The sequence below is a fragment of the Flavobacterium anhuiense genome, assembly GCF_900101855.1.
Taxonomy (GTDB): Bacteria; Bacteroidota; Bacteroidia; order Flavobacteriales; family Flavobacteriaceae; genus Flavobacterium; species Flavobacterium anhuiense.
On record NZ_FMVC01000004.1, the window covers coordinates 57,672 to 115,342 of the forward strand.

At 34.0% G+C, this 57,671-nt stretch carries 50 protein-coding genes and 3 tRNA genes (2 of these 53 cut by a window edge); 37 read left to right on the forward strand and 16 right to left on the reverse strand.

Going from position 1 to position 57,671, the window contains the following annotated elements; genetic code table 11:
* Nucleotides 1–540, reverse strand: the 5' end (the start) of a protein-coding gene (locus BLP44_RS11350) for an N-acetylmuramoyl-L-alanine amidase family protein (protein WP_091133712.1). It extends 585 nt beyond the left edge of the window; the window shows 540 of its 1,125 coding nt (coding positions 1–540); its start codon is at nucleotides 538–540; its stop codon lies off the left edge, out of view.
* Nucleotides 541–622: 82 nt separating this feature from the next.
* Here BLP44_RS11350 and BLP44_RS11355 point away from each other — a divergent pair, with 82 nt between their 5' ends.
* Together BLP44_RS11355 and BLP44_RS11360 are read left to right on the forward strand one after the other, a co-directional pair.
* Nucleotides 623–3,319, forward strand: a complete 2,697-nt coding sequence (locus BLP44_RS11355; RefSeq protein WP_008468823.1) for a putative LPS assembly protein LptD — start codon at nucleotides 623–625, stop codon at nucleotides 3,317–3,319.
* Nucleotides 3,320–3,347: 28 nt separating this feature from the next.
* Nucleotides 3,348–3,728, forward strand: a complete 381-nt coding sequence (locus BLP44_RS11360; protein ID WP_008468820.1) for a RidA family protein — start codon at nucleotides 3,348–3,350, stop codon at nucleotides 3,726–3,728.
* On the opposite strand, the gene BLP44_RS11365 is transcribed toward BLP44_RS11360, so the two are convergent.
* The 5 genes from BLP44_RS11365 to BLP44_RS11385 form a co-directional block, all read right to left on the reverse strand.
* Nucleotides 3,709–4,083, reverse strand: a complete 375-nt coding sequence (locus BLP44_RS11365; protein ID WP_035692130.1) for a methylglyoxal synthase — start codon at nucleotides 4,081–4,083, stop codon at nucleotides 3,709–3,711. The genes BLP44_RS11360 and BLP44_RS11365 overlap by 20 nt on opposite strands.
* Before the next feature lie 10 nt (nucleotides 4,084–4,093).
* On the reverse strand, nucleotides 4,094–4,945 hold the full coding sequence (locus BLP44_RS11370) for an N-acetylglucosamine kinase-like protein (protein WP_008468817.1): 852 nt from the start codon (nucleotides 4,943–4,945) through the stop codon (nucleotides 4,094–4,096).
* Between the two features lie 131 nt (nucleotides 4,946–5,076).
* Nucleotides 5,077–6,081 (reverse strand): type I glyceraldehyde-3-phosphate dehydrogenase, encoded by a 1,005-nt coding sequence (gene gap, locus BLP44_RS11375; protein ID WP_008468814.1) that lies wholly within the window; start codon nucleotides 6,079–6,081, stop codon nucleotides 5,077–5,079.
* Between the two features lie 95 nt (nucleotides 6,082–6,176).
* Nucleotides 6,177–7,163 (reverse strand): 6-phosphofructokinase, encoded by a 987-nt coding sequence (pfkA, locus tag BLP44_RS11380; RefSeq protein WP_008468812.1) that lies wholly within the window; start codon nucleotides 7,161–7,163, stop codon nucleotides 6,177–6,179.
* 309 nt (nucleotides 7,164–7,472) lie between these two features.
* Complete coding sequence (locus BLP44_RS11385; RefSeq protein ID WP_066034078.1) at nucleotides 7,473–12,008, reverse strand: translocation/assembly module TamB domain-containing protein; 4,536 nt, start codon at nucleotides 12,006–12,008, stop codon at nucleotides 7,473–7,475.
* A gap of 194 nt (nucleotides 12,009–12,202) precedes the next feature.
* Here BLP44_RS11385 and tsaD point away from each other — a divergent pair, with 194 nt between their 5' ends.
* The 8 genes from tsaD (at nucleotide 12,203) to BLP44_RS11430 (ending at nucleotide 19,388) form a co-directional block, all read left to right on the forward strand.
* A complete protein-coding gene (gene tsaD, locus BLP44_RS11395) occupies nucleotides 12,203–13,225 on the forward strand; it encodes a tRNA (adenosine(37)-N6)-threonylcarbamoyltransferase complex transferase subunit TsaD (protein ID WP_008468807.1) in 1,023 nt (340 codons plus the stop codon).
* A 2-nt stretch (nucleotides 13,226–13,227) separates the two neighbouring features.
* A complete protein-coding gene (locus BLP44_RS11400; protein ID WP_066034075.1) occupies nucleotides 13,228–13,932 on the forward strand; it encodes a 16S rRNA (uracil(1498)-N(3))-methyltransferase in 705 nt (234 codons plus the stop codon).
* A gap of 110 nt (nucleotides 13,933–14,042) precedes the next feature.
* Nucleotides 14,043–14,681, forward strand: a complete 639-nt coding sequence (locus BLP44_RS11405; protein ID WP_091133029.1) for a DUF4159 domain-containing protein — start codon at nucleotides 14,043–14,045, stop codon at nucleotides 14,679–14,681.
* Nucleotides 14,682–14,691: 10 nt separating this feature from the next.
* The gene (locus BLP44_RS11410; RefSeq protein ID WP_091133032.1) at nucleotides 14,692–15,189 is read left to right on the forward strand and encodes a TrmH family RNA methyltransferase; all 498 of its coding nucleotides are present in this window, start codon (nucleotides 14,692–14,694) and stop codon (nucleotides 15,187–15,189) included.
* A gap of 285 nt (nucleotides 15,190–15,474) precedes the next feature.
* Nucleotides 15,475–16,437 carry a zinc metalloprotease gene (locus BLP44_RS11415; RefSeq protein ID WP_008468799.1) on the forward strand — a complete coding sequence of 321 codons (963 nt, stop codon included), beginning with the start codon at nucleotides 15,475–15,477 and terminating at the stop codon, nucleotides 16,435–16,437.
* Between the two features lie 104 nt (nucleotides 16,438–16,541).
* Complete coding sequence (locus BLP44_RS11420) at nucleotides 16,542–17,633, forward strand: AI-2E family transporter (RefSeq protein ID WP_066034072.1); 1,092 nt, start codon at nucleotides 16,542–16,544, stop codon at nucleotides 17,631–17,633.
* A 2-nt stretch (nucleotides 17,634–17,635) separates the two neighbouring features.
* Nucleotides 17,636–18,817 (forward strand): THUMP-like domain-containing protein, encoded by a 1,182-nt coding sequence (locus BLP44_RS11425; protein WP_091133035.1) that lies wholly within the window; start codon nucleotides 17,636–17,638, stop codon nucleotides 18,815–18,817.
* A gap of 4 nt (nucleotides 18,818–18,821) precedes the next feature.
* The gene (locus BLP44_RS11430; protein ID WP_008468792.1) at nucleotides 18,822–19,388 is read left to right on the forward strand and encodes a hypothetical protein; all 567 of its coding nucleotides are present in this window, start codon (nucleotides 18,822–18,824) and stop codon (nucleotides 19,386–19,388) included.
* A 3-nt stretch (nucleotides 19,389–19,391) separates the two neighbouring features.
* On the opposite strand, the gene BLP44_RS11435 is transcribed toward BLP44_RS11430, so the two are convergent.
* Complete coding sequence (locus tag BLP44_RS11435) at nucleotides 19,392–20,039, reverse strand: M15 family metallopeptidase (RefSeq protein WP_091133038.1); 648 nt, start codon at nucleotides 20,037–20,039, stop codon at nucleotides 19,392–19,394.
* Between the two features lie 205 nt (nucleotides 20,040–20,244).
* Between BLP44_RS11435 and BLP44_RS11440 the strand changes: the two genes are divergently transcribed.
* Nucleotides 20,245–20,766 (forward strand): hypothetical protein, encoded by a 522-nt coding sequence (locus BLP44_RS11440; protein WP_091133042.1) that lies wholly within the window; start codon nucleotides 20,245–20,247, stop codon nucleotides 20,764–20,766.
* A 59-nt stretch (nucleotides 20,767–20,825) separates the two neighbouring features.
* Here the strand turns inward: BLP44_RS11440 and BLP44_RS11445 are convergent, their stop codons facing one another.
* Together BLP44_RS11445 and BLP44_RS11450 are read right to left on the reverse strand one after the other, a co-directional pair.
* Nucleotides 20,826–21,929 carry a fatty acid desaturase family protein gene (locus BLP44_RS11445; RefSeq protein ID WP_091133045.1) on the reverse strand — a complete coding sequence of 368 codons (1,104 nt, stop codon included), beginning with the start codon at nucleotides 21,927–21,929 and terminating at the stop codon, nucleotides 20,826–20,828.
* Between the two features lie 170 nt (nucleotides 21,930–22,099).
* Complete coding sequence (locus tag BLP44_RS11450) at nucleotides 22,100–22,423, reverse strand: helix-turn-helix domain-containing protein (protein WP_119792011.1); 324 nt, start codon at nucleotides 22,421–22,423, stop codon at nucleotides 22,100–22,102.
* A 122-nt stretch (nucleotides 22,424–22,545) separates the two neighbouring features.
* Between BLP44_RS11450 and BLP44_RS11455 the strand changes: the two genes are divergently transcribed.
* From BLP44_RS11455 to BLP44_RS11475, 5 genes are all read left to right on the forward strand, one after another.
* Complete coding sequence (locus tag BLP44_RS11455; RefSeq protein ID WP_008468781.1) at nucleotides 22,546–22,821, forward strand: hypothetical protein; 276 nt, start codon at nucleotides 22,546–22,548, stop codon at nucleotides 22,819–22,821.
* Between the two features lie 426 nt (nucleotides 22,822–23,247).
* Nucleotides 23,248–25,017 (forward strand): glycoside hydrolase family 9 protein, encoded by a 1,770-nt coding sequence (locus tag BLP44_RS11460; RefSeq protein WP_091133048.1) that lies wholly within the window; start codon nucleotides 23,248–23,250, stop codon nucleotides 25,015–25,017.
* A 27-nt stretch (nucleotides 25,018–25,044) separates the two neighbouring features.
* Nucleotides 25,045–25,818, forward strand: a complete 774-nt coding sequence (locus BLP44_RS11465) for a ThuA domain-containing protein (protein ID WP_091133051.1) — start codon at nucleotides 25,045–25,047, stop codon at nucleotides 25,816–25,818.
* Nucleotides 25,819–25,902: 84 nt separating this feature from the next.
* Nucleotides 25,903–26,481, forward strand: coding sequence for a Crp/Fnr family transcriptional regulator (locus tag BLP44_RS11470; RefSeq protein WP_091133055.1), 579 nt, complete (start codon nucleotides 25,903–25,905; stop codon nucleotides 26,479–26,481).
* Between the two features lie 65 nt (nucleotides 26,482–26,546).
* Nucleotides 26,547–27,119, forward strand: a complete 573-nt coding sequence (locus BLP44_RS11475; protein ID WP_091133058.1) for a hypothetical protein — start codon at nucleotides 26,547–26,549, stop codon at nucleotides 27,117–27,119.
* A 283-nt stretch (nucleotides 27,120–27,402) separates the two neighbouring features.
* On the opposite strand, the gene BLP44_RS11480 is transcribed toward BLP44_RS11475, so the two are convergent.
* The 3 genes from BLP44_RS11480 to BLP44_RS11490 all read right to left on the reverse strand — a co-directional run bounded on the left by BLP44_RS11480 (nucleotide 27,403) and on the right by BLP44_RS11490 (nucleotide 27,665).
* Nucleotides 27,403–27,476, reverse strand: a tRNA-Arg gene (locus BLP44_RS11480).
* 16 nt (nucleotides 27,477–27,492) lie between these two features.
* Nucleotides 27,493–27,567 (reverse strand) — tRNA-Pro (locus BLP44_RS11485).
* A 14-nt stretch (nucleotides 27,568–27,581) separates the two neighbouring features.
* Nucleotides 27,582–27,665, reverse strand: a tRNA-Ser gene (locus tag BLP44_RS11490).
* A gap of 237 nt (nucleotides 27,666–27,902) precedes the next feature.
* Here BLP44_RS11490 and BLP44_RS11495 point away from each other — a divergent pair.
* Together BLP44_RS11495 and BLP44_RS11500 are read left to right on the forward strand one after the other, a co-directional pair.
* Complete coding sequence (locus tag BLP44_RS11495; RefSeq protein ID WP_091133062.1) at nucleotides 27,903–29,081, forward strand: acetyl-CoA C-acyltransferase; 1,179 nt, start codon at nucleotides 27,903–27,905, stop codon at nucleotides 29,079–29,081.
* Between the two features lie 68 nt (nucleotides 29,082–29,149).
* Nucleotides 29,150–29,911, forward strand: a complete 762-nt coding sequence (locus BLP44_RS11500) for a C40 family peptidase (protein WP_091133066.1) — start codon at nucleotides 29,150–29,152, stop codon at nucleotides 29,909–29,911.
* Nucleotides 29,912–30,046: 135 nt separating this feature from the next.
* Here the strand turns inward: BLP44_RS11500 and BLP44_RS11505 are convergent, their stop codons facing one another.
* Nucleotides 30,047–30,892, reverse strand: coding sequence for an AraC family transcriptional regulator (locus BLP44_RS11505; RefSeq protein WP_008468767.1), 846 nt, complete (start codon nucleotides 30,890–30,892; stop codon nucleotides 30,047–30,049).
* A 116-nt stretch (nucleotides 30,893–31,008) separates the two neighbouring features.
* Here BLP44_RS11505 and BLP44_RS11510 point away from each other — a divergent pair, with 116 nt between their 5' ends.
* The 3 genes from BLP44_RS11510 (at nucleotide 31,009) to BLP44_RS11520 (ending at nucleotide 33,176) form a co-directional block, all read left to right on the forward strand.
* Nucleotides 31,009–31,995, forward strand: coding sequence for an aldo/keto reductase (locus BLP44_RS11510; protein ID WP_091133068.1), 987 nt, complete (start codon nucleotides 31,009–31,011; stop codon nucleotides 31,993–31,995).
* A gap of 294 nt (nucleotides 31,996–32,289) precedes the next feature.
* Nucleotides 32,290–32,895, forward strand: coding sequence for an NAD(P)H-dependent oxidoreductase (locus BLP44_RS11515; RefSeq protein WP_091133072.1), 606 nt, complete (start codon nucleotides 32,290–32,292; stop codon nucleotides 32,893–32,895).
* A gap of 2 nt (nucleotides 32,896–32,897) precedes the next feature.
* Nucleotides 32,898–33,176: a putative quinol monooxygenase gene (locus tag BLP44_RS11520; protein ID WP_008468761.1), complete on the forward strand. Its 279-nt coding sequence runs from the start codon at nucleotides 32,898–32,900 to the stop codon at nucleotides 33,174–33,176.
* A gap of 89 nt (nucleotides 33,177–33,265) precedes the next feature.
* On the opposite strand, the gene BLP44_RS11525 is transcribed toward BLP44_RS11520, so the two are convergent.
* A complete protein-coding gene (locus BLP44_RS11525; RefSeq protein ID WP_091133075.1) occupies nucleotides 33,266–33,973 on the reverse strand; it encodes a class I SAM-dependent methyltransferase in 708 nt (235 codons plus the stop codon).
* A gap of 232 nt (nucleotides 33,974–34,205) precedes the next feature.
* Here BLP44_RS11525 and BLP44_RS11530 point away from each other — a divergent pair, with 232 nt between their 5' ends.
* Together BLP44_RS11530 and BLP44_RS11535 are read left to right on the forward strand one after the other, a co-directional pair.
* Entirely contained in the window at nucleotides 34,206–35,087 is an 882-nt protein-coding gene (locus tag BLP44_RS11530) for a LysR family transcriptional regulator (RefSeq protein WP_091133080.1), read from the forward strand.
* Nucleotides 35,088–35,420: 333 nt separating this feature from the next.
* Nucleotides 35,421–36,707 carry a DUF2130 domain-containing protein gene (locus BLP44_RS11535; RefSeq protein WP_066034059.1) on the forward strand — a complete coding sequence of 429 codons (1,287 nt, stop codon included), beginning with the start codon at nucleotides 35,421–35,423 and terminating at the stop codon, nucleotides 36,705–36,707.
* 129 nt (nucleotides 36,708–36,836) lie between these two features.
* Here BLP44_RS11535 and BLP44_RS11540 read toward each other — a convergent pair whose 3' ends face one another.
* Nucleotides 36,837–37,610, reverse strand: a complete 774-nt coding sequence (locus tag BLP44_RS11540) for an META domain-containing protein (RefSeq protein ID WP_091133083.1) — start codon at nucleotides 37,608–37,610, stop codon at nucleotides 36,837–36,839.
* Nucleotides 37,611–37,878: 268 nt separating this feature from the next.
* Between BLP44_RS11540 and nirB the strand changes: the two genes are divergently transcribed.
* From nirB to BLP44_RS11595, 11 genes are all read left to right on the forward strand, one after another.
* On the forward strand, nucleotides 37,879–40,392 hold the full coding sequence (gene nirB / locus BLP44_RS11545) for a nitrite reductase large subunit NirB (RefSeq protein WP_091133087.1): 2,514 nt from the start codon (nucleotides 37,879–37,881) through the stop codon (nucleotides 40,390–40,392).
* 223 nt (nucleotides 40,393–40,615) lie between these two features.
* Nucleotides 40,616–40,993 (forward strand): nitrite reductase small subunit NirD, encoded by a 378-nt coding sequence (nirD, locus tag BLP44_RS11550; protein WP_008468748.1) that lies wholly within the window; start codon nucleotides 40,616–40,618, stop codon nucleotides 40,991–40,993.
* A gap of 137 nt (nucleotides 40,994–41,130) precedes the next feature.
* The gene (locus tag BLP44_RS11555; RefSeq protein WP_091133091.1) at nucleotides 41,131–41,715 is read left to right on the forward strand and encodes a DUF4202 domain-containing protein; all 585 of its coding nucleotides are present in this window, start codon (nucleotides 41,131–41,133) and stop codon (nucleotides 41,713–41,715) included.
* A 7-nt stretch (nucleotides 41,716–41,722) separates the two neighbouring features.
* Nucleotides 41,723–43,534, forward strand: a complete 1,812-nt coding sequence (locus tag BLP44_RS11560; protein WP_091133095.1) for a PAS domain-containing sensor histidine kinase — start codon at nucleotides 41,723–41,725, stop codon at nucleotides 43,532–43,534.
* Between the two features lie 360 nt (nucleotides 43,535–43,894).
* Nucleotides 43,895–44,554, forward strand: a complete 660-nt coding sequence (locus tag BLP44_RS11565; protein ID WP_008468741.1) for a response regulator transcription factor — start codon at nucleotides 43,895–43,897, stop codon at nucleotides 44,552–44,554.
* 97 nt (nucleotides 44,555–44,651) lie between these two features.
* The gene (locus tag BLP44_RS11570) at nucleotides 44,652–46,136 is read left to right on the forward strand and encodes an MFS transporter (protein ID WP_091133098.1); all 1,485 of its coding nucleotides are present in this window, start codon (nucleotides 44,652–44,654) and stop codon (nucleotides 46,134–46,136) included.
* A gap of 91 nt (nucleotides 46,137–46,227) precedes the next feature.
* Nucleotides 46,228–47,487, forward strand: a complete 1,260-nt coding sequence (locus BLP44_RS11575; RefSeq protein WP_091133101.1) for an alginate export family protein — start codon at nucleotides 46,228–46,230, stop codon at nucleotides 47,485–47,487.
* A gap of 138 nt (nucleotides 47,488–47,625) precedes the next feature.
* Nucleotides 47,626–47,991, forward strand: coding sequence for a hypothetical protein (locus tag BLP44_RS11580; RefSeq protein WP_008468735.1), 366 nt, complete (start codon nucleotides 47,626–47,628; stop codon nucleotides 47,989–47,991).
* A gap of 143 nt (nucleotides 47,992–48,134) precedes the next feature.
* Complete coding sequence (locus BLP44_RS11585) at nucleotides 48,135–49,511, forward strand: KAP family P-loop NTPase fold protein (RefSeq protein ID WP_091133104.1); 1,377 nt, start codon at nucleotides 48,135–48,137, stop codon at nucleotides 49,509–49,511.
* Between the two features lie 59 nt (nucleotides 49,512–49,570).
* Nucleotides 49,571–50,284, forward strand: coding sequence for an exonuclease/endonuclease/phosphatase family protein (locus tag BLP44_RS11590; RefSeq protein WP_091133106.1), 714 nt, complete (start codon nucleotides 49,571–49,573; stop codon nucleotides 50,282–50,284).
* Between the two features lie 3 nt (nucleotides 50,285–50,287).
* The gene (locus BLP44_RS11595; protein ID WP_091133108.1) at nucleotides 50,288–50,908 is read left to right on the forward strand and encodes a class I SAM-dependent methyltransferase; all 621 of its coding nucleotides are present in this window, start codon (nucleotides 50,288–50,290) and stop codon (nucleotides 50,906–50,908) included.
* 231 nt (nucleotides 50,909–51,139) lie between these two features.
* Here the strand turns inward: BLP44_RS11595 and BLP44_RS11600 are convergent, their stop codons facing one another.
* Nucleotides 51,140–51,844 (reverse strand): Crp/Fnr family transcriptional regulator, encoded by a 705-nt coding sequence (locus BLP44_RS11600; RefSeq protein ID WP_091133110.1) that lies wholly within the window; start codon nucleotides 51,842–51,844, stop codon nucleotides 51,140–51,142.
* A gap of 176 nt (nucleotides 51,845–52,020) precedes the next feature.
* Here BLP44_RS11600 and BLP44_RS11605 point away from each other — a divergent pair, with 176 nt between their 5' ends.
* From BLP44_RS11605 to BLP44_RS22870, 3 genes are all read left to right on the forward strand, one after another.
* Nucleotides 52,021–55,536: a nitrate reductase gene (locus tag BLP44_RS11605; protein WP_091133112.1), complete on the forward strand. Its 3,516-nt coding sequence runs from the start codon at nucleotides 52,021–52,023 to the stop codon at nucleotides 55,534–55,536.
* Between the two features lie 112 nt (nucleotides 55,537–55,648).
* Nucleotides 55,649–57,079, forward strand: coding sequence for a rubredoxin (locus BLP44_RS11610; RefSeq protein WP_091133114.1), 1,431 nt, complete (start codon nucleotides 55,649–55,651; stop codon nucleotides 57,077–57,079).
* 130 nt (nucleotides 57,080–57,209) lie between these two features.
* Nucleotides 57,210–57,671, forward strand: the 5' portion of a protein-coding gene (locus BLP44_RS22870) for a hypothetical protein (RefSeq protein WP_139159201.1). It continues 183 nt past the right edge of the window; the window shows 462 of its 645 coding nt (coding positions 1–462); it begins with the start codon at nucleotides 57,210–57,212; its stop codon lies off the right edge, out of view.

Consider the following 57,671-nt stretch of genomic DNA (forward strand, 5'->3'; position numbering starts at 1 on the left):
AGCCAGAGTAATACTATTATCCAAATATTCTTCTTGCATCAAGGTCATACCAATCATAGATTCTGGAGAATTTGGATCGTAGCCTTCGTATTTACGTTTGTAATCTTTCTCTAATGTAATTACGGAGTTCTCTTTTTTTGCAGCCTCTAAGTTTGATGCTACTTTACTTAAACCCATTACGTAAGTTTCAGTTCCATCAGCCGCAGTATTTTTATTAGCGTTACAGTGAATTGAGACAAAAATATTTGAATTTGCTCTGTTGGCTATATTGGCTCTTTCTACCAAATCAACAAAAACATCCGTTTTACGAGTATAAATTACGTTAACATTTGGATTTAGTTCTAAAATCTTCCCCACTTTCAAAACAATAGCTAAAGCAATATTTTTTTCGATTCGCCCACTGTACACAGCTCCAAAGTCATGATCTCCATGTCCAGCGTCAAGTGTCACTTTAAATACATTTGACTGACTATGAGCATAAAAAGACGATAGCATTAGAAATAAAGCAAATATTACTTTAAATTTGTTAATTCCATTCATAAATCTAAAAGTTAATTTTAATAAAACGCAGCTGTTATAATTTTTAGAATTGATTATTTTTGCCAAAAAATTATATGTAAGTTTGACGTGTCAAAAAACAAGCCATAATTTTACAAAAATAGCATTTAAACCTTTGCATACAAACTTATTTAATATCGTTTTAATATCATTTTTCCTAACTATAGGTTGTGGTAATTTATATTCGCAAGAAATAAAAAACAAAAAAAAGCCTTTACCTGCTGTAAAACAAACAGATAAAGAATCTGTTGCCATTAAAGACACCATAAAACTAGATACTGTTAAACCAAAAAAGACTTTTTTGGACGGAAAAGTTAGATATGTGGCCAAAGACTATGCTAAAATTGACCAGAAAAATAAGCTGATTACACTATACAATGAAGCAGAATTATACTATAAAGATGTAGAATTAAAATCGGGTATAATTGTACTTAATTATGAAAAAGATGAAGTTTATGCAGGAAGGATTAAAGATTCTGCCGGTGTTTTAACGCAATATCCTAATTTCAAACAGGGAGCCAGCGAAGTACAGCCAGATTCTATCCGATTTAATTTTAAAACCAAAAAGGCCTTAATTTACAATTCTCGAACAGAACAAGGCGAATTTAAAATTAAGGCTGCAGTTACTAAAAAAGAAAACGATTCGGTTTACTTTTTAAAAGGTGCCCGTTTTACCACTTCAACAGATGTAGATCATCCTGAATACTATTTCCAGACTAGTAAAGTTAAGTTTATACCAGGAAAAAAAGTAATTACGGGTTTGACCAATATGGTAATTGCTGACGTTCCAACTCCTTTGGCATTGCCTTTCGCTTATTTTCCAATGAGTCAGGAAAAGAGCGTTTCGGGTATTATTATCCCAAGCTACAACGATTCTAACACGAGAGGTTTTTCATTGCAGAACGGAGGTTATTATTTCGCTCTTAGCGATAATTATGACTTAACCGTACTTGGCGATTATTACACCAACGGAAGTTACGCCATGCGATTTGAATCTGCGTATGCCAAGCGATATAAGTATAGAGGAAATGTCAACATTCGTTTTGAAAATCTAATCAACAGCGAGCGCGGTTATCCTGATTACTCAAAACAAAGCATTTACAATATTCAGTGGTCGCATTCTAAGGACACCAAATCAAATCCAAATTCTACTTTCTCTGCTTCTGTAAACATGGGTAGTAGTAAGTACTTCAAACAATCTATCAACCAAGCCAACATTGGATCGAACTTAAACAACACCTTAAGTTCTTCGATTTCATATAATAAAACTTTTAATACAATTCCTGGTTCACGTATTTCATTATCTGCAACGCACAGCCAGAATACTCAGACAGAAGACATTATTATGACACTTCCATCTTTGCAGGGAAGTATTGATCGTATTTATCCATTTGTTGGGAAAAATGGGGTAAAAAAAGGATTAATTAAAAACATCAACTTACAATATAACGTAAGCGGTAAAAACTATTTCAAAACAAAAGATTCGTTGTTTTTCAAACCTCAAATGTTTAATGATGCACAGTTAGGATTACAACAGACTATACCATTAAGCACTAATTTTAAAATTTTTAAATATTTTAGTGCTGGAGCTTCAACAACTTATCAAGAAACATGGGTTAATAAAACCATCCAAAAAGTTTACGACCCTACTGCCGGACAAACTATTAATAAGACCGTAAATGGTTTTGATGCTTTTAGAACTTATAATTTCAGCACCAATTTAGGAACTACTATTTACGGAACTTTTAATTTTGGAGCTGATAAAAAAATCCAATCTATTCGACATGTCATGCGTCCAAGCATAACGTATGCTTATACGCCAAGTTTTGAGAAATATTACGACACATATGCCGTAGATGCTTCTGGAAGAATTACTTCTGAATACACAAGATTCGAGAACGGATTATACGGTGCTCCAGGAAAAGAGAATTCTAACATTGTTGGTTTTGCTCTGAGCAATACTTTTGAGGCAAAAGTAAGAGACCGAGACAGCACAAAAACAGAGCCTAAAAAAATAATGCTGCTGAACAACTTAAACTTCAGCACGAGCTATAACTTCAACGCTGACGGAAAAACAACATTTGGATGGCAGCCTGTATTGGTAAGTGGTGGAACCCAATTTTTTGATAATAAAATGAATATGAATTTTGGTGCCACATTAGACCCATATGCGATTGATAATGGAGGTAACAAAATTGATAAATTCAACATTGACAATGGCGGAAGTTTATTTAGAATGACTAGCGCAAACGTAACTGTAAACTACTCATTCTCGAATAAAGGAACCGGAAAGGAAAAAAACACGCAAAGCCAGAGGAACGGTGGACGTAGCGATGATTTATTTGGAACCAATACCGATTTAAATGACAGCCGCAACAGCCAATTTGCCAATGAACCTGAAAAAGAAGATGTGATAACAGAATTCTTCAATTCTAAAGTTCCGTGGGATATGACGCTTGCCTATTCGTTAACCTATTCAAACGTAAAACGAGAAAATACTATTTCCGGAAACTCTATCATGGTTTCTATCAATACCGACCTTACTCCTAAATGGAAAGCTGGGGTTTCAACTGGTTACGATTTTGTACAAAAAGGAGTTACCTTTACCCAATTCCGTTTTGAAAGAGATTTGTTAAGCTGGAGAATGGCCTTTAACTGGCAGCCATTGGGAACAAATTCTAATTGGAACTTCTTCATCGGAATTAAATCTGGTATGCTTAGCGATATCAAATGGAACAAACGCAGCGTTTCTAACAGATAAACTACTTTCGAATCAAAATAATTTCATTATGAAAAAAATCATTTTTACCGAGAAAGCTCCAGCTCCAATCGGACCTTATAATCAAGCTGTATTATCTGGAAATACACTTTATGCTTCTGGACAGATCGCAATTAATCCTGAGTCAGGAGAATTGGTTACAGACAATATTAATGATGAAACTACTCAAGTTATGAAAAACATTGCCGCTATTCTTGAAGCAGCTAACATGACTTTTGAGAACGTTGTAAAGTCAACTATTTTCATCATGGACATGAACAATTTTGGCGCAATAAATGCTGTTTACGGTTCTTATTTTAACGAAAAAACCGCTCCAGCTCGTGAAACGGTTCAAGTGGCTTGTCTGCCAAAAAATGTTAATGTAGAAATATCTATAATTGCAGTGCAATAGCATCTAATAATAATTGTGCCGTTGCTTCATTGGTTGCCAGCGGCACATTATGTACATCACAAACACGAATCAGCATATTGATATCTGCTTCATGAGGATGGCTCGATAAAGGATCCTTGAAAAAGAATACCATATTCGTTATTCCTTCCGCGACTCTTCCTGCAATTTGCGCATCGCCACCCAGCGGACCAGAAAGCATTCTCTGCGTTTTAAATCCAGCAGCTTCTGCTTTTCCCCCAGTAGTACCGGTACCGATAAGCCTTATTTTTTCATTGTGTAAAACAGCTTCATTTTTGATTAAGAAATCAATCAAATCTGCTTTTTTACCATCATGAGCAATAATGGCAATCTCCATAAAACCAGAACTATTGATTAGCGACATGGTAAGCAATTAATCCATCAATTGGTCTTCTTAAAACATTCCCTAATTGAAGTTCATATTTGTTAAATGTCTCTTGTAATTCATCTTTCAAATAAAATGCAATAGAACCAACAAAATGTACTGGAACCTCTTTGCAGTTATCAAATTGTTTGATGTAATTCTTAACGAAAGATTTCATTCCTTTGAAAATGATTTTTCTGCAGAACTCTGTGTCTTTATGCTTAATCAAAAATTTAGCGTAAGTTGCTAAATAAGCATTCGGGTTTGGTTCTTTATATAATTTGTTTTTAATAAAATCAGGATCAACGTCGTACTCTTTTTCAAGTTCAACAGCCAATTCTTTAGGCATTTTATTAAAATAGTATTTTCTAATTAGTTCTTTTCCAAAAACATTACCACTGCAATCATCCATTACGATGTATCCTAAAGATTGAACTTTTTGGTGCAATGTTTTTCCATCGAAATAACTGCAGTTAGAACCTGTTCCTAAGATGCACACTATTGCTTCTTCTCCTTTTGGAGTTGTTGCATAAACAGCAGCATAAGTATCTTCTTGAACGTCTACAATTGCGTTAGAAAAATATTCTTGAAAAATTCTTTTCAGCCACTCTTTCATTCTATCCGTACCACAACCGGCACCATAAAAGAATAAATGCGTAGCATTTTTTTTATTTTGTAAGATATCAAAACGGTCATTTAATCTTTCAATGATTTCTGGCTCGTCTAGAATTTCAGGATTTAATCCTAAAGTTTGTGTTGTGAATAATACTTTTCCATTATCATCTATCGCAATCCAATCGGCTTTAGTAGATCCACTGTCAACTATTAATTTCATTTGTTTAGTTTTTGGAATTAGGTTTTCTATTTTTAATTTAAAAGTGTGTTTTTTACATTAATTATAGAAGTAACAAAATAAGAAAATCCCGTTATTGTAAAAGTAACGGGATTTTGCAAAAATATATATTATTATTTTAAACCTGCAATATGTACAGATAAATCAATTAATTTACTTGAGTATCCGTACTCATTGTCATACCAAGATACTAATTTGAAGAAAGTAGAGTTTAATCCGATTCCTGCACCAGCATCAACGATTGAAGTTCTTTTATCTGAGATAAAATCTTGAGATACAACTGCATCTTCAGTATATCCTAAGATACCTTTCATTTCATTTTCAGAAGCTTTTTTCAATACAGCTAAGATTTCTTCGTAAGTAGTTTCTTTTGCTACTTTTACAGTTAAATCTACTACAGAAACGTCAGCAGTAGGAACACGGAAAGACATTCCTGTTAATTTTCCATTCAAAGATGGGATAACTTTTCCAACCGCTTTAGCAGCACCTGTTGAAGAAGGAATGATGTTGATTGCAGCAGCACGTCCACCTCTCCAGTCTTTTCTAGAAGGTCCGTCAGCAGTCATTTGAGTTGAAGTAGTTGCGTGAACAGTTGTCATTAAACCTTCAACGATTTCGAAATTATCGTGGATAACTTTAGCTAAAGGAGCTAAACAGTTTGTAGTACAAGAAGCGTTAGAAACAACTAAATCAGAAGCTTTTGCAGTTTCGTGGTTAACTCCCATTACAAACATTGGAGCGTCAGCAGAAGGAGCAGAAATGATTACTTTTTTAGCTCCACCTTTTAAGTGCTCACTTGCAGTTTCGATAGTAGTGAAGATACCAGTACATTCAGCAACAACATCTACATCAACTTCGTTCCATTTTAAGTCAGCTGGATTTCTTTCAGCAGAGATACGGATATTTCTTCCGTTTACATATAATTTTCCTTCTTTAACTTCTACAGTTCCGTTGAAACGACCGTGAACTGAATCATATTTTAATAAATAAGCTAAGTGATCTACGTCTAACAAGTCGTTGATTGCAACAACTTCTACATTATCTCTATTGAAAGACTCTCTAAAAACGATTCTTCCGATACGTCCAAATCCGTTTATTCCTAATTTTACTTTTGACATTTTACTAATTTTTTTGCTTTTGTTTTTATTACACTATTTCAAAGTCTAATTTCCTCACAATAAACTTCTTTTCTTTTTTAAACTTTTTATATTGATTATGTAGACATTATGTCTGACACTCTTAATAATTCTCTATCAATTTCTGATTTTCCTTTGATAGCTTGCTCAAGTGGAGTTAGAACAACTTTATCTTCACGAAGTCCAACCATATAATTAGATTTTCCTTCAATTAAAGATTCTACTGCTTTTACCCCTAAACGGCTCGCTAAAACACGGTCAAAACAAGATGGAGAACCACCACGCTGCATGTGTCCTAAAACAGAAACTCTTACGTCGTATTCAGGAAGGTTGGCTTCAACATAATCTTTTAATTCAAATACGTTTTTACCAATTTTATCTCCCTCAGCAATAACCACTATACTTGATGATTTTCCTGATGCTTTACTTTTTTGAAGGGAATCTAAAAGACGATCTAAACCTAGATCTTCTTCAGGAATAAGGATTTCTTCTGCTCCTGCACCAATACCTGCATTAAGAGCAATATGACCAGCATCTCTACCCATAACCTCTACAAAGAAAAGACGGTTATGAGAACTCGCTGTGTCTCTAATTTTATCGATACAGTCTACAACAGTATTTAACGCTGTGTCATACCCTAAAGTAAAACTTGTACCATAAATATCATTATCAATTGTACCTGGAATTCCCATTACCGGGAAACCAAATTCTGAATTAAAAATTAATCCTCCGGTAAAACTTCCATCACCACCAATAACAACCAAAGCATCAACACCAGCCTTAACAAGATTCTCGTGTGCTTTCTTTCTACCTTCAGGGGTTCTAAACTCAACTGAACGAGCCGATTTTAAGATCGTTCCACCTTTGTTTACAATATTATTTACGCTACGTGGTCCCATCTCTTTGAAGTCACCCTCAATCATTCCCTGGTACCCTCTATAAATTCCGATGCATTCTATATTATGATATGCGCAAGTTCGAACAACTGATCGTATTGCAGCATTCATTCCAGGTGAATCTCCTCCTGAGGTAAGAACACCTACTTTTTTTATTGTTTTTGGCATTATTTAAGTATTAAAGTGTAAAATTAGCAAACATTCAGCACTTTTCGGGTTACGATTATCATAAATTAATAAAATCTGTTAAATTCAAACGTTTTCGTTAATAAGTTTTTTCTAGGAAAAAATTTCATTAAAAATAATAAAACGCTATTTTTTTAATTAAATCGTCAAAATTAACAATACCCTAATGAAGTGTTATAAAAATCAGAATTTCCCGCTCACATGGAAAATTTTAAAAGAGTGCCTAAATTTAGCACAAAAAAAACCATTATGAGAATAATGGTTTTATAAAAGGTTATTTTTAACAAAGTGTTAATAATCGTTGTCAGGAATTAATCCTTGATTATTGCTTGGTGTATGTTCCTGTTCTTTTTTCTTCTTTTCTTCCTCCTTTTTCTTTTTCTCTTCCTCTTCTTTTGCTTTTTTCTTGTTTTTTTCTGAATCTTTCTTACTTGAGAAATTCATATACTCAGGAAGATATGAGTCTTGAAGATCATCATGAGAAGAACTTTTTACAGCTTTTTCTATTTTATGGTTTTTAAACAGCTTATTTACAAGCTCACTAAAGGTATCAAAATCTACCTCATAAGAGATACCCACACCTTGCGTATAACCAATTCCTTGTCCTATATAATTAATATCATTTTCTTTATTGAACAAACGAAGGTTCATTGTTCCGTCCTCATTTACACGATACAAAATTTCTATATCTCCAACAATAGCAGATTCATTTACACCTCCAACCGGAACTCCTAGTTTTCCGTTGATGGTAATTCTTTCATTAATTTGAGACGATATATTAGCCACAAACTGACCGTCAACCTCCTGCCCTGTTCTTCTATCTGCAGCAATGTAGTTTAAGTCGATATTTACTTTATCATTATCTGACTTAATAATGCCTCCTAATAAACTTGAAGCGGTTTCTGTCAATGTTCCAGAGAAATCTCCCTGGCTAAATCCGTCGGTACTCATAAACGAACCAGTCGATAACAAATAAAGAGCTTGTGTTTGGCGAATATCTTTATCATCCAGTTTATATTGTATCTCCGATTTTAAAACGTTACTTACCGATGGAAACTGAATATCAAAATTAGGTTCTGGACTTGCTAAATCTCCTCTTAAACCGATAACCACTTCTACAGGAACTTTTTTGTTGAATGATGAAGTATTATCTAAAAGTACTGCTGGATTGGCTTGCGTTTTATAAACTGCTTCCAAGTTAAGCTGGGCACGCATCGGGTTTCCTTCCCATATAATCGAACCTCCTTTTTTCACGGTAAACTTTTTATCGATAAGTCCACCGTATTTAAAGTTATAAGTCCCTTCGTATGCTTGGAAATCTCCCCACATATTAAACTTACCTAAAGTATTGATTTTAAATAAAAGCGATCCATATCCTTTTCCTTTCATACCATGCCCCGAATTTCGATCTAGAATAACTTCAACTTCGGCATCTGGTGTAATGTCAAAATCAAACTCCAGTTCAAGTCCATTATAATCTCTTGTTTTTTCAACAATTCCGTTCTCAAGATTATACTTTTCTTTTGGTGTTACGAAATGGATCCAGCTGCTTTCTCCAACACTTTGCGCATTATTAATCGGGATCTTAACCTCGGTACCTTTTTCAGATTTTGCATCTACCTTAATAAAAAGACTTTCTACAGGACCTTTTATGCTTGCTGTTCCATTTATAAAAGCTGTTCCGAAATAGGCGGCATCGTCACTGTCTTTTGTATCTAATGCCACCAAACGTTTAGAAGTAATATTTAAATCTAACTTCCAATCACCAAAATTATGATGTTCGATACTTCCATTCAGCAAACCTTTCGTACCGTATTTCGTATCCGTTAATTGATTATTTCTAAACAAGAACTTTTCATTTGTCAAATCAATAACCGTTCGATCGCTTAATTCGTAATCGGTATTTAGGTACGGAATTGTCATTCCGGCTTTTTCAACATACAAACGTCCGTTGATTTCGGGTTTCTTCAAATTTCCGATAACAGCGGCATTTCCAGAAACAGAACCTCGCACATTTGACAGAACATCTCCGCCAATCGTTCCTAAAGTAGCCAGATTAAAGCCTTCTAGTTTAAGACTCATATCCATTATGGTTTCTTTATTCTCTATGGCAAAAGTTCCGTTAGCCCTAAACGACTCGGTAAAACCATTCTGGATTGAGGAGTTAACCGTGAATTTTCTAAAAGATTCATCTCCAGAAATATCAAAATTAAGCGTACCCAATTCTGTATTGTTCATGACAAGATGATCAATTTTTATGGATGCCGTGGGCTGATAAACATTTTTATTCTGCTTATAATTGACGTTTCCATTCAAATTACCATTAAATACAAATTTGGAATTTGCGGGCGTAATTTTATTGATGTCAACATCTTCAAAAGTCAACACAAGATCTTTATAATCTTTTCCTTTTATAACTCCGTTTAAATCAATTTTCTGGCTTTCATGAGATAAAACAATATTATCAAATGTAAAGTTTTTAAAATACTGATCGATAACAATCTGATTGTCTTTTTCTGCATCTTCGTTTAAGTACCAGATATAATCCTTAAACTTCATTTCAGATTTCTTGATTCCGACAATATTGTTTTTGTTCTTATCAATTGTATGAAACAAATCGAGATTAAAATAATCTTCGCCTTTATCTCCACCTTTAAACTCCGAACGAACAAAAAGCGTATCTTTTGCCGTAACATTAATCAAATTAAAATCTCGTATCTTATAATAAGGAGTCTTGATGCTATCTAATTCGACATAAGCATTATAAAGCGGATTTTTATTATCAATGTTAATGCGTATATTATCAAATGTGTTTTTATCTGCCGTAATTTTTTTAGATCTGAAACGGAATTTAAACTCCTGCAAATCTGAATCTATTTTTCCTCGTACAACTGTCGAGGAATCAATGTTTATTTCTGGATAAAGCATTTCGACTACTTTATCGTAAACACGGAAATTGAAATTCAAGAATTGCCCTTTTCTAACTTTATAAGGTTTATAATTGGTATACAAACTACCTACAGAATTCATAACCAATTTATCCAATTGATCAAATCTAAATTTACCGACAATTTTTCCGTCTACAACATCATTTGAACTAACTGTAATAGTCCTTAAACGGTCAGCATCAAAACTTGAGTTTAGATTGACTTGATCAAAAACATAAGTTGTTTTAGGATTCTGATATTCAGCATCGTTTATAAAAATATCTCCCTGAAGGTTTTCAATAGAATTTCCAGTTAATTGAACTACGACATCTCCTCTAAAATGTGAAATAGAATCGTTTATAAATTTAAGCTTTCTTAAATCTGAGTTTTCAACGTTAATATGAAAATCGTAACGATTTTCTCTTTTGCTCAAATCCAACAAACCATCAAAATTTAAATTTAAATTCGGATCGTTTATCGCAATTTGTCCCTTATAATAAGGAAGTTTGAAATTTCCGTTTACTACTATATTATTATAGGTATATTTATTGTAATCTAGTTTCGAGATGTCTCCTTTAATAACGGTATTCAAATATTTCTCAGTAAAACCAACTCCATCTACATCAAGATTCAAAGTAGTTTTTCCAATATCTTTTCTATTTAAAACCGCGCCTACGTCAAAATTGTTTAAGATAATATTTCCAGAATAAGAAGCCTTATCAATAAAATCCATATTATTCAAATGAAGATCAACTTCTCCATTTCCGACATCTGTGGCAATTTTAAAAGCAGTTTCTAATGCTATAGTTGAAACTTTAGCTTTTCCGACAATATTAAATTTACCGATCCGCTTCATTTCTTTCGGAAGCCTTTTACCTAAAACTCCTGGAAGTAAAACCACCAAATCATCATAACTAGAAAGCAGTTTACTAAACTTTCCATCCATAGAAAACTTCTGCTCTTTGCTGCCCAGAAGATTTCTGAAATTGATTGTTCCGTTAATTTTTGATCCGTTTGTGTCGCTTAGTCTCAATCCTGTAAGCGTCATATTGTTCAACGGCCCGTCTAACTTAGTTTTTAGTTTAAAATGTTGATTTTTACCCAAACCATCATAAAAATGGCGAATATCATTGGTAGCAATAGAAGATGAATCTATTAAAACATCAAATCGAACTTTATCTGTAAAATCAAGAAAATCTGAAGGTTTATAATTTAAAATGGCTACGCCGTAAATTGAAGATCTTTTGGTTTTTATAGCCAGATTTTCGACTTTAATCTGTTTTTTGGTATAACTGAATTTACCTGCAAAATTGGAAACATACAAACCGCGATGATCCATAAATGAAAACCTATGAATGTTTGTATTTACATCTGGCCCATACAACTTGAACTCACTGATATAAGCATTTAATTTTGTAAAATCCAGAAACTTAGGAGTCGTTTTATTTTCATCAACAACAGAAAATCTTCCTTTTTCGATGTAAGCGTTTTTGGCCGTCAACAAAAAATGCTTCGTTGATTTTTTCTTAGGCGTATTTTCTACCTCAAAAGCTTGGATAAACTTATTGATATTATTCTCATCTTCACCTTTGTAGGTTTTCAGATTAAAAATCAAACCTGTCAAACGTAAATCTCCAAAAATTAAATCTCCGTCTAAAAGCCTACTAAAACTGGCAATATCGGTAGTGATGATATCCGAATAAATCATCGTTTTTTTATGATGATCTAAAATCGTCACTTTCTTCAATTTTACTCCACCAAAAATATTGATTGCCGTTTTTTCAACGTTAATATTAACCTTGTAATCTTCATTTAATCTGTTGGTAACATAATTAGCAATCTGTGTCTGAACCACAGGAAGAGAGAGTATGATAGCCAATGCTAACAAAAGTAAAATCAACCCAATTAGGGTTCTAGATATTATTTTCTTTACTTTTTTGATAGCTTCTTTAATTTTAGTTTCTTTTAAATTTATTTTGAACAGACAAAGAACGGCTGTTTTTGATAAAAATTCTTTAATTTTGGGGCACTGCTTAAATCAAAGAGATAAATTCATTTGATTTGTCAAATATAATTCAAAATTTGTGCCTTTATATGCAAAATCCAGAGGTTTTTATTCTAGCCATCGAAAGTTCATGCGATGATACTGCTGCCGCGGTTTTACATAACGACAAAGTATTGTCAAATGTTGTAGCCAATCAATTAATTCATAATCAATATGGAGGTGTTGTTCCCGAATTGGCTTCCCGAGCGCATCAGCAGAATATTGTCCCAGTGATAGATGCTGCACTTCGTAAAGCAAATGTACAAAAAGAACAGTTAAGCGCAATCGCATTTACACAAGGGCCAGGACTAATGGGCTCTTTATTGGTGGGGACTTCATTCAGTAAATCACTATCACTAGCCTTAAATGTGCCGTTAATTGCTGTAAATCACATGCATGCTCATATATTGGCTCATTTTATTGATGAAGAAGGCTACGACAAACCTGAATTTCCTTTTTTAGCTTTAACCATTAGCGGAGGACATACTCAGATTGTAAAAGTGAATAGTTTTTTTGATATGGAAATTATCGGAGAAACTACAGACGATGCTGTAGGCGAAGCATTTGATAAAAGTGCTAAAATTCTTGGACTTCCTTATCCAGGCGGACCTTTGATTGATAAATATGCGAAGGAAGGAAATCCAAAAGCATTTCCTTTTACAAAACCAAAAGTTCCGGGATTAGATTTTAGCTTCTCTGGATTAAAAACCGCTATTTTATATTTCATTCAAAAAAACAAACAACAGAATCCGAATTTTATTGAAGAAAATCTAAATGATATTTGCGCCTCTATTCAGCATACGATTATCGAAATTTTGATGGATAAAATAAAATTGGCTGTAAAAGAAACTGGAATTACGCAAATCGCTATTGGCGGTGGGGTTTCTGCAAATTCAGGAATTAGAAATACTTTGAAGGAAGCAGAAAGCAAATATGGCTGGAAAACTTTTATTCCGAAATTTGAATACACAACAGACAATGCTGCAATGATAGGAATTGTAGGATACCAAAAATACTTATCTAATCGTTTTGAAACTTCTTCTGTGGTTTCTAAAGCCAGAATCGAATTTTAATCATGCAGTTATTTTTTAATCCGAATATCGACGAGACAACTCAAAGTTTTTCTTTTGATAAAGAAGAAAGCCGTCATATAATAAAAGTTCTCAGAAAAAAAGATGGAGATATTCTGCATGTTACAAATGGCTCAGGACTATTATTTGAAACGCAAATTACATTGGCTTCAGACAATAAATGCACCGTTGAAGTCCTTTCGATAAAAAATGCCGAGAAGCCAAAATTTCATCTTCATTTGGCCGTCGCGCCAACCAAAATGAATGATCGTTTTGAATGGTTTTTGGAAAAAGCTACCGAAATCGGCATTCAAGAAATTACACCGATTTTCTGCGACCGTTCTGAACGAAAAGTAATTAATCGTGATCGTTTTGAAAAAATCATTCTTTCGGCAATGAAACAATGCAACGAAACCTTTCTTCCAAAATTGAATGAAGCAATTTCGTTTAAAGAATTCATGAAACAAAAACAAAATGGTCTTCAATTAATTGCTCACTGCGAAGAAACCGATAAAAAGTCTTTGAAAGAAGTTTTAAAACCAAATGAAGATGTAACCATCTTAATTGGTCCAGAAGGCGATTTTTCTGAGAAAGAAATTGCATTGGCATTAGAGAACAATTACAAACCTGTAACTTTAGGAAACACGCGATTGAGAACAGAAACAGCTGCCGTTGTCGCTTGCCATAGCGTTGTTTTTTTTAATGAATAATTACTATACAACTTTATCATTAAAACCTACTAATCTTTGTCGAGCTACTTGTGGAGATTTCTCCTTCGTCGAAATGACAAAATGCGAAGAACACGATATTTAAAACTAACATGAAAAAAATATTCTATTTATTATTACTTTTTTCAATTTCTTCTTTTTCACAAGAAATCGCTTTGCTTAAATACAGCGGCGGCGGCGATTGGTATGCAAATCCAACCTCCTTGCCAAATTTAATCAGTTTTTGCAATGCGAATATTAATACCCGCATTAAGAACAAACCTTCGACAGTAGAACCAAGCAATCCAGATTTGTTTTCGTATCCGTTTGTGCACATGACGGGACACGGAAATGTAGTTTTTAGCGATGCTGATGTAACCAATTTGAGAAATTATTTGACAGCCGGAGGTTTCCTGCATATCGATGATAATTACGGAATGGATCAGTTTATTCGAAAAGAAATCAAAAAGATATTTCCAAATAATAATTTAGTAGAACTTCCGGCAAACCATCCCATTTTTCAAAAGCCATTTCCATTTCCTAACGGATTGCCAAAAATTCACGAGCATGACGGAACACGCCCGCAGGCATTTGGGATTTTTATAGACAATAAACTGGTTTTACTCTATACTTACGAATGTGATTTGGGTGATGGATGGGAAGATGCCGAAGTCCATAACGATCCTGCAAACGTAAGAGACAAAGCTCTTAAAATGGGTGCCAACATCATCAATTATATTTTTACCAATTAAATTCTAGAAAGTGCAGCTAACTCACGAAGAAAATCAATTTGAAAGAAAAACGTTTCCCATTACTTTGGTATGCGATCATATTTACTTTCAGCAGAATATTGGTTCTTTGTTCCGAATTTCTGAGGCTTTCGGAGTTGAAAACATAGTCTTTTTTGGAAAAGATATTCCTCTTACACCTCGTAAAATTAATAAAACTTCTCGCAGCACACATCTTCATGTGCCTCATTCTGTAATTGAAGATTATAGTGAGCTTAACTCCTATTTGACTGATAATAATTTTGAAATTATTGCTTTAGAGATTACTTCAAACAGCAAACCTTTAAAAGAAGTTATGATTCCTTTCGATAAAAAAATTGCTCTTTTGATTGGAAGTGAAATTAACGGAATCTCAGAAGAACTTCTAAAACTCTCGCACCAAATTGTGCATATTACTATGTTTGGCAAAAACAGCAGTATGAATGTGGTACAGGCTGCTAGCATAGCGCTTTACGAAATTACTTCGCTGTAAAAATTCGAACTCTGAAAAATTTCTTTTAAATTTTTACTGAATTTTAAAGTTAAAGTTATCGTTAAACAACAGATAATCACGACGAAATACATTTTAAAAAGACAAAAGAAAGAAAATACTTAATAATTTTTTAATGTTAATTTTTGTAGGAATCAGTGTTTGTAAGGGATTGTAAAATTTCTCACAAAATTTCTTTTCTAATATTTTGCGAAAAAGGTATTTTGTTATAAAATTGTCGCATTATTCAACTAATCAACATTTTTATAACAAAAAACCCAATTTATTATGAAAAAAGTTATTATTACCACATTTGCAGCATTAATGCTGTTTGCTTGTCAAAATGAACAATCTGATTCTGCTAATGCAGATGCGAGCGTTGCTTCAAGAAGAGGTTGTGCAACACAAGAAGTTTTAGAAGCTCAATTGAAAGCCGATCCAACATTGGCAATTAGAATGAATGAAATCGAAACTTTTACTGCACAACACGCAGGTTCAAATTTTACTGGCCGTTTGGTAAATGGTAAAATCGAAATTCCAGTTGTAGTGAATGTATTGTACAGAACTGCTGCACAAAACATTTCAGACGCACAAATTCAATCACAAATCGATGTTTTAAACAAAGATTTCAATGCTTTAAACTCAGACTACAATAATGTACCAGCATTATTTGCAGGAGTTAAAGCTAACATTGGAATTACTTTTGTTTTAGATCAAGTTATCAGAAAATCTACTACAAAAACTTCTTGGGGAACAAATGACGCTATGAAAAAAACAGCTCAGGGCGGAATTGCTCCAACTTCTCCAACTACAAAATTAAACATGTGGTCATGTGCAATTGGTGGCGGAATCTTAGGCTATGCACAATTTCCTGGCGGTTCTTCTGCAACAGACGGAGTAGTAATTGACTCTCGTTATTTCGGATTATCTGGTTCTGCAAATGCACCATTTAACTTAGGAAGAACAGCTACACACGAAGTTGGTCACTGGATGAACTTACGTCACATTTGGGGAGACGCAACTTGCGGAAGCGATCTTGTTGCAGATACTCCTACTCATAACACAGCAAACTACGGAGTTCCTGCTTACCCACACTATAGCACTTGCTCTGGTACACCTGTAGAAATGACGATGAACTACATGGATTATGTAGATGACGCAGCTATGTACATGTTCTCAACAGGTCAGAAAAATAGAATTGCTGCTATTTTTACAACTGGAGGTGCTAGAGCTTCTTTTGCACAACCATAATAAAAAAAACTTAATTAAAGGCGAGATGATTTCATCTCGCCTTTTTTTGTTTATGTCTAAATTTTAGAATGCTTTTTCCTATATTTATAGTCTAAATTTTAAACATGATCACATCAAAAACTATTTCAAACGGAATATTAAGAGCTTTAGCCACAATCTTAATAATTGGCATCGTTTTATATTTTTTATATGAAATCCAAACAGTAATCGTCTACTTATGCATTTCGCTAATATTGTGTTTAATTGCAAATCCGATGGTCTTGTTTTTAAAAAACAAATTAAAATTCAACAATTCTTTGGCGGCCACAACTACAATTATCTTTTTCATTTTTTTAATTGTGGGCTTCATATTATTGTTTGTTCCTTTAATTATTTCTCAAGCAAATAATCTAGCACTTTTAGACACAGCGCATCTTCAGGCTAAATTTATGGAAACAGAAACCCATCTTGAAGAATACTTTAATATTCAGCATATTGACTTAAATAAAATTATAAAAGATTCTAAAATTACATCATTCTTAGATTTCAGTTATTTCACTGGCTTTATAAATTCGATTATCAATTTTATGGCCGACATGGGAATGGGATTGGTATCTGTATTTTTTATTACTTTCTTTTTCATTAAAGATCAGGAAATTTTTAAAGATCAAGCAAGAAGAATTCTTCCTGATTCAAATGAAGATAAAATTTTGAATTCAATAACAAAAATTAATCACTTATTAACCCGATATTTTATTGGTCTCTTGCTACAATTAATTGTCGTATTTATTCTTTATCTTGTTGTATTGCTAATCTTCGGAAATAAAAATGCTTTCGTAATTGCCTTTTTATGTGCCATTCTAAACATAATTCCTTACTTAGGACCAATTATTGGAACAACTTTGGCTGCAATTTTAACCATGATCAGCATGATTGGACAAGATTTTCAATCTGAAATCTTACCAAAAACTATTTATGTTGTTATAGGCTTTTTAGTAGTTCAAGCAATTGACAATAACATCAGCCAGCCAATAATTTCGTCAAAAAGCGTAAATTCGCATCCGTTAGAAATATTCTTAGTCATATTAATCAGCGGTATTACATTTGGAATTGTCGGAATGATAATCGCAATTCCAGCATTTACAATGATTAAAGTAATATTAAAAGAATTTTTTCCAGACAATAAAATCGTCTCCGTATTAACCGAAAGAATTTAGTTTTGAACAATCCTATTTTGCATCCAGAAATTCAAGAATATATAATTCAAAATACTGGTGCAGATATAACAAAATTGGCGCTGCAGAAAAATCCGTTTCCTGAAGTGGATTGGATTTTAATTTTAAATCAAATTGAAGCCCGAACAAAAGCAAAGGAAAAACTTCCTACTTGGTTTGCTACCGAAAACATTATTTATCCAAGCAAGATTTCTGTAGAACAGACTTCTTCAGAAAAAACTGCATCTTACAAAGCTTCTTTAATAGCTGGAGAATCTCTTATTGATTTAACGGGTGGCTACGGTGTTGACGATTATTATTTTTCTAAGAAATTTAAATCGATAACACATTGCGAAATAAATGAAGAATTATCTGCAATTGTTTCAAACAATTTTAAAAAATTGCAAGTTGAAAATTGCGTTTTTCATGCTGGCGATTCGACTCATTTTTTAGAAGAAACCAATCAAAAATTTGACTGGATTTATATCGATCCTTCACGAAGAAATGACAGTAAAGGCAAGGTTTTTATGCTGAAAGACTGTCTGCCGAATGTTCCTGAATTGCTTGATTTCTATTTTCAAAAATCAGATTCGATTTTAATCAAGACTGCTCCTTTACTGGATATTTCAGCAGGATTATCAGAATTAAAAAATGTAAAGAACATTCACATCATTGCTCTAGAAAACGAAGTTAAAGAACTGCTTTTTGAAATTCACAAAGGATATACAGGCGAAATAACTTTAAAAACGTCCAATATCTTAAAAGAAAGAATAGAAACTTTTGAATTTGTTTTAGGAAGCGAAACAATATCGCATTCTTATGGTTTGCCTCAGCAATATCTCTACGAGCCCAATGCCGCTATCATGAAATCTGGCGGTTTTGATGAAGTTAGCTCAGCTTTTCAGATTAATAAACTGCATAAACATTCGCATTTATATACTTCAGACCATTTAATTGATTTTCCAGGAAGAAAATTTGAGGTTCAAAAAGTCATTTCGTACAACAAAAACGAAATGAAAAATGAACTAGCCAATAAACAAGCAAATATCACTACTCGTAATTTTCCTGAGACTGTAGAAAACATTAGAAAAAAATGGAAAATAAAAAATGGAGGTAATTTGTATTGTTTTTTTACGACAGATGTAAAAGATAACAAAATAGTTTTAATTTGCACCAAAATAATCTAACACAATGAAACAATTAATTACACTAACTCTTTTCTTATTAACCTTTACCGCATTTGCCCAAAAACCATGTGAATATAGTGTCAATGTAAATGATTCTATCGGATCTTATAAAGTAACAAATGAATATTTAATGAGTGAAAAATATTTTGGCGGAAGCTTTAATTATATTTTCTTCTCTTTAGCACAAACTGATGGTTTGCCTACATTAAACCTTCAATCTATCCAAAAAAGCAAAGATTTTATTAAGGCAAATTGTTTTGATAAAAACTCGAAAATATTCTTGCAATTAGAAAACGGAAAAATTGTAACTCTAATGCACATTAATCAAGAAAACTGTGGCACACTTGTTCGTGATGACAAAGGTTTTGACAACCGAATCAATACTGGGATTTTTATGTTTATGAAAGACAATTATGAAGAGTTAAAAAAATCTCCAATTTCAATAATGCGAATTAAATATCTTACGAATACCGAAGATTATATCGTAAAACGAGAACTTACTTCGGAACTAACTGGAAAAGTGACTAATCCGAATACTTATTTTATGGACAATATCAGGTGCGTCGAGTAATTTTTAATCGCATTTCCATTTCTGATTGGATACTTTATCTTTTAAACCTGTTTTTAAATTATAATGCCACCACTCAGAATCAAAAGAGTTGAAACCATTTTTAATCATGGTCTTTTTTAAATAAGCTCTATTAGAAAGAATTTCTTTTGAAAGCTGTTTAAAATTATGACTCGCCATAATTCCAAAAAAATCAAAAGAAGTTCCCATATCGACTTCTTTTCCTGTTATATCTACTAAAGAAATGTCTACGGCTCCTCCTCTGTTATGAATGGAGCCTTTTTTTGGATCTGCCACATAAATAGGATCCGATACAATCTCCCACATTTTTTTCTGAATATCTAAAGGCCTATAACAATCATATAATTTGATTCTGTAGCCTTTCTTCAAAAAATCCTTATTGGCCGCAATTAAGGCTTTTACAGTTTTTAAACGAAGCATGCATTCAGCGCAATCATAAACTTTAGTTTTTAAGAAATTATCATCTGTGGCATATTTCATATCATAAACAAAATCATTGCTATAATCTCTTAGATTTACAAACGAAGTATCAGAAATCTTAACTTCTGCAGGAGAAGTGTAAACTTCATTCTGAGCTTGTAAAAAACCTATTCCTAAAAGAAAAAAGACTAAAATTTTGAAAGTATGATTCATTGTAAGACAATTTTAAAAATTGAAGTTAAACAAAAAATCTTAAAAATTGGTTCTTATGATAATATCTTAAATTTTTAAGTTTATTTTTTTCAATTCAAAACCCGTCATACATTACTTCAAAACAAACATTATTTTTAATATCTTTATGAAAATTAGACCATTACAACTTTGCAACTAAAATATTCATTCTAAAATCAGTTATATTATGAATTATAGAACCAAATACATTTCAATAGTTATTGCTAGCAGTTTAATCTTGTTTTCATGCAAAAAAGACATTGCAAAAGAAGTTCCTAGAACAGATTCCACGTCTCTAAAAACTGAGACCTTAAAGACAGACAGCACTACTATAAATCCGAACGATACTTTATATAATTTAGTAGATAAAAGTGTCGTTGGAACACAGTTTTTAACTAAAAGCAGTTTGGCTCCGAGATTAAAAAAATTGTTAGGATCTGATTACGATCAAATGGTAAAAAACTGGAATACCGAGACCCCTTTTGAAAAACAAGATAATATACTCCATGCTTGGGGTTGTAAGCAGCACGATTGTGGCACCTATTCTTATGATTTATACATTGACGTTAAAAACAATAAAATCAACGTCTATAAATTTTCAGAATCAAAACTGACCATTTTTAAAGAAGATAATTTTGAGATTGAAATAAATGGTAACTTCTTGAAAGATCTAAATATCAAAAAAGAGAATACAGAACTTAAAAAATAATTACGATCATAAAAAAAGCGGCTTAAAAACCGCTTTTTTTTTATTAAATATTTTGAAAACTATATTTCTCCCGTAACTAAAATATTCTCTTTTACACCTTTGTTTTTGAGCATTCTAAAATGAGATCGAACAGCATGATAAAATGGATATGATGTGTAAGGCAGACCGTATTCCTCTGCATAACGTCTTATAATTGGCGTAATATAAGGATAATAGGTATGTCCAACTGCAGGAAAAAGATGATGCGCTACATGGTGTGTAAACCCGCCATAAAGAAAATTAGCCAATTTGCTTTCTGTACTAAAATCTTTAGTCACAATCATTTGGTGCATTACCCAAGTATCGGAAAGATTTCCGTCTTCATCCGCATGCGGAAAATGAGCATCTTCGTCAACGTGAGTTGAAACCAATGCCACTACGCCAAGCGCACTACCACATAAATGCATTGACAGCCACGCAAAAAGCACCATATACCAAGGCTGGCTTAACAACATCATCGGGATAAAAAGCAAATAAACAAGATTGATGATCTTAGCGGCAAACAGTCTATACACTTCTTGCCTCGGAATTTTATCTACTACTTTCTTTACATAATTATCCTTAGTTCCAAAGAAATCTTTAAAGTCTCTAATATAAAGCCAATTGAGGCTGTAAAAAGGATAAATAAACCACATGTAAATGTGCTGATACTTATGATAATTAAACAGCGGACTATTTGGAAATATTCTAATAATATCGCTCTGTTTGATATCTACGTCCCAATCTGGTACGTTTGGATACGCATGATGCAGACTTATATGGCGTCGCATCCAAAGCCAGTGATTACTCCCGAAGAGTTCTAATACATATAAAAACCATTCATTATGCTTTGGCTTTTTAAACAAAGCTCCATGTGCAGCATCATGAAAAGCATTTATAAACAAAACGATCATTGTAATTCCAGACAAAATGTAAAAAAGAAATAAAAAAGGTGTCTGGTTTCCGAAAATTAAAATACAGGCGTAGAACAAAAAAAATACTGCCAGAAGCCCTAAAGACTTCACAACGTTTAATACATACAAAGACGAGTTTTTTAAGACCGTTTCATTCACTTCTAAACGCATCTTTTTAAAAAAATCATCTGCTCCTGGTTTAACATAAACCGGTCGTTTTAATTTTTCCATATTGGTTACTGCTAGAAATTGTTAATCAAATTTAGTAAAAAAAAACTTAAACTGTAAGCGTAGATTTAAATAAAAAAGGGGTATTTTAAACAAAAAAACCACTCAAAAAGAGCGGTTTAATTAATACTGTGACATTTTAAATTGTTAGATACTTTTTGGAAAACATTCTATCATTCCTCAAACTTTTTGTCTGCCAGACGAAGGCGAATATTATGAATACGACCTTCAATTTCTTGTAAGTCATTCAAGATATTCTGCTTCTCGTACACTGGCCCAACTTCATTAACCTTATTTTGCTCATCGGCAAAAAGATCATTCAAATCCACATCTGGAAAATTTTTACTTAAGCTAATAATAAACTCAGAACCTATACTAGCTGTTCCGTGCAAATATCTTCCAATCATTGCAGGGCTAAATCCTAAAATTGCCCCTACTTCCTTTTGCTTTAATCCTTTATCCTTAAAGAATTTACTTAGTTTCTCGTGATACATCATTATTAAAATTCAAACAAAATATAGCTATAATATATTTTTTAACATAAAAAAGAATAAATAATATAATATTATTCTTACATTTACACGTAATAAAATACATACAAATAATTATTAGCAAATATATGTCAAAATTAATCAATAATAGCAATTTTAAAGAAGATAATTCTCACAATAAAAAAGCTTATGAATTTATAGATAAGCATTTACCCGTTACGTATGTGGATCTTACAATTGCTTGTATCGTAAAAAAAGGGCAGCCTGCTCCAAGTAAATCATTAATTCGAAACGTCAGAAATAAAACCATACTCAGAAACGACATTTTGCTTGCATTAGTAGAAGTTGCAAACGAGAATAAACTTGCAATAGAAAAAATAAAACTTTTAACCTCGCAATCTTAAAAACATACTACAACCATTTCAACCAAAGCCATTTATGACAACTCATCATAACAACCAAAAAGAAAATAACCTTTCCGAATCTTTTCAAAACCAATTTAAGATCTCGTCCTCAAACGAAAACAATTTAGAAAACATTCCAAATTTATACGGAATGAGCCTCGAACAGTATATAGAAGGTCTTGAAATTCATTCTAGATGCTTTAATCAAATGGAAAATGTGAAAAGGATAATGAATTAAAAAAGTCCTAATCATTTCATAAAAATCACATCAAATACACATCATAGGTTTTCCAAATACAGCATAAACCCTTATAAAACTTGTTTGTATAGCAAATTTTCTATTTTAAGCCTTAAACTATTCGTCTAAGAAAAAATGGCCCTTTTTTGTAATTTGCTCTTTCTACAAGCGAAAAAAAATAAAAAACCATGCTAAAATTTAGAAAACAACTAAGATGCATCTTAATAGTTTTGCTCTTTTCTATTTCAGCTTATAGCAAAACTATCATCCATGTAAATCAAGTTGGCTTTGATCCAAAAAGTCCAAAAATTGCTATTATTGAACATCAAAGCAATCTTTTGAATTCAACTTTTGACATTATAGATGCTGATTCTGGAAAAACAGTTTTCACGTCTAAAATTGGAAAGGCAGAAAGTGTCGACGACTGGAAACTGGGTAACTTTTATTACAAAGCCGATTTTTCTTCTCTTCAAAAACCAGGGAACTACAAAGTATCATTTAAAATTACAGATCAAATTTATACTTCAGCCCGCTTTTCAATTGAAGAAGACATATTAGCAAAACGAACCATTTCTTCTATTGTACACTATTATAACAAACAAAGAGCCAACACTCCCGAAGAACTGGAAGCTGACAAAAACATGTTATTGTTTGGAAGCACAAAAAAAGTAGATGTTCACGGCGGATGGTGCGATGCATCTGGAGATGTGAGCAAGTATTTTTCGCATTTAGCCTACGCTAATTTTGTATCTCCGCAACAGACCCCTTTGGTAACTTGGTCACTTATAAACACATCCGAAAGCATTTCAAAAAAGCTCGTACATTGGAAAATAAAAGATTCTCTCGATAACGAAGCCATTTGGGGAGCCGATTATATGATGCGCTGTCTTTCTGATGAAGATTATTTTTATATGATAGTATTTAGCTATTTTGACAAAAACCCTGCAGCAAGAAGAATTGTTGGATTAAAAGCCAATAGCGTTACTACTGACGAATATCAATCTGCTTTTCGCGAAGGCGCTGGAATGGCAATCGCGTCACTTGCCAGAATTTCAAAATGGAATAAAAACGGTGATTTCACTTCAAAACAATATCTAGACGGAGCGAAAAGAGCTTATGCACACCTTTTAATTAATAATACGAAATATGATGATGACGGAAAAGAAAACATCATAGATGATTATTGTGCTTTGATGGCAACCACAGAATTATGGATAGCCACGAATGAAAATTTTTATAAAGACGAAGCCAGAAAATGGGCTCATAAACTTGAAAACCGAATGACAGACAAAGGTTGGTTTAGAAGTAATGATGCAAATCGTCCGTTTTGGCATGCAGCCGATGCTGGTTTACCTATTGTGGCACTAACCAGATATCTGAAAAAAGAATCTGACAGTAAAGAAAGAATTGCGGCAGAAAATGTTATCAAAAAAGCTTTGGAATACAATTTAGCCGTTAGCAACAATGTCACTAATCCATTTGGTTACGCTAGGCAAAGTTTTTTATATAATGATAAAATTCAAGACGGATTTTTTATTCCGCATGATAATGAAACTGGCTGGTGGTGGCAAGGCGAAAATGCAAGATTGGCTTCATTGGCTACAGCAGCGATAGAAGGCGGAAAAAGCATTTCACTACAAAAAAACAACACCACAAAAAAATCGCTAGATTTATATGCGTCACAGCAACTATCATGGATTTTAGGTTGCAATCCGTATTCTATGTGTTTTTTGTACAAATTTGGCGAGAACAATGTTCCTTATATGCACTCTAATTACGGTCACGGATCTGAAAAAGGCGGTATTTCTAACGGTATTACGGGGAAAGATGGAAATGGAGACGGTTCTGGAATCGATTTCAAAATGGAAGACAAAGGCAATGAATGGCGCTGGACCGAACAATGGATTCCGCATTCAGCATGGTTTTTACAGGCAATAACTGCAATTGTTGAACCGTAAATTAATTCGATTTACTAAATTATTTCCATGAAAAACTCAATAGCATTCATTTTACTTATTTTAAGTTGTTTCTTTCAGCAAGATTGTCTGGCTCAAAAACAAAAAAAATCACGTTTTAAAGCTTTAGTTTTATATGAAAATGGCGGACATCATCTTCCATTTACCAAAGCCGCAAAACCTTGGCTAAACAAACTCGCCATCGACAGCAGTTTTACCATTGACTATATCGAAAACACCAAAACAATCAATGAAAATCTTTTAAAACAATATCAAGTTTTTATACAATTAGACTATCCACCTTATACGTGGAGCGAAGAATCAATGCAGGCATTTCAAAAATATATGAACAGCGGAAAAGGCGGATGGGTGGGCTTGCATCATGCTACTTTGCTTGGAGAGTTTGACGGGTATCCTATTTGGAAATGGTTTTCTGATTTTATGGGCGGAATCAGATTTGTGAATTACATACCCGATTTTGCAAGCGGAAAAGTAAATGTAGAAGATAAATCTCATCCTGTAACTAAAGGAATTCCTTCTGATTTCATTATTCAAAAAGAAGAATGGTATACCTATGATAAAAGTCCGAGACCGAATGTTCATGTTTTAGCTTCAGTTGACGAATCGACTTACCAGCCAGATTCAAAAATAAAAATGGGAGATCATCCCGTAGTCTGGACAAACGATAAGTTTCCTTCACGAAACGTTTATATTTTTATGGGACACGCGCCAGAATTATTCCAAAACGAAGCATATACCACCCTACTTCGAAATTCTATTTTCTGGGCAGCCGGCAAAAGATAAACTCAATATTACACATAATTGCTATTTTTGCAAGTCATCAAGAAATAAACAATTTTAAGCTGTGATTCAAATAAAAATTCATTTATGGAAAGTTTTAGATTATTTTTAAAGAGCATCGTCCCCATCACTGATCAGGAATTCGAAAACTACAAATCCTATTTCAAGGCAATAACTTTAACCAAAAACGATTATTTTTCCGAGATTGGCAAAATCTCAAAAAAGGTCGGTTTTATAAAGAAAGGATTACTTCGAACGTATTACATAAATGACAAATCTGAAGAGGTAACTTACTGCTTCTGCACGGAAAATAATTTAACAACTTCATACAAAAGCTTTATCTCACAGGAGCCATCAGAACTCTCTATTCAAGCTGTCGAAGATACGGAGCTCATAACAATCAGCTACGATCATCTTCAGAATCTCTACCTCCAGAGTCCTCTCTGGCAGAATATTGGAAGGACAATTGCCGAAAGACAATATTTGGTAATGGAGCAGTACGCAAGCGTTCTGTGTAACGAAACCGCAAAAGAAAAATATTTACGTTTACTCAAAGAGCAACCCACCGTCATAAATAAGGCTTCTGTAAATGACATTGCAAGTTATCTTGGGATAACACGTAGAACTCTCAGCAGAATCAGAAAAAAAATTGCCCAAGGAATTTGAGGACATTTGCCCTTTTAAACGAAATGATAATCATATTATTTTGCTTTCTATTAAATTCAAAATAAATGGAAACAGCAATTATCATTAACACAGTTTTAATCATTCTTTTTTCTATACTTGCAGTATATGATGGACTCTATCTTCATATTTTCAAATACAGACTTCACAATCATACCGAAAGCAGAACAGAACACTTCACACATACATTGAGAGCAATTTTCTTTCCAGCAATTTTATATTTCTTGTTTCTGCAACAAAACTGTCAAATTAGCTTTATTATTGGTATAGTGGCAGTAATTCTAGATCTTTTAGTCCTTGGCATTGATGCATACATTGAAAAAGACAGTAGGAAATTCATGGGAGGACTTCCTCGCTGGGAATACATTCTTCATCTGTTTGTCAACGGATTTCATTTTGCCTCAATAGCAGTATTTTTATCGCTGAAGTTAAAATATGGAAATGATGGCATTATCATTATACCCAGCATCGCTGAATATCAAAATTCTAAATTATTCCATACAGTTATAGGTAATCTTTTACCAGGGGCGACCATCATTGCAATCGTTCATATTTTTTTATGCTTTTCAAAAACTAGACTTTATTGGGAAAATCTAAGACAAAATATTCGATGCTGCTAACAAAAATAATTATAGCAAACAACCACTATATCAACTTAAAAAAGAAAACTACCCACACTATATTTAACAGGATGCCAATAAAAATGAGTTGTCCCTAAAATGAGTTGGTACAAAATCGACTTATTTTAAGATGAGTCAGAAGAACTAGTATAAAGAGCCGCTTAATTAAGTGGCTCTTTATTTATACAATAGATTGTCCTTATTTTTTATAATACGGTAATTTATTGCGTACTCGGTAAAAATGTTATAAAACAAAAAGCCACTCGATTTGAGTGGCTTATTGTGAACGCAGAAGGATTCGAACCTTCGACCGCCTGCTTAGAAGGCAGGTGCTCTATCCAGCTGAGCTATGCGTCCATTATTTCAATTGTAGTCGGGGTGGCAGGATTCGAACCTGCGGCCTCCTGCTCCCAAAGCAGGCGCGATAACCGGGCTACGCTACACCCCGAGGCAAAATTTAAGCGGAGAGACAGGGACTCGAACCCTGGCGACGGTTACCCGTCGACAGATTAGCAATCTGCTCCATTACCGCTCTGGCACCTCTCCTTGCTCAAGGAATTGCTTCCGTTTTGCGAGTGCAAATGTATAACAACATTCCTTTTCTCACAAGCTTTTTTTTGAGTTTTTTTAGTTTTTTTTCATCTTTTTTCAAAACCGCTTCACAATCAAACAAATAGAATTAACAAAAATTTCACCTTAAATTTAAAATTCACTATTCAATACAAAGTTTGAATTTATTCAAATAAAGAGTAAATTTGCTTACTAACTATTATTAAACAGAAAATGAACAAAAGAGTTGTTATCGTTTCTGCCGTTAGAACACCTATCGGAAGTTTCATGGGCGGGTTATCTACTGTACCTGCACCAAAATTAGGCGCTGCTGCTATAAAAGGAGCCCTTTCAAAAATTAACCTTGACCCAAAATTAGTCGATGAAGTTTTCATGGGGAATGTAATTCAGGCAGGTGTTGGACAAGCTCCGGCACGTCAAGCAGCACTTTTTGCTGGTCTGTCTGAAGAAGTCGCTGCGACAACAGTAAACAAAGTATGTGCTTCTGGAATGAAAGCCGTAATGTTTGCCGCTCAAGCAATCGCATGCGGTGACGCTGAAATTGTAGTAGCGGGCGGAATGGAAAGCATGAGCTTAATCCCGCACTATGTGCAAATGCGTGCTGGAAACAAATTTGGCCCAGCAACTATGCTGGACGGAATGCAGAAAGATGGTTTGACAGATGCTTACGACAACAACGCAATGGGAGTTTGCGCTGATTTGTGTGCCTCTGAATACAAAATCAGCCGTGAAGAACAAGACGCTTTCGCTATCCAATCATACGAAAGAAGTGCAAAAGCTTGGGATGCTGGAAAATTTGATAATGAAGTCGTTCCTGTTGAAGTGCCTCAAAGACGCGGCGAACCTATTATATTCTCTAAAGACGAAGAATATACTAATGTGAAATTAGATAAAATTCCATCTTTAGCACCTGTTTTTACAAAAGACGGAACTGTAACTGCAGCAAATGCTTCTACAATTAATGACGGAGCTGCTGCTTTGGTTTTAATGTCTGAAGAAAAAGCAAATGCATTAGGTTTAAAACCATTAGCATACATAAAAGGTTATGCAGATGCGGCTCAAGAACCAAAATGGTTTACAACAAGTCCAGCAAAAGCGTTACCAAAAGCCTTGGACAAAGCAGGAATCTCAATTTCAGATGTTGATTTCTTCGAATTTAACGAAGCTTTCTCTGTTGTTGGATTAGCCAATGCAAAAATATTAAACCTTGATAACGATAAAGTAAACGTAAACGGTGGCGCTGTTTCTTTAGGACATCCTCTGGGAGCTTCTGGAGCACGTATTATTGTAACTTTACTAAATGTTTTAGAACAAAATAATGCAAAAACTGGAGCTGCTGCAATTTGCAACGGTGGTGGTGGCGCATCAGCAATTGTTATCGAAAGAGCTTAAAACAATATCTAAAAAAATCAGGAGTTATAAACGTAACTCCTGATTTTTAACTTTATAATTTTCCTTACATGTTTGGAATTTGCAATCTTGCCATAGTACCCGTTCGAGCTGAAGCTAGTGACAGAAGTGAAATCGTGACACAGCTTTTGTTTGGCGAACACATCGAAATTTTAGAACGCCACAATCAATGGGCTCGAATAAGAATTCAGTTTGACGACTACGAAGGCTGGGTCGATTCTAAACAATATCAAGAAATCACCAAAGAGCAATTTGATCTCTTGAGTAAAGAGTCAATTATTTTAAATGCAGATTTAATTGATTACATCACAGCGCCAAACAACCTATTGCTTCCTATTCCGCTTGGAGCTTCCTTATCTTTTTTAAACAACAGCGAAATCAATACTTCAAACTTTGATTTTGAAGGAACTAAAACCAGCGGTACAAAACCTAAAAGCGCATTAATCAAAACCGCTTTTATGTATTTGAATGCTCCGTATTTGTGGGGCGGAAAAACTCCTTTTGGAATTGATTGTTCTGGTTTTACCCAAATGGTTTACAAACTAAATGGCTACAAAATTCATAGAGACGCTTCTCAGCAAGCACTAGAAGGAGATCCTTTGAGTTTTATTGAAGAATGCGAACCAGGCGATTTGGCCTTTTTTGATAATGATGAAGGAAATATTACCCATGTCGGCATCATAATGGAAAACAACTACATTATTCACGCAAGTGGAAAAGTACGCATTGACCGTTTAGACCATACCGGAATTTACAATCCAGAATTAAACAAACACACTCATAAACTTCGTGTTATCAAAAAAATTATCTAATTAAAGTACGCGGATAAAACAGATTCGCTTTGCGAAAACGCGGATTTACACGGATTTTTTATTTTTAGTACTTTCTGCGAAATAAAAAAAGCCTAAAAAATTAGCGTGAATTCGTGAATTCGTGGCAAAAAAGACTTAAGCACTTAATCGAATCGACTTTCTAAATTCAGACGGACTATAGCCTTTTTGTTTTCTGAAAAACTTATTAAAGTGGCTTTCATCCGTAAAACCAAACTCGTACGCAATTTCATTAATACGCTTATCGCTGAATTGCAAACGGTGTTCAATCAGTTTTGTTTTATAATTACTGATATACTGCTGCATCGTTTCACTAGCATGCTTCTTAAAATAACGACCTAAATACGTATTCGAAATTCCGAAATAATCGCTAATTGATTCTGCTTTAATTTTTTCAGGATAATAGATATTGTTCTGAATGTATTGCAGAATATCCATCGCTTTCGCTTCAGTTCCAATATTAACCTGTTCAGGAAGATATTTTGCAATATTTCTTGCCACTATAATAATTAGTGTATTTACTAATTGCTGAATCAATTCCTGATTGTAAACATCCTTATCTTGATGTTCGCGGCAAATGGCTTCGATCATTACTTTTACCAAACATTTGTCAGGATCATTTTTTAGAATACAACCCGGCTGATGATTGGCATTTTGAAGAATGTACTCCAATCGCTGAATATTTTCATTCTGCAGACTCGAATTCTTTAAATAAATATCATTAAACCTCAAAAAGAAAAATTTCGTTTCGGTTTCAATGGTAAAATTATGACAATCCTCTGGCGTTAATAAGAACAAATGTCCTGGATCATATTCAAAAATATTCTTATTAATACACTGTCTTCCTGTACCTTGAAGAATATATACTAATTCAAAAAAATTATGACGATCTCCAACATCTGGATATTCAGTTAGCGTCTCAAAAGAAACCGTAAAAGGTTCGTATAAGTTTTCTTTTTTCATAATTCCATTTATTTGAAGATGCAAATATACCTAAAAAAGACAAATATATACCAAATAAGAATCATAAAAACAGTATAATTTTGCCTCGTCAAATTAATCAAAATAAAATTACAATCATGGAATATAGAAAATTAGGCAACTCAGAACTTGAATTATCAGCTATTACATACGGTGCATTTGCCATTGGCGGAACCATGTGGGGCGGAACAGAAAAGAAAGACTCAATAGCATCTGTTCAGGCTTCTATCGATCACGGCGTTACTACAATTGACACAGCTCCTTTTTACGGATTTGGTTTAAGCGAAGAAATGATCGGAGAAGCTATAAAACTTTACGATCGTTCTAAAATTCAATTGCTTACTAAATTCGGTTTGGTTTGGGACGGAAGCAATAACGGAAAAGGGGATTACTTTTTCGACGCTGACGACAATGGCAAAAAAGTTCCCGTTTACAAATATTCATCAAAAGCTAACGTAATCAAAGAAGTTGAAGAAAGTTTAAAACGTCTTCAAACTGATTATATTGATTTACTGCAAATTCACTGGCCAGACTCCACAACACCAATATCTGAAACAATGGAAGCTGCTGAAAGCTTAATTCAGCAAGGAAAAATCAGAGCTTTCGGAGTAAGTAATTACAATGTGGCACAAATTCAGGAAGCACAAAAAACAATTCAAGTGGCTTCAAATCAAGTGGCATACAGCATGCTAAATCGTAAAATTGAAGAAGAACTAATTCCTTTCACAGTTGCAGAAAATATCGGAATCATTGCTTACAGTCCTATGGAAAGAGGTTTATTGACTGGAAAATATTTCACTGACAGCAAATTAAAAGAAAACGACCACAGAAACGGATATTTCAATCAATTTGATCTTCAAAAAGTAAAAACTTTGGTTGAAGAATTAACTTCTTTAGCACACGCAAAAGAAGCAAGCTTATCACAATTGGTTTTACGCTGGACAACTTTACAAAAAGGAATTTCAATTGTTTTAGCTGGAGCAAGAAACGCAGAACAAGCTATTTCAAACGCCAAAACAATGGATTTTGACTTATCTGCTTCAGAATTAGAATTCATCAATCAGGCGATTGCTAAAATAAAATAATTCTCTTTTTTTAACACGTAGAAACATAGTCTTACTTTGTCTACAAAGGCGTTTCACTTGCATCAACAAACATAGAGCTATGTGTTAGAAACTAGTTCTTTCCATTCCCTTTTTCAGAAAGAAAAATCTATGTTTCTATGTGTTAAAAAAAATCTCAACAATTAAAATAATTTGGGCGTGTTTCGCCGCGGCGAACCGGGCTATCCGCTAAATCTTTTTCTTTTTAAAGAAAAAAGAAAAAGGATATCGCTCCTATCCCTCACGCGTCCATTTTCATAAGAAACAACAATTAAAATGAAAAAGATATTTATAATTAACGGCGGGCAGAAATTTGCTCATTCAGGAGGAAAATTCAATAAAACTGTTCAAGATTGGACAATCGAATTTCTTTCAAAAAACAACGATTACGAAATAAAAACAACACACATCGAAGATCAAATCGATTTACAAGAAGAAGTAGAAAAATTCGTTTGGGCAGATTTAATTATCTACCACACACCAGTTTGGTGGTTTCAATTGCCAAACCTTTTCAAAAAATACATCGACGATGTTTTCACACAAGGACACAACAACGGAATCTACAAAAGCGACGGAAGAAGCCGCGTAAATCCAGACATCAATTACGGAACTGGCGGACTTCTACACGGACGCAAATACATGCTGACGACAAGCTGGAATGCACCTGCAACAGCTTTTACACTTCCAGGTGAATTCTTCGAAGAAACTTCTGTTGATGACGGCGTAATGTTTGGCTTCCATAAAATGAACAAATTCACTGGAATGGAACGCCTAAACGGATTTCATTTTCATGATGTTGAAAAAGGTGCTACACCAGAAAATATCGTTATCTTTAAAGAGAATTATACGAAACATTTAGAGCAAACTTTTAAAAACTTATAATTATGATTTCGATTACCGCAATTTTAAAAAGTAAACCAGAGCATTTAATTGAAGTTAAAAACCTGCTGACACATCTAGTAACCGAAACTAGAAAAGAAGCGGCATGTATTCGTTACGATTTACACACTTCCGAAAATGTTTTTATTCTTTGGGAAGAATGGAAAGATCAGCCAGGATTAGACTTGCATAACAATCAATCTTATTTGCAAGAATTCATAAAAAAAACTGAAAATCTGGTTTCGAGCCCAATTCAGGTTTACAAAACCGCGCAGATTTTATAAGTCCTTATAGCCACGAATTCACGAATTTATTTTTTAAAATCTATGCGCAAAGATTTTAGATCAATTCGTGAATTCGTGGCGAACAAAACTTATTTAATTCCTCCAAAAGCTCCGAAACACATATTTTTATGCAAAATTTCGACTTTTGAAAAACCTACTTTTTTCATCAAATCCAATTGGTAATTCATCGATCTAGGCGAATCTTCTTTTTCGATATAATCCAAAACTTTCTGGCGATATTCTGCCCCTCCTATTCCTTCTAAATATTCGCCATAGCGTTGCCACGTATATTCGTTCAATAATTCTGTGTCTTGAGTTATTAAATCCGAAATCATCAAACAACCTCCTGGTTTTAATAATTTGAATAATTTAGTAAAAGTCGTTTCCCAATCTTCATCATCCCTTAAATGATGCAAAACTGCTCCAGCCAAAATAATATCAAAACTATTTTCTTCTAAAACAATTTCGCGGATATCGCCTTGTTTGATTTCAACTTTTCCGTTCGTTTCTGCCGAAACTCTTTCAAAAGCACGATCTAACATTGGCAAACTCAAATCGACTAACGTACAATTCAAATTTGGCACTTTAGATAACATTTTTAAAGTATAATTTCCAGCTCCACAGCCAACATCCAAAACATTTGTAGCATTCGGAACAATGCGTTTTGAAGCTTCAGTTATTAATTCCAAAGAAATAGTCGCGTCGATTGTGGCGACTTGTCCCGTTTCTAAATTTGAAAATCGTTCGACATCATGGTCAAATCGTTCTTTGATTTCGGCAATAGTTGATTTTTTCATGTCTTTTGTTTTTTTTTTTTAACTCTCGCAGATTCAGCAGATTTAGGGGATATTTTTGCTATTGTATGATCGGAATATTTGTGATTAGAAATGATTTTAATAAAATTAATTAACAATCTGCCCTATCTGCTAAATCTGCGAGAGACTTATTTTTTTGCTTTTTCAAAACTATTCTTTCCATAAATACTTTAAAAATACTATTTTTATCAATCAACAATACTTTTAAAGTATCATGGAATTACGTCACTTAAAATATTTTTTGGCTGTAGCCGAAGAACTGAACTTTACCAAAGCCTCAGAAAAACTTTTTATTTCGCAACCACCGTTAAGCCGACAAATAGGTGAACTAGAAGAAGAACTGCAGGCAAAACTTTTCATTCGGAACAATAAAAAGGTAGAATTGACCGAAGCTGGAAAATATTTTGAAAAAGAAGTTAAAGCTCTTTTCCAGAATTTGGAACACATTTCTACTAAAACAAAAAAAATAGCAGAAAACGTTTCTGGAGAGTTCAGAATCGCTTATATCAGTTCTATTTATTCAGCAGTTATTTCAGATTTAATCAAATACCTGAAAGCGAAGTTTCCGTATGTCAATTTCAAGCTTTTTGAAATTTCAACAACCAAACAAATTGATGCTTTAGAACAAGGAAAAATCGAAATGGGAATTATACGATCGCCAATTCATTCTCCAAAAATAAAATCACATTTATGGTTTAAAGATGGATTTTCATTAGTTTACAATAAAAAATCCGTTCAGATAAAATCAGAAAATGAGATTGTAAAACTGAAAGACGAAACTTTTGTTTTCTTCAATAAAGATTACGCACCGCATTATCATGAAGTTTTACTGGAACTTTGCGCTTTTTATGGCTTTACGCCGAAGATTATTCACGAAGCCAACAACATCAATTCCATCGTGCAATTAGTCAAAAACGGATTGGGAATTTCGATTGTGCCTTCAAATATTGCTAAAAACAATCAAGATCCTGAAATTGGTTTTATTGAATTGAAGAAAGTAAATCTTTTTACAAATGTTTCTATTATAATTTCAAAAGAAGATGATTCTGAGATTACACAATCTGCTGTTGCCTTTTTATTGCCACAAAGACGCTAGGACACAAAGTTTTTTTTTTAAGTAGAAATAAGCGTACAGTTTGTCATCCTGACGAAGAAAGGATCACACAAGAAATTCCGCAAACAGAATCGCCAATCTTTGTCGAGTTACGTGTGTGATCCTTCCTTCGTCAGGATGACAAAAAATGAGAGAAAATCCTTTTAATCCTTTTATCCTGATAGCTATCGGGAGTGGCAAAAAAACTTAGCGTCCTAGCGCCTTTGCGGCCATAACAAAAATTCGTTACAATTTAGTACAGAAATCCGCATAAGAAAAACAGAAGTTTTAAATACCTTAGCAAATTATAATTCTACAATAAAAATTTCAATAAAAATGGCCGAGCAATCTTCAATTCAGTGTCCAAACTGCGGAACACCTATCGACGTAAATGATGTCTTAAAACATCAATTGGAAGATAGCATTCGTAAAGAATTCCAGCAAAAAGCCAATATTCAAAACCGTGAATTAGAGCTTAAAAACGAACAATTGGAAAAAGCTAAAGCCGAATTTGAAGCGAAGAAAAAACAGGAAAACGAACTTTTTGCAGAACGTTTGGAACGCGAGAAAAAAACAGCTGAAAAAGAAATTTCTGAAAAGCTGAAAGCCAAACTCGAAGAAGAAAATAAAGATCGTTTGCTTTTAATGGAAAAAGAACTCTCTGAAAAATCAGAAAAAATCAGGGAATTAAATAAAATGGAAGGTGAAATCGCCAAATTACAGCGCGAAAAACTGGAAATGAAAGAAGCAATTCAGGCCGAAGCCGAAAAACAATTGAACGCGCAATTGGCTTTGGAACGTGAAAAAATCAGAAAACAGGAAGACGATAAAAACGAGCTGAAATTCAAAGAACTTCAAAAACAGCTTGAGGAACAAAAAAAGCTGACCGAAGAAATGAAACGCAAGCAGGAACAAGGTTCTATGCAGTTGCAAGGTGAAGTAATGGAATTAGCGATTGAAGAATGGCTGGCCAATAATTTCCCTCTCGACAGTATTGATGAAGTTAAAAAAGGTGCCAATGGTGCCGACTGTCTTCAAATTGTAAATACACGCGAGCATCAAAACTGCGGTTCTATTTATTACGAAAGCAAGAGAACAAAAGCATTTCAGCCTTCTTGGATTGAAAAATTCAAAAACGATATTAGAACCAAAAGAGCCAATATTGGAGTTTTAGTAACTGAAGTAATGCCTTCTGGAATGGAAAGAATGGGCATGCGTGACGGAATTTGGATTTGTACGTATGAAGAATTTAAAGGTTTAAGTGCGGTTTTGCGTCAGTCTTTAATTCAAATCAATCAAGCCGTTCAAGCGCAGGAAAACAAAGGTGATAAAATGTCGATGTTGTATGATTTCTTGACCAGCAACGAATTCCGTCTGCAGATTGAAGGTATTGTAGAAGGTTTCACACAAATGCAAAACGATCTGGAATCAGAAAAAAGAGCGATGCAAAGAATCTGGAAACAGCGCGAAAAACAGATCGAAAAAGTGGTTCATAATACATTAGGCATGTACGGTTCTATTCGCGGTATTGCCGGAAATGCGGTTCAGAGCGTGAAAGCTTTAGAACTGGATTTTATTGAAGAAGAACAAGAAGATGAAGAACCTAAGGAATTGTTTGAATAATTTCGATTTATAAAAATGTAAGCTCTCGCAGATTTTGCAGATTGAGCAGATATTTTTACTGCCACAGATTTTACAGATTAAATAGATTTATTCTGCTTAATCTGTAAAATCTGCGGGAGAAATAAAAAATCAATCGACTTTCTTAAAAACAGCCAATTTCCCCGAAGGATTTGACAAGATCAATTGATTATTCCCAATCGAATAAGTATTCGTACTCTGCAAGGCTTTAGTAAATTCTCCTTCTTTATTTCCTTGCGGACAAGCCATTAAAGTTGAAATCACTTTGGTAAAACGCAAAAGATCTTTTTCGAAAAAGATTTGTCCGGTTATTGAATTGCAACCGCCATATCCCATAAATTTATTTTCAGCCGAATTAATCTCGATTCTCGGAAATTCCTTTTGAAAATCAGTTGCAAAAACTTTGTAACCGTTTAATTCTTCCAAAACCCAAATATCGTGAAGACGATAATCGGTAAGATATTTTCCGCATCCGCTAAGTTTCTTCGTTTCTAATTCTGAATTATTTCTAATTTCAACTTTTACGCTGTAAGGCGAAATCGCACCAGACATTGAATCTTGACAATCTAATTGCTGAATTGTTATAGTCGCAGAAGTCGTTTCATTATTTACTTTATACATTTTCACATTAGCATCCATTGCTCGAATCGCATCAACAGCAGGAAAAGTAATTTTCTCTTTTCCTGGTATTAACGACGTAAAAACGATTTCCTCATTTCCTATTTTGATTCCCCAAAACGGCTCATTTCCTGTTCCTTTAAAATAATATTTTAGATCTTCTTCTGTTGAGCTTACTGAAGATGTTGTGGCAGATTCTTTATTTGCAGTCGTTTTACAGCTTATCATTAAAACTGTTAAAAACAATATTGAAAGTACTTTTTTCATGGGATTTTAGTTTAAAAATGTTCTTCTTCGTAAAACAAATGTAAAATTCTTATGAATTTACGACATTTTTTTGAAACGCTTATTTAGAATCCTTTCAAATTTTAAAAAATCGAATAACTCCAAAATCATTCAAAGCCTAGGCTATGCAAAAGATTACGTCAAAATACGTAGTTCCAAAATACACTCTCTCGCTAAAAAATAAATTATTTACGTATTTTTATAAGTATAAATACTTATATTTGCGTAATAATACTTAATTAAAGAAATCATGATTAGAGTAATAGTAGTTGGAAACGGCATGGTTGGTTATAAATTTTGCGAAAAGTTTGTTGCAAAATCAGGACAAGAAAAGTATCAAATCACAGTATTTGGAGAAGAGCCAAGACGCGCCTATGATCGTGTTCACCTAAGTGAATACTTTGGAGGAAAAACGGCAGATGATCTATCATTATCTACGACCGAATGGTACGCAGAAAACAATATTATTCTAAACACATCTGAACTTATTACAGATATTAATCGTGATTCAAAAACTATACATACACATTTAGGCAAAACACATACGTACGACTACTTAGTTTTAGCAACTGGTTCTTCTGCTTTTGTTCCGCCAATTGAAGGTGTCGAAAAAGAAGGTGTTTTTGTTTACAGAACAATAGAAGATCTGGATGCAATTATGGCTTACGCTAAAAAAATAAAACAAAAAGGCGCGAAAGAAGCGGCTGTTTTAGGAGGCGGTTTATTAGGCCTCGAAGCTGCAAAAGCCGTTAGAGATTTAGGATTGAATCCGCATGTGGTGGAATTTGCACCTCGTTTGATGCCGAGACAATTGGATCAAGGCGCGAGTGATATGCTTCAATCAAAAATTGAAGAATTAAATATTGGAATTCATCTTAACAAAGCAACGCAATATATTGACGGAAAGGAAAGTATAACAGGAATGATGTTTGCAAACGACGAATTATTAAAAGTCGATATGCTTGTGATTTCTGCAGGAATCAAACCTCGTGATGAACTGGCAAGAGTTTCAGGACTTGAAGTTGGTGTACGAGGCGGAATTGTGGTAAACAATCAAATGCGAACATCAGATCCTTGCATTTTTGCTATTGGTGAAGCTGCACTTTACAACCAAAACATTTACGGATTGGTTGCTCCAGGTTACGAAATGGCGGATGTTGCTGCAGAGCAAATCTTAAATGGTGATAAAACCATGAAAGAAACCATCGATATGTCAACACAATTGAAATTGATTGGTGTAGAAGTGGCGAGTTTTGGTGATCCTTTTATTGAAAACAATGACGTTACTGCTATTATTTATGAGAATAAATTGAGTGGTGTTTATAAAAGAATCAACGTTACCAAAGATTCGAAAAAACTTTTGGGTGGAATTTTAGTCGGAGATTCTAGCGATTATGGTTCGCTTTTCCAGATTTATATTAATGAAATGGCACTGCCGAAAAACCCAGAAGATTTGATTTTAGGTTCTCGTGATGGTTCTGAAGGTTCTTCTTTAGGAAGTGTAATCGATTTGCCAGACACAGCGGTAATCTGTTCTTGCGAAAATGTTACCAAAGGCGCTATCTGCTGTAAAATTTTAGACGAAAGCTGTGCTTCACTTTCAGATGTTGTAAAAGCAACCAAAGCGACTTCGGGCTGTGGTGGCTGTAAACCAATGGTTTCTGATTTAGTAAAAGCAACACAAAAATCTTTAGGAAAAGAAGTCAAAGAAGTGATATGCGAACATTTCAGCTATACGCGCCAGGAATTATTCGATTTGGTAAAAATCAACAAATACGATAATTTCTACGACGTTTTGGATCATCACGGAAAAGGAGACGGATGTGAAGTCTGCAAACCTGTTGTTGCTTCTATTTTCTCAAGTATTTACAATGATACGGCCAACAAACACATAACAACTCAAGATACCAATGATAGATTTTTGGCCAATATCCAACGAAACGGAACCTATTCGGTTGTTCCAAGAGTTGCAGGAGGCGAAATTACTGCAGAGAAATTAATTGTAATTGGCGAAGTGGCAAAACAATTCGATTTGTACACTAAAATCACTGGAGCACAAAGAGTTGATTTGTTCGGAGCGCATTTAAGTGACTTGCCAAAAATCTGGAAAATATTAATCGATAATGGTTTTGAAAGCGGTCATGCTTACGGAAAATCCCTTCGTGCCGTAAAAAGCTGTGTTGGAAATGCTTGGTGCCGTTACGGAATGGACGACAGCGCCGGATTTGCCATCGAGCTAGAAAACAGATACAAAGGAATCCGTTCTCCGCATAAATTAAAAGGAGGTGTTTCGGCTTGCATTCGCGAATGTGCCGAAGCCCGCGGAAAAGATTTCGGATTAATCGCTGTTGAAGGCGGATGGAATTTATACATCTGCGGAAACGGTGGTGCAAATCCAAAACACGCTGTTTTATTGGCAGAAAAAATAGACAAGGAAACCGTAATCAAATACATGGATCGTTTCTTAATGTATTACATCAGAACAGCAGGTCCGCTGATTCGAACTTCAACTTGGCTAGAAAAACTAGACGGTGGTTTAGATTATTTGAAACAAGTAATCATCGAAGACAGTTTAGGAATCTGCGAAACGCTTGAAGCCGAAATGCAAACTTTAGTCAACACTTTCGAATGCGAATGGAAACAAGTGCTAGAAAAACCAAGATTATTAAAACGTTTCAATCACTTTATCAACTCAGACGAAAAAGACGACAATGCTGTTTTTGTTCCTCTAAGAGATCAAAAAATGCCAAAAGCCTGGACTTAAAAAAATATCTTGCCACAAAGACACAAAGACACAAAGTCAAATTACAAAAACTTAAAAAAACTTAGCGCCTTTGCGCCTTAGTGGCAAAACGCCAAGCTCCAAAAAAAAAGAAAAAAATCATTAAACGTTTGCTGTCCTTCTTACCCTCTTTTTTACTGCGCCATCAAATCTCTCTTGATTGTAAAAAGAGGGCTAAGAAACAGGAAATCAAAACTCAATCAAAATGGAAGAAATCTTAAATCAATACGAAACAGTTCATGCGAGCGATGCAACAATTTGGTTCAAAGCAGGTAAAGTAGAAGATTTTCCAACCAACCGAGGCGGATGTATCAAATACAAAAACAAACAAATTGCGATTTTCAATTTCACACGCAGGAATGAATGGTACGCTTGCCAAAACGCCTGTCCACATAAAATGGAAATGGTGCTTTCAAGAGGAATGACAGGCTCTGCCGACGATATTCCGAAAATCGCCTGCCCGATGCATAAAAAAACATTTTCTTTAGTAGATGGCTCGAACTTAAATGGCGAAGAATATAGCATTGCAACTTACCCGATTAAAATTGTTGAAGATGAAGTTTTTGTTGGGTTCGTAGATTAGACTTTTAAGAGCCAAGAAGCAAGAAGCAAGACTATCCAAGTTTTTCAAATCTTGCTTCTTGCTTCTTTCATCTCACTTTTAACTTTCGACTTTTCCACTAATTCCGTATCTTTGAAATCTATTACTTAACCAAAAAAATGACTACACCTTTTCAAAAAGCAAGCGAATGGATTGATGCCGAAAATGCACAAGATCCGAACATCGAGTTAGACCAAAATAAAGAATATCCAAAAGAATTACTGTATTCGAACAGGATGTACGAAAGACTGATGCAGTTTGAACCAAATGCCTCAGAAGAAATTCAGATTGCTTCAAAAGCACAGCATATCTGCCGATGGAAAGTCGCTCGCGAATCGTACCCAATGGATCGTGTGGGTTATTTGAAATGGAGAGAAGAATTGAAAAAATTCCACTCTAAAACTACGGCCGAAATTCTGGCAAAAGCAGGTTACGATCAAGCTTTTATCGATCGTGTTTCATTCTTAATTGAGAAAAAACTGTTAAAAAAGGATGCCGAAACTCAATTATTGGAAGATGTAATTTGCCTAGTCTTTTTAGAATATTACTTAGAACCTTTCGTTCATAAACATAATGAAGAAAAGCTGAAAAACATCATCAAAAAAACTTGGGATAAAATGTCGGACAAAGGACATCAAGAAGCCTTAAAAATCAATTATTCTGAGGAAAACTTAAACCTAATAAAAGCTTCTTTGGGATTGTAAAAAGAATATGAAGAAAAGCAATCAGGAAGCTGCAGAAAAAATCACTTTCAAAAATTTACGACGTCTGTATTTTTTTGCACTTCTTACTATTGCCTTAACTATAATTATCAGTCAGTTCTTAGTACAATACAATCTGAATCAGCAACTAAGCGATTCTAAAATCATTAATTTTTCCGGCAAGCAAAGAATGCTGAGCCAGAAAATCGTAAAAGAAGTTCTGATTCTACATTACGTTTCTGATTCGGCTACAGCCAAAAAAACTTCGCATTTAAAAGAGGTTTTAGAGCTTTGGAAAAGAAACCAAAACGCATTAGAAAACGGGAATGACAGCTTAGCTTTTCCAAAAGAAAAATCAGAAACGCTAAATAAGCTATATCTAGAAATCAACCCAATTTTCAATAAAATTTCAAAAACCACGGACGCCTTTTTATTGAATTTACAGCAGAAAAAATCGGCATCTGGAAATCAAAAATTGGTTCAGACGATTTTAGAAAACGAAGGCATTTTCCTTTCAAAAATGAACCAGATTGTAACGCAATACGATCTTGAAGCGCACGAAAAAGTAACCGAACAACGCCGAATAGAATATTGGATTTTTGGTTTTACACTTTTGATTCTGGTTTTAGAATTCTTTTTTATTTTCAAACCAACCAATAAGAAAATAGAAAGATTAATTACACGTCTTTTATCTTCCGAAAAGAAAGCTTTAAAACTAGCATACGACACCGAAATTCTGAGCGAAATCAAAGAAAACTCTGTAAAAGAATTAAAATCGCTCAATTACGCAATGGAGAACACGTTGCTTTATTGCCGAATTTCTCCAGACGGTTCCATCATTCATATTGGAGAAAAATTCGCTAAACTTCTCAATTACACTAAATTTTCATCCAACAAAAAATTCTCTGAAGTCCTTACTGCTGACGAAAAAGAACAGGTTAATTTTGACCGCCTGATTTTCGAAAAACAGCGCAGTGGCTGGCAGGGCGAAATGAAAATTTTGACCAAAGAAGAAAAAGAAATTTGGCTCGATTTATCAATGGTTCCCGTAATGATCAAAAAAGACGAACTGGAACTTTTGATTGTCTGTTTCAATATCACCGAACGCAAAAAAGCACAACGTGAAGTCGAACGCTTAAACCTTGAAAACACGACTGAAAAAATCAATCAACAAAAGATTATTTCGAGCAAAATTGTTGAAAATCAGGAAAACGAACAAAACCGAATTGCCAAAGAAATTCACGACGGAATCGGCCAGATGCTGACGGGTTTAAAATTCAGTTTAGAAAGCATTAATTTAGATGACAGAGAAAAATCAGAACAAAAAATTGAGTATTTAAAGAAACTTTCTTTGGATATTATAAAAGGTGTCCGCACGGCCACTTTCAACTTAATGCCCCCAGAATTAAGCGATCACGGAATCGTTTCTTCTTTAGCAAAACTAACACAGGAACTTTCAAAACTTACGGGAAAAGAAATCCTTTTTTACAATAAAACCGATTTCGACCAGCGTTTGGATTCGTTAATTGAAATCAATATTTACAGGCTTACTCAGGAAGCCATCAACAACGCCATTAAATATGCCGAATCGACTCATATTATTGTGCAGCTTTCACACAGCGAAACACTTTTAAGTATCATCGTAGATGATAACGGAAAAGGTTTTGATGTCAATTCAGTCGAAAAAAAACGTAACAGCGAATCCGGAATGGGCCTTTTATTCATGAAAGAAAGAATCCAATACATTAACGGTCGCGTTTTCATGAACTCCATTCCAGGCGAAGGAACCAGGATTACTTTTAATATTCCTATTCTTAAATGAGATAATGTGCCAATTAGAAGATTAGATAATTCAATTCGAATGTCTAAATATACAATTGTCAGGCTGAGCGGAGTCGAAGCCCACATAAGTAACTCTACAAAGATTGGCGATTTAGATTGTGGAGTTTCTTTGCGCGAGCTTCGACTCCACTCAACCTGACAATACTAATTAGTTAAATTTACATTTAGATATTGAAATTGATTTTTGCAATTGCCATTGATACTGTTTTTTTTAATGATTTTTTAATATTGGAGTTTGGAATTTCAAAAAAATGGAATTTTAAATCAAAAAAGTACGTATATTAGCGTCTTCTTTTTAGATGAATATACGTAAAAATAGAGAATCAAAATTAAGTAAACTATGAGCAATATCATTCGTGTAGTATTAGCAGATGACCATGTTTTTGTTAGAGACGGAATCAAATCTTTGCTTGAAAACGAAGCAAACATCGAGGTTGTAGGCGAAGCAATTGATGGCGCAGATGCGCTTGAAGTTGTTACAGCAACAAATCCTGATTTACTTATAGTAGATATTCGTATGCCAAACTTAACGGGCATAGAGGTAGTAGAAAAACTTAGAAACGAAAAAAACAGTGTAAAAATCATTATGCTTTCAATGCACGAGTCTGAAGAATACGTATTGAAATCGATAAAAGCGGGAGCTGATGGTTATTTATTAAAAGGTTCAAGCAAAGAAGAATTCCTAAAAGCTCTGCACAGTGTTGCTGCAGGAGGAAAATATTTTAGCGGAGACATTTCTTCTATATTAATTAGCCAATTGACAAATTCATCTGCATCACTAGAACCTAAACAAAATTTAGGCGAAGAAATGATGATTACCAAAAGAGAAAAAGAAATCTTGACGCTTCTTTTATCAGGTAAAGGAAACAAAGAAATAGCTGAAGCTCTTGAAATTAGTAAAAGAACTGCCGAAGTTCATCGCTTCAACTTAATGAAAAAGCTGAAAGTAAAAAACCTAATGGAACTTTCTAATAAAGCTGCCGAGTATTCTTTAATTTAAAAAATACGTATAAATACGTAATTATTTATCAAAAACTGCGTTTTGGCAGGTTTTAACTAAGTTATAGTACTTATTTTTACTTAAAAATATAAGTGCTATGAAAAATACAAACTCACTATCGCAATCACACAAAATTTTATTTTTGAACACATTGGCATTTACAGTGTGTTTTGCCTGCTGGACATTAAATGGTGTTTTAGTAACCTTTTTGGTTGATAACGGAATTTTCCACTGGAGTGTTGTTCAGGTTGGATGGCTTTTAGGTATTCCAATCTTAACTGGATCTATCATGCGTCTTCCTATCGGAATTTTAACTGATAAATTTGGCGGAAAATATGTTTTTTCACTGTTATTACTGCTTTGTTCGATTCCGCTGTTTCTCCTTCCCTACGCTGACAGTTTCACCATGTTTGCCTTACTTAGCTTTTTATTCGGAATGGTCGGAACAAGTTTTGCAGTCGGAATTGGCTATACATCAATCTGGTATCCAAAAGAATGGCAAGGCCGCGCTTTAGGAATCTTCGGAATGGGAAATGCCGGTGCCGCAATTACAACGTTTTTAGCTCCTTCTCTATTAAATCATTTTTCAATCAATGATCCACAAAACGGATGGAAAATTCTTCCTGTCATATATGCTGTTTCATTGGTCGTAATCGGTGTTGCCTTTTTAATTTTCGCTCAAAACAAAAAAATAGAAAGTAGCGGCAAAAGTGTTTCGCAAATGCTTTTGCCACTAAAATCACAAAGAGTTTGGCGTTTTGGAGCATATTACTTCTTGGTTTTCGGATGTTTTGTAGCCTATTCTCAATGGTTATTGCCAAATTTTATGAACGTTTACCAAACGAGCTTAGTAATGGGCGGTTTGTTCGCAACCATGTTCAGTTTACCATCTGGAGTAATTAGAGCTTTTGGAGGTTATTTGTCTGATAAATTTGGAGCAAGAAAAGTAATGTATTGGGTCTTGGGTTCATCAGTAATCTTAAGTGCTTTATTATCAATTCCAAAAATGGAAATTACTACTTCAGGACCAGGAATATTAGCTACTAAAAAAGGTGTCGTAAATGAAATCAGCGATAAAACCGTAAAAATTGGCGATAAAGAATATCCTATTGCACAAAAAACTGCCAACATGAATGAAAATGCTATTTTCCCAACTTCTACTAGCTGGCAAGATGTTGTAGTAGCTCACAACCAAAGTGTAGCAAAAAAAGAACTGATAGCCAAAGGAGTTACGGTTATTAAATTTGATGCCAATATGTGGGTATTCCTATTTTTGGTAATTCTTATTGGGATTTCGTGGGGAATCGGAAAAGCAGCGGTTTACAAACACATTCCAGAATATTTCCCAAATGAAGTTGGCGTTGTGGGCGGAATGGTCGGAATGATTGGCGGTTTGGGAGGTTTCTTCGGTCCGATAATCTTCGGATATTTACTTACTGCAACCGGAATCTGGTCAAGTTCATGGATTTTTATTCTAATCTTTTCAACTGCCTGTCTCGTTTGGATGCATTACACTATAACACAGCTATCTAAGGAAAAACGAATTAAAATAAGCAAGGCAAAATTAGAACCTGCATATTAGACTTAGATTAAAAAAAAATTAGAAATATGATCGGAGTCTTAGTAAAACATGGCTTTTTCTTATAAATTTACGCCTGAAAAAAATATCACCCATGAAACAAATCAGAATTATTTTCCTGTTACTTCTAGTATCTACCGCTGCCTTACAGGCACAAGAATTAGACGTAAATCTTCAAATTAGGCCACGTTTTGAGTATCGCAACGGTTACAAGACTTTGCTGCCAGAAGGACAAAAAGGAACTTCTCAAATATCTCAACGTTCGCGTTTAAACATTAATTTCAAACAAGATGATTTAATTGTAAAATTAACTTTTCAAAATACCAGAACATGGGGTGATGTTCCTACTGCAACCGTTGCCGATAAAAATGGCGTAGCTGTTTTTGAAGCTTGGGCACAATATAATTTTACTGAAAAATGGAGTGCCAGAATGGGGCGTCAAGTTCTTTCTTATGACAATCAGCGTATTTTGGGCGAAATGGACTGGGCTCAACAGGCTCAAAGCCACGATGCGCTTACCATTACCTATCAGACAGAAAAGCAAAAGTTAGATTTTGGAGGAGCCTATAATTCAACTGCTGAAAATGTAGTTCAAACTCCTTATACAGTTGCCAATTATAAAGCGATGCAATACGCTTGGTATCACAATCAATTTAGCACTGATTTAGGTTTAAGTTTTTTATTGCTTAACACTGGTTACGAATATGCAAACGCAGATGCAAAACTTTTAGTTGATTATAAACAGACTTTTGGACCTTATCTAACTTACAAAACAAGCAAAATAGACAGTAACTTTTGGGTATACGGACAAACTGGAAAAAGTACTGATCTGCAAGTAAGCGCTTGGAATGCCGCTGCAAATTTTAATTACAACATTACAGAATCATTTAAAGCTGGTTTAGGATATGAATTTTTATCTGGAAAAGCTTCAAATGACGGAAGTACCGTAATTAAATCTTTTAACCCGATTTTTGGAACCAATCACGGATTTAACGGTTACATGGATTATTTTTATGTTGGAAATCACTTAAACAATGTTGGTTTGCAAGATGCTTTTATAAAATTGAATTACAATATAAACAAATGGCAATTTGCTCTTATACCACATGTGTTTTTAGCAGCAGCTGATGTTGTAACGCCTGCAAATGAAAAACTAGATTCCTATTTAGGAACTGAGATTGATGCAAGTTTTGGATATAATTTCAAAAAAGACATCACGGTAACAGGCGGTTATTCTCAAATGTTTGGTTCAAAAACAATGGAATTTATCAAAAATGGAGATGCAAATCATACCAACAATTGGGCTTGGTTAATGATTTCTGTTAATCCTAGAATTTTTAGCTGGAAAAAATAATTTTTCTTAAAATTTAACTCATATTTTTTACCCTTTTCCTATTTCTGGAAAAGGGTATTTTTTTATTTCAAAAATAATGCGGATTATATGTTTAATTAATTATATTTGAAGTGATTATGAACCCCCAATTCTATCCTAATGAAGCCATTTCTAAAATTGTCATTGCTAACTTTTATTGTCACGCAAACAGGTATTGCCCAAAAATACGATGATGCCTTAATTTCGAAAAACTCAGAAATTAATTTTGCCAAAACGCAAAAAAGAGGAATCAAAAAAAACAACATGGTTTATTATGTTGAAAATGATCTACAGACCGTTTCTGCCTACAAAAGAAAAAAACTGAAATGGCAAACTAATGTAATTTCGATCTGCGGAAAACCTAAAAAAGGCGAACCTGAAATTAGATATGTTGGTTATAACTCGAACAAACTGCTTATCGTGATTGGAAAACATAATTTTGCAGAAATTGACGTAAATAGTGGTGAAACAAAATTTGTTGGCTAAGATTAAAGAAATATAAATATATAAACTGCCCTTTTTCTGTTTTTAGAAGAAGGGTATTTTTTTGATATTATATAAAAACATATTATACATAAATTGGGTATATTTGAGTTCACTTTTCATATAAAAACAAAACCCAAGAATACATGAGGCATGAATTGTTAGCCATTGAAAAAGAAAATCCTTTTAAACATTGCAAATTACAACGTGAAATTTATGCTGAAGTACTAACTGAAGTTGTAAAAACTAATAGTCAAGGCTTTGTAATGGGGCTAAATAGCAAATGGGGCACAGGCAAAACAACATTTGTAAAAATGTGGCTAGTTTATTTGGAAAATTTGAATTTTAAAACAATTTATTTTAATGCTTGGGAAAATGATTTTGAAGATAATGCATTAACAGCTTTAATTGGAGAATTAAAACCAATTATGAAACCTGAATCAACAAAGTTATTTGATAATATATTAGAAAAAGGTTTAATAATTAGTAAACATATATTGCCAATTTTAATAAAATCCTTGATTGAAAAACACATTGATTCTAAGAGTTTACAGGATAATTTAAAAGATATAACAGAAGAGGCAAAAGACATATTCAAAAAAGAAGTTGATGAATATTTACATCGAAAAGAAAATATAACTGAATTTAAGGAAAGTTTAAAAAAATTTGTTGCAGATACAACTAAAGATAAACCTTTAGTTTTTGTAATCGATGAACTTGATCGATGTAGACCAAATTATGCTGTATCCCTTTTAGAACAAATTAAACATTTTTTTTCTGTCCCAAATATAGTTTTTGTTTTATCGATTGATAAAAAACAATTAGAATTTGCAATAAAAGGTGTCTATGGAAATGATAATATTGATTCAGAAGAATATTTAAGGCGATTTATTGATTTAGAATATTCACTTCCAAATCCTGATCCAAAAAAATTTTCAGATTACCTTTATAACTATTATAATTTATCCGAACTTTTTGAAGAAAAGAATAGAAATATGATTGGTAATGAAAAAAGTGAATTTTTGAAGATCTGCTATTATCTTTTTTCAAATCCAAAAATTACACTTAGACAGCAAGAAAAAATATTTGCTCATGCAACGGCCGTTTTTAAAACATGTAAAGGTCAGAGGCAAATTTTCCCGGTTCTTTTTATAACCCTTATATATTTAAAGGTCCTTCATTCTGAAAGCTACAATAATATCAAACTAAAAATCTATTCTATTGAAGATTTACAACAATCAATTTTAAATATATTTTTTCTAAATGAGAAACATTATCTCCAACCTTTAATCGAGGCTAATTTAGTTTTCTTTTATAATAATTTTCTTAATCCTAATACTAATAATGACCAACTGTACGATTTCAATCCAGTTACAAATACAAATGAATTAAAGATAGGAGCCGTATCTGACCACAATCAACTATTACGACTAATTATAGATTTCGAAAACAGATATTTTGACTTTCAAATAAATTCTATAGACCAGATAATTGCTCGCATTGATCTTGTTAGTCGAGAATAGTTATTCAATTTGTTTTTTAGCAAGTACAGTTTAATAATATATATAAGGAAGCTATTAAAATGAAAATCATCGCTTGGAACTGCAACATGGCATTCAGAAAAAAAGCAGAATTCATTCTCGCTCATAATCCTGATATTGCTGTAATTTCTGAATGTGAAAGTCCTGAAAAATTGAAATTTCCAACCGAAATACAAACACCAAAAGATATTCTTTGGTTCGGCACAAATCCGAATAAAGGTCTTGGCGTTTTTTCTTATAGCGATTTTCGTTTTCAATTATTAGATTGCCATAATCCTGATTTTAAAAATATTCTACCAATAGCCGTTACCGGAGGAAAAGCTGATTTTATGCTATTCGCCATTTGGGCAAATAATCCTGCAGATAAAGATGGCGCTTACGTAACTCAAATTTGGAAAGCGATTAATTTTTACGAAAATCTAATCAAAGAAACCAAAACCATTTTGATTGGCGATTTCAACAGCAATACTATTTGGGATAAACCACGTCGCGAAGGCAATCATACCACTGTAGTAAACAAACTAGCCGAAAAGAATATTTTCAGCACGTATCACAAATACTTCAATCAAATTCAGGGGCAAGAAGCACATCCAACTTTGTATATGTATCGACACGAAAACAAGCCGTATCATATGGATTATTGCTTTGCTTCAAATGATTTTATTGAAGCTTTAGAAAGTGTGGAAGTAGGAAGTTATAAAGATTGGACTTTGCACAGTGACCATAAACCTTTAATAATTAAATTCAATACATAAAACATGAACAACTGGACTCAGCGTTGGGACGACCGTTATAAAAGCGAAGAATTCGCATACGGCGAAGAACCCAATAACTTTTTAAAAGAACAACTAGAAAAACTAAACCCAGCCTCTATTCTTTTTCCTGCCGAAGGCGAAGGAAGGAATGCCATTTTTGCTGCAAAATTAGGCTGGCAAGTTTCCGCTTTTGATATCAGCCAAGAAGGGAGAAACAAAGCTTTAAAATTTGCAGAAGCAAATAACGTTTCGATTGATTATAAGGTTGGCGAATTAGAAACTCTTGATTTTGAAGCAGAACAATTTGATGCAATTGCATTGATTTACGCGCATTTTCCAGCTGAAATTAAATCGGAAATTCACAAACAGCTTCACAAATTTTTACGCAAAAACGGAATCATTATTTTTGAAGCTTTCAGCAAAAAGCATTTAGAATATGTAACTAAAAACGAAAAAGTTGGCGGACCAAAAGACATTGAATCTTTATTTTCGATAGAAGAAATCAAAGCCGATTTTCCAAATTATGAAATCATCGAATTGGAAGAAAAAGAAATCGAACTCAGCGAAGGTTTATTCCATAACGGAACAGGTTCAGTAATTCGATTTGTGGGAAGAAAAAAATAAATATTTGTACGTACAATCATTTTTAACACATAGAAACATAGATTTTAAAATACATCAAAGGCGTTTCACTTTCATAAATACACATAGCTATGTGTAAAAATCTAGATTTTTAAAATAATCTTTTTCGACAGATTTCAAATTCTATGTTTCTATGTGTTAAAATGCAGACGCATTGCAATGCATCCTACAATCAGAAACCTTAGCATCTTAGAATCTTAGCAACTTAGAAACTTAAAAATACTTATGCTCCATTATTTCAGCTCGCAAGGTTGAAACTTCCAAAATCCCAACACGTTTTCCTTCTGTTTTTATCAATGATTCTTTTTTTAGGCTTGATAAAATACGAATGGCTTGTTCTTCTGTAGTTCCGGCAAAATCAGCAATTTCCTTTCGTGAAAGCTCAATATCGATCAAACCATTCCTTTGTCCAAATTTGCGATGAATATATAGCAATAAATCAATCACACGTTCACGAACATTCATGTGTGCAATTTTGCGGATATTATTTTCGCTTTTATTTAATTCTTCAGCATAAAACAACATTAAGGCATACGTAAATTCGGGAATGTGCTGTAGAATTTCAATCATTGTTTCATTACTGAAATTACACAAAACAGTATCTTCCAATGCATAAGCGCCAATTAGATATCGTTTGCTCGTTCCAAATCCGCGAAAACCAATTATATCACCGTTTTTGGTTAATCGAACAATCTGTTCACGACCGTTAATTCCCGTTTTTACTGTTTTGGCTTTTCCTTTGCAAATAAAATAAAGTCCCTGCAAAGGCGAGCCTTCGGTAATAAACTGATCCGATTTTTTACAGATTATATTCTGTTTTTTAGAAATATAACTTGTCATCTGCTCTAAATGCAAATGTTTCTTGATAAAACAATTTTCATTGGCACAGGAATAACAAACGGTTGGTTCTTCTTTCATGAGTCTAATTTTTAGCCGATTAAAAACTAATTTGTTGTTGCTCATTTATTTTCATCAAAAATAAAAAAATAAATCCAAAAAATACGTATTAATACGTAAAAATACTTATTTTTGCTTACGTACTTTTTCTAAAGTCAAATTATTCAAATAAAGTAGTATCTCTAAATAGAACTCTAATGCAAACTACGAAGATCAAAACTACCTGTTCCTACTGCGGCGTTGGCTGTGGCATAATCGTGACCAACGATGCCAAAAATGGTGTAATGGTCGAGGGCGACAAAGATCATCCTGTAAACAAAGGAATGTTATGTTCTAAAGGAATGAATCTGCACTACGTAGTCAACGATACTTCTGACCGAATTTTATATCCAGAAATGCGTGGAAGCAAATCGTATCCGCTGGAACGCGTAAGTTGGGACACTGCTCTGGATCGAGCTGCAGCGGTTTTTTCTTCAATCATAAAAAAACACGGACCAGATAGCGTTGGTTTTTATATTTCGGGTCAATGTTTAACAGAGGAATATTACTTAGTCAACAAACTCGTTAAAGGATTTCTAAAAACCAACAATATCGATACCAATTCCAGACTTTGCATGAGTTCTGCAGTGGTAGGCTACAAAAAGACTTTCGGTGAAGATTCTGTGCCAATTGCATATGATGATATCGAATTGGCTGATACATTTTTAATTACAGGCGCAAATCCAGCTTGGTGCCACCCTATTCTATTTAGACGTTTAGAAAAACACAAAGAGAAAAATCCGAAAACTAAAATAATCTGCATCGATCCAAGACGAACCGACACTGCCGCTTTCGCCGATTTGCATTTGCAGATTATTCCAGGTTCTGATATTATTTTATATCATGCTATTGCCAGACGCATTATCGAAAAAGGTTACGTAGATCATGATTTTGTAAAAAACCACGCCGAGAATTTCAAACCATACAAAGATTTAGTTTTAGGAACTTCACTTGAAAAAGCCTCTAAACTTTGCGGAATTTCGGTAAACGACATTAAACTTGCTGCCGATATTATCGGAAAAGCAAAAGGTTTTATTTCGCTTTGGGCAATGGGATTAAATCAAAGTGCTGTTGGCGTTGACAAAAACACGGCATTGCTGAATTTATCTCTTTTAACGGGACAAGTTGGAAAACCGGGTTCAGGTCCTTTTTCATTAACGGGACAGCCCAACGCAATGGGCGGACGCGAAGTAGGCGGAATGGCAACGCTTTTGGCAGCGCATAAAGATATTGCCAATCCAATGCATCGTAAAGAAGTTGCTGATTTTTGGGGTGTTGACGAAATTTCAGACAAACCAGGTTTAACGGCAACAGAAATGTTTGAAGCTTTAGAATCTGGAAAAATGAAAGCCGTTTGGATTATCTGTACCAATCCACTAGTGAGTTTGCCCGATTCGAGAAGAGCCGAAAAAGCACTTCAAAACGCTAAATTCGTTGTCGTTCAGGATATTTCTCATAATGCCGATACCGCCAAATTTGCCGATTTATTATTGCCTGCTGCTGGCTGGCTGGAAAAAGAAGGAACGATGACCAACTCGGAGCGTCGTATTTCTTATCTGCCTAAAGGAATCAATGCGCCTGGAGAAGCGCTTCCTGATATTGAAATCTTGATTCGTTTTGCTAAAAAAATGAATTTCAACGGCTTTAATTTCAACAGCGCCGAAGAAATCTACAAAGAACATTGCGCGCTTACCAAAAATACCAATATTGATATTTCATTCTTAAATTATAATCGTTTAAAAACCGAAGGAACTTTTCAGTGGCCTGTTCCAGATTACAATCATCCGGGAACTCCAAGATTATTTACCGATAAAAAATTCTATACGCCTTCTGGAAAAGCGATTTTTAATCTGCCTGTTTCGATTGAAAATACGTCGGTGCAACCAAATGATGAATTTCCTTTTATTTTAACCACAGGAAGAATTCGCGATCAATGGCATACGATGACTAAGACTGGAAAAGTATCTCGATTATTAACGCATATTCCAAGTCCGGTTTTAGAAATAAATCCAATTGATGCATTTAAAAACGATATTAAAAATGGTGACATTGTGGTCGTTTCAAGCAAAAATGGAGAAGTCCGCGTAAAAGCAAAAGTCACAGATTCGATCAAAGAAAAAGTAGTTTTCTTGCCAATGCATTGGGGAAAACAACTTGAAAATGATTTAAATAGAACCAATAATTTAACGAATACAGTTGTTGATCCAATTTCAAAAGAACCTGATTTTAAGTTTACAACCGTTTCGATTAAAAAATATGTAAAACCTTTTCAGAAAATTGCCATTGTTGGTGCCGGAGCAGCTTCTTTTCGATTTATTCAAAACTATCGGGAGTTCAATACAACCGATGAAATCATTGTGTTTTCGAATGAAGTAAATCCGTTTTACAATCGCGTTTTGCTTCCCGAATACATGACTGGAGAATTCAGTTGGGAACAGCTTTTAAAAGTAAAAGACGGAGAAACTTTCAATAAGCTAAAAATTACTATGAAAGCGGGAGTTTCTATTGATAAAATAGATGCGAAACAAAAAACAATTCTAGACAGCCAAGGAGAGATTCATACTTTCGATTCTTTGATTCTTGCAACAGGAAGCCGTCCGTTTATTCCTGAAAATGCACAGCTGCATCTTCCTGGACGTTTCACCGTTCGAAGAAAAGAAGATGCTGACCGTTTGAAAAAACATTTAGACAACACCAATCTTCCTCCAGAAGAACAGCATGTCGTCATTATTGGCGGTGGTTTATTAGGATTAGAATTAGCAGCCGCTTTAAAACATAAAAAAGTAAAAACCACTATTATTCAGCGCGCTTCTCGTTTGATGGAACGTCAGTTGGACCGAATTTCAAGCAAATTATTAGCCGAAGAAGTCCAGCTTCGCGATATTCAGATTTATTTTGATAATGAAGTCAGTACGGTTTTTGAAACTGATAATCCCAACGAAATTGAAATTGCTTTAAAGAGCGGTAAAATCATAACGGCCAATGCCATAGTTTATACAATTGGAACTATTCCGAATATCGAAATTGCACGCGAAAGTGGACTTTCATGTGGACGCGGAGTTAAAGTAAATCAATATTTACAGACTTCAAATCCAGATATTTTTGCAATTGGTGAAATAGCTGAATTTGATAATAAATTATTCGGAATAACTTCTGCCGCTGAAGAACAGGCAGATATTCTGGCTAATTTTTTAGCAGGCGATATCAGCAGTTATTACAAAGGCTCTATCCTAATGAATATTCTGAAATTAGAAGACATTAACCTTTGCAGCATTGGAGATATTACGATTCCAGAAAATGACGATTCGTACGAAGAAATTGTTTTTGCCGATTTGAAAAAACGTTATTACAAAAAATGCATTGTAAAAGATGATCTTTTGGTCGGTGCCATTTTGATGGGCGATAAAAACGAGTTTGCCGAATTTAAAACGATGATTGAAAGCAAAATCGAATTATCAGACAAACGAAATACGCTTTTAAGAGGGAGTTCAAACGCAAAACCGGTTTTAGGAAAATTAGTCTGTTCCTGCAGTCAGGTTGGAGCTGGAAACATTGAAGAAACCATTAAAAGTGGTGTAAACGATTTCACAGCATTATGCAAAAACACAGGCGCAGGATTAGGTTGCGGAAGTTGTAAAACAGAGGTTAAAGAGATATTGGCGAAGTGTAAATAAGTTTACAGTCGCAGTCTCAGTTTTCAGTGAATACTAGACCGAGACTGAAAACCGAGACTGAAAACTGAGACTGAAAACTGAGACTGAAAACTGAGACTGTAAACTAAAAAAAATGGAACTAACAAGATTAATAGTAAAAGGAGGCGTTATATCGCCAGGAGAATTACGAGAAGTTGTAAATATCGCTTTGGAAGAAGGGCTGGATTCCATTTCGTTTGGTTCTAGACAGGATATTATTTTTCCAAAAGGATTTAAATCTTTGGACAAAACCACTTTAGGAAAACATCATTTTGTTTATCCCGACCAGAAAAGCGGGAACAATATCGTTTCATCTTATGTTTCGACTGATATTTTCAGAAATACCAATTGGCTGACTGGAAATCGTTTTTTATATATTTTGGAAGAGTTTAAAGAACAGCCAAAACTAAAAGTCAATATAACCGATCCGAAACAGCAATTGGTTCCTCTGTTTACAGGACATTTAAATTTTATAGCTTCAGAACACGAAGATTATTGGTATTTGTACATTCGTCTTCCGAAATGGGAAAAAATGGAATTCTATCCTGTTTTGCTTTACAGCTGGGATTTGGCAAAGATTTACTATGAAATCGAAAAAATAACCGACGAAGGTTCTGTTGATATTGAAATGCTTTTTACTTTAGTAAGCGAAGCTTTAGACACTAATAACCGAACAATCGACAAACCATTGAACATTCCGTTTTATCCATTTCCGTATTACGAAGGAATGAACAGAATGGGAATCGATCAATATTGGCTGGGATTGTATTGGCGAAACAATCTTTACGATTTAGATTTCTTGAAAGAAATGTGCGATTTGTGTTTTGAATGCAAAATCGGAAAAATCTGTATCACGCCTTGGAAATCTTTCATCATAAAAGGGATTCCGAAAGATCGAAAACTAGAATGGGAAAAATTCTTAGGAAAACGAGGCATCAACGTTCGTCATTCTTTATTAGAACTCAATTGGCACTTACCTGTTGCAATGGAATGGGCTTTGAACCTAAAAACGTTCCTCGTTAGAACATTAGATCAATTTGACATCAGTACATACGGATTGAATTTCGGAATTTCAGAATACAATCGCGACGGGCATTATTTTACTTCGATTGTCATTGAAAAAAATGAACTGCCAAAGGATTTAGAATCCATTAAGATACGCGATACTTACAATGTCTTGTTCGCAAAGAACTTCGACCCAAATACACGTGAATACATTGTGCATTCGCAAGATATTGACAAACTCGAACTGCCAACCATTCTAATTGAATTAAGTCGAAAATATTTTGAAGAATTAGGAAACACTGCGTCTGAGATTATTGAAAAACAACAGAAAAAAGAAAAACCGCAACAGGATATTTACCAATGTCAGGAATGCTTAACGCTTTATAATTCTGAATATGGAGACGAAACACAGGGAATTCCAAAAGGCCTTTTGTTTGAAAATCTCCCAGAAACGTATTGCTGTTCTCTTTGTGAAGCACCAAAAAGCAATTTTAGGATTTTGGAAACGGTTGAAAATTAATAAGTTCTATTATTTATGTATTCAAAAATTGCGTATATTTAGCTTAACAAAGAATTTATGATAAAGCTGCATACTTCAAAAGCTTTATAATCATTTGGTTAACATCTATTACTCAATAAAAAATACCGTTATGATAAAAAGAACAACATCAACTTCTGCTGAAAAAGTTACTGATATTCCCGCAGAAACAGCTGTAGAAAGTACTACAGAAATACAGCCAGAAACCAAGACAACCATTAGAAGAACCACCAGAACGGCTGTTAAACCATCAGCTGCGAAAACTGCAACTACAAAATCACCTGCTGCGAAGACAGCAGCTACAAAAGCTCCTGCAGCTACGGTAAAACCTGTGGCAAAAACTCCTGTAAGAGCAGCTTCAAAAGCGACTCCGTCTGCGACTGTGAAAAAAGCAGCAACGACTCCCACAAAAACAGAACCTATCGTTTCTGAAATCGTAGAAATCAAAACTGATGACATTCCGGTACCTTTTGAAGAAAACAAGCCAGTTGTAACGGTTGAAAAAATTGGTAAAGAAAAAAACGATATAAAATCAAAGCTGAAAGCTAAACTTAAAGCCAAAAAAGAAAAAGAA

Coding starts and splice junctions, on each gene's coding strand:
- BLP44_RS11360 (WP_008468820.1), top strand. CDS start 3,348: ATGAAAAAAATCATTTTTACCGAGAAAGCTCCAGCTCCAATCGGACCT.
- BLP44_RS11365 (WP_035692130.1), bottom strand. CDS start 4,083: ATGGAGATTGCCATTATTGCTCATGATGGTAAAAAAGCAGATTTGATT.
- BLP44_RS11370 (WP_008468817.1), bottom strand. CDS start 4,945: ATGAAATTAATAGTTGACAGTGGATCTACTAAAGCCGATTGGATTGCG.
- gap (WP_008468814.1), bottom strand. CDS start 6,081: ATGTCAAAAGTAAAATTAGGAATAAACGGATTTGGACGTATCGGAAGA.
- pfkA (WP_008468812.1), bottom strand. CDS start 7,163: ATGCCAAAAACAATAAAAAAAGTAGGTGTTCTTACCTCAGGAGGAGAT.
- tsaD (WP_008468807.1), top strand. CDS start 12,203: ATGCAAAATCCAGAGGTTTTTATTCTAGCCATCGAAAGTTCATGCGAT.
- BLP44_RS11400 (WP_066034075.1), top strand. CDS start 13,228: ATGCAGTTATTTTTTAATCCGAATATCGACGAGACAACTCAAAGTTTT.
- BLP44_RS11405 (WP_091133029.1), top strand. CDS start 14,043: ATGAAAAAAATATTCTATTTATTATTACTTTTTTCAATTTCTTCTTTT.
- BLP44_RS11415 (WP_008468799.1), top strand. CDS start 15,475: ATGAAAAAAGTTATTATTACCACATTTGCAGCATTAATGCTGTTTGCT.
- BLP44_RS11420 (WP_066034072.1), top strand. CDS start 16,542: ATGATCACATCAAAAACTATTTCAAACGGAATATTAAGAGCTTTAGCC.
- BLP44_RS11430 (WP_008468792.1), top strand. CDS start 18,822: ATGAAACAATTAATTACACTAACTCTTTTCTTATTAACCTTTACCGCA.
- BLP44_RS11435 (WP_091133038.1), bottom strand. CDS start 20,039: ATGAATCATACTTTCAAAATTTTAGTCTTTTTTCTTTTAGGAATAGGT.
- BLP44_RS11440 (WP_091133042.1), top strand. CDS start 20,245: ATGAATTATAGAACCAAATACATTTCAATAGTTATTGCTAGCAGTTTA.
- BLP44_RS11445 (WP_091133045.1), bottom strand. CDS start 21,929: ATGGAAAAATTAAAACGACCGGTTTATGTTAAACCAGGAGCAGATGAT.
- BLP44_RS11450 (WP_119792011.1), bottom strand. CDS start 22,423: ATGATGTATCACGAGAAACTAAGTAAATTCTTTAAGGATAAAGGATTA.
- BLP44_RS11455 (WP_008468781.1), top strand. CDS start 22,546: ATGTCAAAATTAATCAATAATAGCAATTTTAAAGAAGATAATTCTCAC.
- BLP44_RS11460 (WP_091133048.1), top strand. CDS start 23,248: ATGCTAAAATTTAGAAAACAACTAAGATGCATCTTAATAGTTTTGCTC.
- BLP44_RS11465 (WP_091133051.1), top strand. CDS start 25,045: ATGAAAAACTCAATAGCATTCATTTTACTTATTTTAAGTTGTTTCTTT.
- BLP44_RS11470 (WP_091133055.1), top strand. CDS start 25,903: ATGGAAAGTTTTAGATTATTTTTAAAGAGCATCGTCCCCATCACTGAT.
- BLP44_RS11475 (WP_091133058.1), top strand. CDS start 26,547: ATGGAAACAGCAATTATCATTAACACAGTTTTAATCATTCTTTTTTCT.
- BLP44_RS11495 (WP_091133062.1), top strand. CDS start 27,903: ATGAACAAAAGAGTTGTTATCGTTTCTGCCGTTAGAACACCTATCGGA.
- BLP44_RS11500 (WP_091133066.1), top strand. CDS start 29,150: ATGTTTGGAATTTGCAATCTTGCCATAGTACCCGTTCGAGCTGAAGCT.
- BLP44_RS11505 (WP_008468767.1), bottom strand. CDS start 30,892: ATGAAAAAAGAAAACTTATACGAACCTTTTACGGTTTCTTTTGAGACG.
- BLP44_RS11510 (WP_091133068.1), top strand. CDS start 31,009: ATGGAATATAGAAAATTAGGCAACTCAGAACTTGAATTATCAGCTATT.
- BLP44_RS11515 (WP_091133072.1), top strand. CDS start 32,290: ATGAAAAAGATATTTATAATTAACGGCGGGCAGAAATTTGCTCATTCA.
- BLP44_RS11520 (WP_008468761.1), top strand. CDS start 32,898: ATGATTTCGATTACCGCAATTTTAAAAAGTAAACCAGAGCATTTAATT.
- BLP44_RS11525 (WP_091133075.1), bottom strand. CDS start 33,973: ATGAAAAAATCAACTATTGCCGAAATCAAAGAACGATTTGACCATGAT.
- BLP44_RS11530 (WP_091133080.1), top strand. CDS start 34,206: ATGGAATTACGTCACTTAAAATATTTTTTGGCTGTAGCCGAAGAACTG.
- BLP44_RS11535 (WP_066034059.1), top strand. CDS start 35,421: ATGGCCGAGCAATCTTCAATTCAGTGTCCAAACTGCGGAACACCTATC.
- BLP44_RS11540 (WP_091133083.1), bottom strand. CDS start 37,610: ATGAAAAAAGTACTTTCAATATTGTTTTTAACAGTTTTAATGATAAGC.
- nirB (WP_091133087.1), top strand. CDS start 37,879: ATGATTAGAGTAATAGTAGTTGGAAACGGCATGGTTGGTTATAAATTT.
- nirD (WP_008468748.1), top strand. CDS start 40,616: ATGGAAGAAATCTTAAATCAATACGAAACAGTTCATGCGAGCGATGCA.
- BLP44_RS11555 (WP_091133091.1), top strand. CDS start 41,131: ATGACTACACCTTTTCAAAAAGCAAGCGAATGGATTGATGCCGAAAAT.
- BLP44_RS11560 (WP_091133095.1), top strand. CDS start 41,723: ATGAAGAAAAGCAATCAGGAAGCTGCAGAAAAAATCACTTTCAAAAAT.
- BLP44_RS11565 (WP_008468741.1), top strand. CDS start 43,895: ATGAGCAATATCATTCGTGTAGTATTAGCAGATGACCATGTTTTTGTT.
- BLP44_RS11570 (WP_091133098.1), top strand. CDS start 44,652: ATGAAAAATACAAACTCACTATCGCAATCACACAAAATTTTATTTTTG.
- BLP44_RS11575 (WP_091133101.1), top strand. CDS start 46,228: ATGAAACAAATCAGAATTATTTTCCTGTTACTTCTAGTATCTACCGCT.
- BLP44_RS11580 (WP_008468735.1), top strand. CDS start 47,626: ATGAAGCCATTTCTAAAATTGTCATTGCTAACTTTTATTGTCACGCAA.
- BLP44_RS11585 (WP_091133104.1), top strand. CDS start 48,135: ATGAGGCATGAATTGTTAGCCATTGAAAAAGAAAATCCTTTTAAACAT.
- BLP44_RS11590 (WP_091133106.1), top strand. CDS start 49,571: ATGAAAATCATCGCTTGGAACTGCAACATGGCATTCAGAAAAAAAGCA.
- BLP44_RS11595 (WP_091133108.1), top strand. CDS start 50,288: ATGAACAACTGGACTCAGCGTTGGGACGACCGTTATAAAAGCGAAGAA.
- BLP44_RS11600 (WP_091133110.1), bottom strand. CDS start 51,844: ATGAAAGAAGAACCAACCGTTTGTTATTCCTGTGCCAATGAAAATTGT.
- BLP44_RS11605 (WP_091133112.1), top strand. CDS start 52,021: ATGCAAACTACGAAGATCAAAACTACCTGTTCCTACTGCGGCGTTGGC.
- BLP44_RS11610 (WP_091133114.1), top strand. CDS start 55,649: ATGGAACTAACAAGATTAATAGTAAAAGGAGGCGTTATATCGCCAGGA.